At 60.5% G+C, this 57671-nt stretch carries 45 protein-coding genes (2 of these 45 only partly in view); 18 read left to right on the top strand and 27 right to left on the bottom strand.

Translation table 11 applies throughout. The features are described 5' to 3' along the window. The 5 genes in view from LDN90_RS11015 to LDN90_RS10995 are tightly spaced (at most 1 nt apart) and all read left to right on the top strand, a layout consistent with a single transcriptional unit that may run on beyond the window. Positions 1 to 1618 carry the 3' portion of a dihydroxyacetone kinase family protein gene (locus LDN90_RS11015; protein WP_223949089.1) on the top strand. 140 nt of this gene lie to the left of the window's left edge, so only the last 1618 of its 1758 coding nucleotides appear in the window; the start codon falls outside the window, past its left edge; its stop codon occupies positions 1616 to 1618. Then, positions 1615 to 2085, top strand: coding sequence for a ribose-5-phosphate isomerase (locus tag LDN90_RS11010; RefSeq protein ID WP_216923515.1), 471 nt, complete (start codon positions 1615 to 1617; stop codon positions 2083 to 2085). The genes LDN90_RS11015 and LDN90_RS11010 overlap by 4 nt, the downstream gene beginning before the upstream one ends. Further along, positions 2069 to 2881, top strand: coding sequence for a triose-phosphate isomerase family protein (locus LDN90_RS11005; protein ID WP_223949088.1), 813 nt, complete (start codon positions 2069 to 2071; stop codon positions 2879 to 2881). The genes LDN90_RS11010 and LDN90_RS11005 overlap by 17 nt, the downstream gene beginning before the upstream one ends. Further along, positions 2878 to 3687 (top strand): sugar phosphate isomerase/epimerase family protein, encoded by an 810-nt coding sequence (locus tag LDN90_RS11000; protein ID WP_223949087.1) that lies wholly within the window; start codon positions 2878 to 2880, stop codon positions 3685 to 3687. The genes LDN90_RS11005 and LDN90_RS11000 overlap by 4 nt, the downstream gene beginning before the upstream one ends. Before the next feature lies 1 nt (position 3688). Then, a complete protein-coding gene (locus tag LDN90_RS10995) occupies positions 3689 to 4549 on the top strand; it encodes a phosphogluconate dehydrogenase C-terminal domain-containing protein (protein WP_216923502.1) in 861 nt (286 codons plus the stop codon). Between the two features lie 131 nt (positions 4550 to 4680). Here the strand turns inward: LDN90_RS10995 and LDN90_RS10990 are convergent, their stop codons facing one another. Beyond that, positions 4681 to 4833: a hypothetical protein gene (locus tag LDN90_RS10990; protein ID WP_216923499.1), complete on the bottom strand. Its 153-nt coding sequence runs from the start codon at positions 4831 to 4833 to the stop codon at positions 4681 to 4683. Between the two features lie 97 nt (positions 4834 to 4930). Next, entirely contained in the window at positions 4931 to 6625 is a 1695-nt protein-coding gene (locus LDN90_RS10985) for a DUF4038 domain-containing protein (RefSeq protein WP_223949086.1), read from the bottom strand. A gap of 401 nt (positions 6626 to 7026) precedes the next feature. Between LDN90_RS10985 and LDN90_RS10980 the strand changes: the two genes are divergently transcribed. The 3 genes from LDN90_RS10980 (at position 7027) to LDN90_RS10970 (ending at position 12641) form a co-directional block, all read left to right on the top strand. Further along, positions 7027 to 9438 (top strand): glycoside hydrolase family 3 N-terminal domain-containing protein, encoded by a 2412-nt coding sequence (locus tag LDN90_RS10980; protein WP_223949085.1) that lies wholly within the window; start codon positions 7027 to 7029, stop codon positions 9436 to 9438. A 52-nt stretch (positions 9439 to 9490) separates the two neighbouring features. Next, on the top strand, positions 9491 to 10531 hold the full coding sequence (locus LDN90_RS10975) for a family 43 glycosylhydrolase (protein ID WP_223949084.1): 1041 nt from the start codon (positions 9491 to 9493) through the stop codon (positions 10529 to 10531). Between the two features lie 256 nt (positions 10532 to 10787). Beyond that, positions 10788 to 12641: a PKD domain-containing protein gene (locus tag LDN90_RS10970; protein ID WP_223949083.1), complete on the top strand. Its 1854-nt coding sequence runs from the start codon at positions 10788 to 10790 to the stop codon at positions 12639 to 12641. A 190-nt stretch (positions 12642 to 12831) separates the two neighbouring features. Here LDN90_RS10970 and LDN90_RS10965 read toward each other — a convergent pair whose 3' ends face one another. The 11 genes from LDN90_RS10965 to LDN90_RS10915 form a co-directional block, all read right to left on the bottom strand. Next, complete coding sequence (locus LDN90_RS10965; RefSeq protein ID WP_223949082.1) at positions 12832 to 13590, bottom strand: SDR family oxidoreductase; 759 nt, start codon at positions 13588 to 13590, stop codon at positions 12832 to 12834. Further along, positions 13587 to 15335: a hypothetical protein gene (locus tag LDN90_RS10960; RefSeq protein ID WP_223949081.1), complete on the bottom strand. Its 1749-nt coding sequence runs from the start codon at positions 15333 to 15335 to the stop codon at positions 13587 to 13589. The genes LDN90_RS10965 and LDN90_RS10960 overlap by 4 nt, the downstream gene beginning before the upstream one ends. Beyond that, entirely contained in the window at positions 15332 to 17074 is a 1743-nt protein-coding gene (locus LDN90_RS10955) for a DUF5605 domain-containing protein (RefSeq protein ID WP_223949080.1), read from the bottom strand. Before LDN90_RS10955 ends, LDN90_RS10960 begins: the two co-directional genes overlap by 4 nt. After that, a complete protein-coding gene (locus LDN90_RS10950) occupies positions 17058 to 18338 on the bottom strand; it encodes an MFS transporter (protein WP_223949079.1) in 1281 nt (426 codons plus the stop codon). Before LDN90_RS10950 ends, LDN90_RS10955 begins: the two co-directional genes overlap by 17 nt. A 70-nt stretch (positions 18339 to 18408) precedes the next feature. Continuing rightward, positions 18409 to 20172, bottom strand: a complete 1764-nt coding sequence (locus LDN90_RS10945) for a DUF5605 domain-containing protein (protein ID WP_223949078.1) — start codon at positions 20170 to 20172, stop codon at positions 18409 to 18411. Between the two features lie 11 nt (positions 20173 to 20183). Continuing rightward, positions 20184 to 21704, bottom strand: coding sequence for a glycoside hydrolase family 43 protein (locus LDN90_RS10940; protein ID WP_223949077.1), 1521 nt, complete (start codon positions 21702 to 21704; stop codon positions 20184 to 20186). Beyond that, a complete protein-coding gene (locus tag LDN90_RS10935) occupies positions 21701 to 24517 on the bottom strand; it encodes a family 78 glycoside hydrolase catalytic domain (protein WP_223949076.1) in 2817 nt (938 codons plus the stop codon). Before LDN90_RS10935 ends, LDN90_RS10940 begins: the two co-directional genes overlap by 4 nt. A gap of 71 nt (positions 24518 to 24588) precedes the next feature. Then, positions 24589 to 25446 carry an ATP-binding cassette domain-containing protein gene (locus tag LDN90_RS10930; protein ID WP_223949075.1) on the bottom strand — a complete coding sequence of 286 codons (858 nt, stop codon included), beginning with the start codon at positions 25444 to 25446 and terminating at the stop codon, positions 24589 to 24591. 3 nt (positions 25447 to 25449) lie between these two features. Continuing rightward, positions 25450 to 27210: a dipeptide/oligopeptide/nickel ABC transporter permease/ATP-binding protein gene (locus LDN90_RS10925; protein ID WP_223949074.1), complete on the bottom strand. Its 1761-nt coding sequence runs from the start codon at positions 27208 to 27210 to the stop codon at positions 25450 to 25452. After that, positions 27207 to 28145 carry an ABC transporter permease gene (locus LDN90_RS10920; RefSeq protein WP_223949280.1) on the bottom strand — a complete coding sequence of 313 codons (939 nt, stop codon included), beginning with the start codon at positions 28143 to 28145 and terminating at the stop codon, positions 27207 to 27209. Before LDN90_RS10920 ends, LDN90_RS10925 begins: the two co-directional genes overlap by 4 nt. 30 nt (positions 28146 to 28175) lie before the next feature. Continuing rightward, entirely contained in the window at positions 28176 to 29711 is a 1536-nt protein-coding gene (locus LDN90_RS10915; RefSeq protein ID WP_223949073.1) for an ABC transporter substrate-binding protein, read from the bottom strand. Between the two features lie 311 nt (positions 29712 to 30022). Between LDN90_RS10915 and LDN90_RS10910 the strand changes: the two genes are divergently transcribed. The 5 genes from LDN90_RS10910 (at position 30023) to LDN90_RS10890 (ending at position 35637) form a co-directional block, all read left to right on the top strand. Further along, entirely contained in the window at positions 30023 to 31096 is a 1074-nt protein-coding gene (locus LDN90_RS10910; protein ID WP_223949072.1) for a LacI family DNA-binding transcriptional regulator, read from the top strand. 85 nt (positions 31097 to 31181) lie between these two features. Further along, complete coding sequence (locus LDN90_RS10905) at positions 31182 to 32159, top strand: substrate-binding domain-containing protein (protein ID WP_263426287.1); 978 nt, start codon at positions 31182 to 31184, stop codon at positions 32157 to 32159. Between the two features lie 376 nt (positions 32160 to 32535). Next, positions 32536 to 33792 (top strand): extracellular solute-binding protein, encoded by a 1257-nt coding sequence (locus LDN90_RS10900; protein ID WP_223949070.1) that lies wholly within the window; start codon positions 32536 to 32538, stop codon positions 33790 to 33792. 55 nt (positions 33793 to 33847) lie between these two features. Then, positions 33848 to 34780: a sugar ABC transporter permease gene (locus LDN90_RS10895; protein WP_223949069.1), complete on the top strand. Its 933-nt coding sequence runs from the start codon at positions 33848 to 33850 to the stop codon at positions 34778 to 34780. Next, complete coding sequence (locus tag LDN90_RS10890; RefSeq protein ID WP_223949068.1) at positions 34777 to 35637, top strand: carbohydrate ABC transporter permease; 861 nt, start codon at positions 34777 to 34779, stop codon at positions 35635 to 35637. The genes LDN90_RS10895 and LDN90_RS10890 overlap by 4 nt, the downstream gene beginning before the upstream one ends. A gap of 110 nt (positions 35638 to 35747) precedes the next feature. Here the strand turns inward: LDN90_RS10890 and LDN90_RS10885 are convergent, their stop codons facing one another. The 9 genes from LDN90_RS10885 to LDN90_RS10845 form a co-directional block, all read right to left on the bottom strand. Then, on the bottom strand, positions 35748 to 36200 hold the full coding sequence (locus tag LDN90_RS10885) for a VOC family protein (protein ID WP_216923461.1): 453 nt from the start codon (positions 36198 to 36200) through the stop codon (positions 35748 to 35750). A 6-nt stretch (positions 36201 to 36206) separates the two neighbouring features. Next, on the bottom strand, positions 36207 to 36956 hold the full coding sequence (locus LDN90_RS10880) for an SDR family oxidoreductase (protein ID WP_216923459.1): 750 nt from the start codon (positions 36954 to 36956) through the stop codon (positions 36207 to 36209). A 134-nt stretch (positions 36957 to 37090) separates the two neighbouring features. Then, positions 37091 to 38077, bottom strand: a complete 987-nt coding sequence (locus LDN90_RS10875; RefSeq protein ID WP_223949067.1) for a Gfo/Idh/MocA family oxidoreductase — start codon at positions 38075 to 38077, stop codon at positions 37091 to 37093. Positions 38078 to 38211: 134 nt separating this feature from the next. After that, positions 38212 to 39375 carry an MFS transporter gene (locus LDN90_RS10870; protein WP_263426286.1) on the bottom strand — a complete coding sequence of 388 codons (1164 nt, stop codon included), beginning with the start codon at positions 39373 to 39375 and terminating at the stop codon, positions 38212 to 38214. An 89-nt stretch (positions 39376 to 39464) separates the two neighbouring features. Further along, complete coding sequence (locus tag LDN90_RS10865; protein WP_223949066.1) at positions 39465 to 40457, bottom strand: Gfo/Idh/MocA family oxidoreductase; 993 nt, start codon at positions 40455 to 40457, stop codon at positions 39465 to 39467. Continuing rightward, the gene (locus LDN90_RS10860) at positions 40457 to 41356 is read right to left on the bottom strand and encodes a sugar phosphate isomerase/epimerase family protein (protein WP_223949065.1); all 900 of its coding nucleotides are present in this window, start codon (positions 41354 to 41356) and stop codon (positions 40457 to 40459) included. The genes LDN90_RS10865 and LDN90_RS10860 overlap by 1 nt, the downstream gene beginning before the upstream one ends. 3 nt (positions 41357 to 41359) lie before the next feature. Then, a complete protein-coding gene (locus tag LDN90_RS10855; protein ID WP_223949064.1) occupies positions 41360 to 41926 on the bottom strand; it encodes a VOC family protein in 567 nt (188 codons plus the stop codon). Continuing rightward, positions 41923 to 42918: a LacI family DNA-binding transcriptional regulator gene (locus LDN90_RS10850; RefSeq protein WP_223949063.1), complete on the bottom strand. Its 996-nt coding sequence runs from the start codon at positions 42916 to 42918 to the stop codon at positions 41923 to 41925. Before LDN90_RS10850 ends, LDN90_RS10855 begins: the two co-directional genes overlap by 4 nt. After that, a complete protein-coding gene (locus tag LDN90_RS10845) occupies positions 42911 to 43831 on the bottom strand; it encodes a Gfo/Idh/MocA family oxidoreductase (protein WP_223949062.1) in 921 nt (306 codons plus the stop codon). The genes LDN90_RS10850 and LDN90_RS10845 overlap by 8 nt, the downstream gene beginning before the upstream one ends. Positions 43832 to 44039: 208 nt before the next feature. On the opposite strand from LDN90_RS10845, the gene eda reads away from it, so the two are divergent. The 5 genes from eda to LDN90_RS10820 all read left to right on the top strand — a co-directional run bounded on the left by eda (position 44040) and on the right by LDN90_RS10820 (position 48800). Beyond that, positions 44040 to 44687 (top strand): bifunctional 4-hydroxy-2-oxoglutarate aldolase/2-dehydro-3-deoxy-phosphogluconate aldolase, encoded by a 648-nt coding sequence (gene eda / locus LDN90_RS10840; protein ID WP_216923437.1) that lies wholly within the window; start codon positions 44040 to 44042, stop codon positions 44685 to 44687. Then, a complete protein-coding gene (locus LDN90_RS10835) occupies positions 44687 to 45229 on the top strand; it encodes an AAA family ATPase (RefSeq protein ID WP_223949061.1) in 543 nt (180 codons plus the stop codon). The genes eda and LDN90_RS10835 overlap by 1 nt, the downstream gene beginning before the upstream one ends. 308 nt (positions 45230 to 45537) lie before the next feature. Further along, positions 45538 to 46974, top strand: a complete 1437-nt coding sequence (locus LDN90_RS10830; RefSeq protein ID WP_223949060.1) for an MFS transporter — start codon at positions 45538 to 45540, stop codon at positions 46972 to 46974. Between the two features lie 115 nt (positions 46975 to 47089). Beyond that, complete coding sequence (locus LDN90_RS10825; protein ID WP_223949279.1) at positions 47090 to 47902, top strand: sugar phosphate isomerase/epimerase family protein; 813 nt, start codon at positions 47090 to 47092, stop codon at positions 47900 to 47902. A 109-nt stretch (positions 47903 to 48011) separates the two neighbouring features. Next, on the top strand, positions 48012 to 48800 hold the full coding sequence (locus tag LDN90_RS10820; protein WP_223949059.1) for an SDR family oxidoreductase: 789 nt from the start codon (positions 48012 to 48014) through the stop codon (positions 48798 to 48800). 1485 nt (positions 48801 to 50285) lie between these two features. Here LDN90_RS10820 and LDN90_RS10815 read toward each other — a convergent pair. The 5 genes from LDN90_RS10815 to LDN90_RS10795 form a co-directional block, all read right to left on the bottom strand. Further along, a complete protein-coding gene (locus LDN90_RS10815; RefSeq protein WP_223949058.1) occupies positions 50286 to 51260 on the bottom strand; it encodes a zinc-binding dehydrogenase in 975 nt (324 codons plus the stop codon). Between the two features lie 443 nt (positions 51261 to 51703). Next, a complete protein-coding gene (locus LDN90_RS10810) occupies positions 51704 to 53152 on the bottom strand; it encodes an NAD(P)/FAD-dependent oxidoreductase (RefSeq protein ID WP_223949057.1) in 1449 nt (482 codons plus the stop codon). Then, the gene (locus LDN90_RS10805; protein ID WP_223949056.1) at positions 53149 to 55098 is read right to left on the bottom strand and encodes a DUF3556 domain-containing protein; all 1950 of its coding nucleotides are present in this window, start codon (positions 55096 to 55098) and stop codon (positions 53149 to 53151) included. Before LDN90_RS10805 ends, LDN90_RS10810 begins: the two co-directional genes overlap by 4 nt. Before the next feature lie 609 nt (positions 55099 to 55707). After that, the gene (locus tag LDN90_RS10800) at positions 55708 to 57000 is read right to left on the bottom strand and encodes a helix-turn-helix domain-containing protein (protein ID WP_223949055.1); all 1293 of its coding nucleotides are present in this window, start codon (positions 56998 to 57000) and stop codon (positions 55708 to 55710) included. A 358-nt stretch (positions 57001 to 57358) separates the two neighbouring features. Next, positions 57359 to 57671: the 3' portion of a flavin reductase family protein gene (locus tag LDN90_RS10795; protein ID WP_223949054.1), read on the bottom strand. 404 nt of this gene lie beyond the right edge of the window; the window shows 313 of its 717 coding nt (coding positions 405–717); its start codon lies beyond the right edge, outside the window — the gene reads right to left on this strand; it ends in the stop codon at positions 57359 to 57361.

The following is a 57671-nucleotide window of genomic DNA, read 5'->3' as shown; positions in this document are numbered from 1 at the left end:
GGTCATCGGCGGCGGATCGGGCCACTACCCCGCGTTCGCAGGTCTGGTTGGCCAAGGCCTGGCTCACGGCGCCGCGATGGGAAACCTTTTCGCTTCCCCCTCTGCACAGCAGGTCTACAACGTGGCCAAGGCCGCGGACAACGGCGGAGGCGTGCTCCTGGGATACGGCAACTACGCCGGCGATGTCCTCCACTTCACCCAGGCACAGGACAAGCTCCGCGCCGAAGGCATCGACTGCCGCAGCATCGCCGTCACCGATGACATCTCTTCCGCGCCCCTGGCAGAACGGCACAAGCGCCGGGGCATCGCCGGCGACCTCACCGTTTTCAAAGTGGCCGCGGCTGCAGCCGAGGCCGGCTACGACATGGACGGCGTCATGGAGACCGCCCGGCGCGCCAACGAGCGCACACGCTCCTTCGGCGTCGCTTTCACGGGGTGCACGCTGCCGGGAGCACCCCAGCCGCTCTTCACCGTCCCGGCAGGACGCATGGCGGTGGGCATGGGTATCCATGGCGAGCCAGGCATCGGCGAAACAGACATCCCGACGGCGGACCAGCTCGCCGAACTGCTGGTCAAGGACCTCCTCACCGAGGTCCCTGACGGCCTCACAGTGCAGGGCGCACGCGTGGTGCCGATCCTCAATGGACTCGGCAGCGTTAAGTACGAGGAACTCTTCGTGGTCTACCGTCGCGTAGCCCAACTACTCGCCGAAGCAGGCATCGAAGCAGTCGACCCGCAGGTGGGCGAACTCGTGACGAGTTTCGACATGGCCGGAACCTCCCTAACGCTCTTCTGGCTGGATGCCGAGCTGGAGGAACTCTGGCTCGCTCCCGCTGACGCCCCGGCCTTCCGGCGTGGTGCAGTGAGTGCCCATGCGCTCGACGCCGAAAAGCTCACCCAGGCCGCGGAGGTGCAGTCCGTGATCCCGGATGCCTCGGACGAATCCCGCCAAAGCGCCCCCGCCGTTCTAGCCGCACTCGAAGCTGCCAAGTCCGTGGTGGACGCCAACGTCGCTGAACTGGGCCGCATCGACGCGATCGCCGGCGACGGCGACCACGGCATCGGCATGGAACGCGGACTCCACGCAGCAGCAGCAGCCGCGGCAGACGCCGTCGAACGTGGAGCCGGTGCGGGAACAGTCTTGAACCTGGCCGCGGACGCTTGGGCCGACAAGGCCGGCGGCACCTCAGGCGCGCTGTGGGGCATGGCGCTGCGCGCAGTCGGGCAGTCGATCGGGGACGTTGGCCGTCCGAGTGCAGAAACAGTGGCCGCGGGTGTTGCCGAAGCGAAGCGCTCCATCATGGATTTCGGCAAGGCCAAAGAGGGCGACAAGACCTTGGTGGATGTGTTGGCGCCGTTCAGCGATGCCCTCACCGCTGCCGTGCATGGCGGGAGCTCCCTGCATCAAGCTTGGGGCGCCGCCACTTTAATCGCCGAGCAATCCGCGGAGGCCACGGCAAACTTGCTTCCCTTGATGGGTCGAGCCAGACCACACGCTGAAAAGAGCCTGGGAACACCCGACGCCGGAGCCGTTTCGATGGCCCTGATTGTCCGGGCCATCCACAACACCCTCGTCGAAAACAACGTCGAAAAGAACACTGTTAAGGAGAACGCATGAGCGCCAAACTGCGCCTGGTCATCGGATCGGACGACGCCGGATTCGAGTACAAGGAAGCCCTGAAAGCCGACCTTGAGGCGAACGAGCTGGTGGAGTCCGTCACCGACGTCGGAGTGGACGCTACAAGCCACACTCCCTATCCGTCCGTGGCGATCGCTGCCGCTGAACTGATCGCGGCCGGAAATGCCGACCGCGCGCTTCTTGTCTGCGGCACGGGCCTCGGTGTGGCCATCGCCGCCAATAAGGTCCCGGGCATCCGCGCCGTCACCGCCCACGATTCCTTCTCCGTGGAACGTTCAGTCCTTTCCAACAACGCCCAGGTTCTTACCTTCGGCCAGCGCGTTGTGGGCCTGGAGCTCGCGCGCCGTCTGGCCAAGGAATGGCTCACCTACACCTTTGACGAAGCTTCCGCCTCGGCCGAAAAAGTCACCCTGATTAAGGACTACGAAGGTGTCACTTCCTGCTAAGTCATCGCACCCCAAAGCAATAATCGGCGTGAGCCTGAAGATGTACTTCGGCTATCAACGCTCCATCGCCTACTGCCGCGACGTCGCCACGATCGGCTTTAAGCACCCGGCCGTGGTCAGCGGTGACATCGAGCTGTTCGTCCTGCCGATCCTCCCGGTCCTCCCGGAGGCAACCCGGCTTCTGGGCGCGGCCGGCGTAGGTACCGGCGCGCAGGACATCTTCTGGGAAGACGAGGGCGCCTATACCGGCGAAGTCGGCGGCAAGACCGTAGCCGAACTCGGCGGCCGCTACGTTGAGGTAGGCCATGCCGAACGTCGCCGGATATTCGGCGAAGACGATCGGATCATCGGCCCCAAAACCGCCGCAGCCTACCGCAACGGCCTGACCCCTGTGCTCTGTGTTGGCGAACTGAATGCGGGGTCCCCCGAGGAAGCCATTGCACAGTGCACTGCGGACATCGACGCCTCACTCAACAGGGCCGCAAGCCTGGGGCCGACCCGCCGAACCATCGTGGCCTACGAGCCGCAATGGGCCATCGGCGCACCGGAACCAGCCACACCCGGATACATCAGCGCCGTGGTTCGTGGCTTGGACGAGCACCTCCGCTCTTTGCCCGGCCAGTCGGACAGCCAGGTCATCTACGGCGGAAGCGCCGGACCGGGCCTGATCACCGAACTGGACCCCGCCGTCGCGGGCTTGTTCCTGGGCCGGTTTGCCCACGATCCACAAGCGCTGAAGACCATCCTGGACGAAACTGCGGCCCGCCTGGCCACAAGCGAGGCGGTGGCGGCATGAGCAACGGTACGGGTCGCATAGGTTTAAGCAGCTACGCGTTCTTCTGGCAGCTCTCAGACCAGGTCAGCGAACCCCTGACCATCCATGACACGCTGCGGAAATCCGCAGATCTGGGCGTGGACCTCTTCCAGATCTGCGATTACGCACCGCTGGAAGACATGAACGACGACGACCTCGCCGCCATCCGGGCAACGGCGGACGAGCTGGGGATCACCCTGGAACTCGGGACCAAGGGGATCCGCCCGGAGCACCTGCGGAAGTTCCTGCACATCGCAGGCATCCTGGGCTCAGACCTGCTCCGGACCATGTTCAATGTGCCCGGCCACTCGCCGGACACTGACGAAGCGGCAGGGATCTTCGCCGAAGTCCTTCCCGAGTTCGAGGCAGCCGGGGTGCGGATCGCGATAGAGACCTACGAACAGGTCCCCACCGAACGGATTCTTGATGTCATCAGAATCGTCAACAGCCCGTACCTCGGCATTTGCAGCGACCCCGCCAATACCGTCGCGGCTCTGGAGATGCCGCGCGAGGTGATTGACGCCGTCGAGCCTTACGTCCTGAACATGCACATCAAAGACTTTGCGTTCAGTCGCAAGCAGGGATGGGTCGGGTTCACGTACTCGGGCGCACCCCTGGGCGAGGGTCTTCTGGACTACGACTACATGGTCAGGAAGATCCGGCCCAAAGAAAGAAAAATCAACCAGATCGTCGAACACTGGCTGCCGTGGCAGGACTCCGAAGCGGAAACGATCCGCCTCGAAAACCAGTGGACCCAACACAGCCTCGATTTCCTAAGGAGCAAATGAAATGTCAGCAGAACAATTGACGGTCGCCGTTGTCGGAGCCGGTGGCAAGATGGGGATGCGCGTTTCCGCAAACCTCCAGAAGTCCAGCCACAAGGTTTTCTACAGCGAGAACTCCCCCGCAGGCCAGGAACGTGTCCGCGCCGAAGGCCGCGAAATCACCGGCACTGACGACGCCGTCAAGACCGCCGACGTGGTCATCCTCGCCGTCCCGGACACCGTCCTGGGCATCGTCTCCGAAGGCGTAGTCCCGCAGATGAAGTCCGGCGCGATCCTCCTCACCCTTGACCCGGCCGCTGCCTACGCCGGCCTGCTGGCAAAGCGCGACGACGTGGTCCAGGCCGTTGCCCACCCGTGCCATCCGTCGGTGTTCCTGGAGCGCACCACCAAGGAAGAATGGGCCGATACCTTCGGCGGCCAGGGCGCCCCGCAGAACGTCGTCTCCGCCATCGATGAGGACGCCCCCGGAGCCACCCGCGACACAGCCGAAGCCGTGATCCGCACCATCTACGCCCCGGTGATCGACGTCCACTGGGTCACCGTCAAGCAGCTCGCCATCCTGGAACCCACCCTGGTGGAGACCGTGGCCTGCATGATCGGCACGCTGCTCAACGAAGCACTCCACGAAACCGTGCACACAGCAGGCGTCCCCGAGGAAGCCGCCAAGGCCATGCTGTTCGGCCACGTACAAATCGCGCTGACCAACGCCCTGCGCGGATCCAACCCGTTCTCCGAGGCCTGCGAAATCGCCATCCAGTACGGCAAGGACACCATCATCAAGGACGACTGGAAGAAGATCTTCGACGACTCCGAACTGGACGGCGTCATCGCCAAAATGCTCAAGCTGGACACCGTCAAGCACTAAGTTCTTGTAGGAGGTGCGGTGGCTTCTACACCACCGCACCTCCTTGGTTTAAAGTCCTTACAGCTCGCGCTGATTCTTCCGGGATCCAGTCTTGCTTTCGTGCAACGCCGTCGCTTCGATGTACGCAGGAGCTATGCCCGTCCCCGTCGCTTCACCCATCCCCATACGCCTGTGGCAACAAACAAGATAAGCCCGATGATGGCTAGCCATACCAGCCCTTTGACGACAAATCCGATGATGGACAGAATGAGCCAAATGACCAAGAGCGCAATGATGAGTCCCATATGGGCATCCTACGCCGGCATCCTCGTTCTAAAACTGGATGAGTGAGAGCATGTTGCCCCCGCCATTGAGAGCCAGACTCCGATCACGCGTTCTTGCTCACGGCTCAGCGACGAAACGGACGGCTATGTAGGGTTTACCGGGCAAAGGCACGTCAATGCGGCCCCTTGCCCCTTGGGCCACGGTCGTCGATGTCATGCCCCACGTGTCGATGACGTCCACAGTGTATGAGCGTGTCGGATCGAGCAGAAAAAGGTGATGTCTGGCTTGGGTGAGGCCGAGGTACGAAATGAACACGGTGTTATTTACGCCCGCGGTTGGGTAGTCCCAGGCTCCAGCAGCCGGTTCCCAACCAGCGTCAGGCCCAGCATCCATAATGTCTTTTAGGAAGAAAATTCGGGCAGGACTTTTGCCGCGGAGGTCGCCTCCGGCGGACCACCACAATTCATTCTCAGGATGGGCGTATGTTTCGCCATGCCCGGCGTAGCCTCCTCTGATGGCAGCGGCCCAGTGACGGCGGGTGAGCTCCTCGGCCGTAATGTCGCCCCAGGCGTATTGCAGGTCGCCTTCATACCCGCACTCATCAATGACCACCGGTTTCCCCCACCGCTCGTGCCATTCAGCCGTGCGTTCAACCTCGGCACTCTGAATGCTTGCGTGGGTGATCCATTCCCGGCTGTGATCGTAGAATTCCAAGCAGTGGTGGATCGACCGCAGGTGCTGGGCTGGATCATGTGTCTGAACCAATTGGCCCAAGCGCTCCCAGTCCGAGGCGGTTTTGAACACCATCACATCGTGTTCGTTCGCGAGGGACCACCAGATGTTGGCGTATGAGGCCAAGCGGGCAACTGCGTAACGCACGTAACGGTCGTCGTTGGCCGATCCCATGTTTTCAAAACCCCACCGGTCATAGGGGTGGAATAGCACCAGGTCGGCCTCAATACCGAGGGAGGCAAGTTCTTCTACACGGCGCTCAACTTCTCTCCAAAATGTGATGTCTGGTCGGGCGAAATCGAAGGTACCGTCGCTTCTTCTTTCGAACGGGGAACGTTCTGGTTCAGCTTCGTTGTATGCGAACCACTTGGGGAAGAGGCACATACGCAACTTGTTGAAGCCAGAGTTGCGGATGGTTGCCATGGTGCGGTCGCGCCGCTCCCGGCTTTGATGGAGCCAAGCATAGGCAGTCGTCCCCACCGGGCGGTATACCGTTCCATCCTCGTAGCGGAAGTGGCGGCCCTCCGCTCTAACTGGGCCGCGGCTGCCCGCGGCTGGGGCGGTCACGGAGAAATCCCCTTCGTGGCCGCGGAGACTCTCTGCATTGCTCAAGGTAACAAAGCTGTATGTTCCCGGCTCGAGGGGCATGTAACGGAGCCGGTAGATGCCATTGCCGTCATGGAAGCCTTCGACGCTTGTCTGGCCGGAGGGGCCTATAATCACAGCCGAGAAGACAACTTCCAAATATGGTTGAACGTCGTCGCGGGGCCCCTCTACTTCCAGTTCGAATCGACCGAATGTTTCAACCCGAGTCGGGAACGTGCCAGCGGTACGGACCCCGGGGATGTGCACGGGAACTGCTAAGGGATGCTCGTCAGGCCGCCGGTATATTGAGGGGTCTGTCGGTGTTGCTTGCGCCAGTTCAGAGAGGGCAGCGACTTGCCTGTCCGGATCGTTAATCAGCGCGGGCGCAGTCCTTAGTGCCAACTCCACAGGAACTGATGCGAGTTCATATCGCTCGGCCTCGTCACGAGGAAGTGCATTCCAGCGCTCCAGAATCGTGCGACCGACGGGGTGCATGAGGACCTGATTGTAGGAAACGTCAGGGCCGAAGCCTTGGGAGTAATCAAGAGCGCTAATTTGTGTCTCCTAGGTATGTGACGACGTTCAAGCCGTGCAACGTTGCACTAAAGCGTAGCTTCTCAGCCTGAAGGAAGCAACGACGGCGGTCACACTACAGCCATCACGGTCGCAGGAATCCCCAAGCCCCCGTTCTCCCATAGCGTCAGTGCCCGCAGCCCACATTTCCATTGCGTTCTGATGAATGAATCTATATCCTTGCGTATAACGTTGCACGCAAGCGCAGCGTTTCACGTAGAAGTCCGGCGCTCTGTCGTCCGGCGCGGCGGGGAAACCCCACCGTCCGGTTGGGCTCCCGAGTTTCCCTCAACCGGTTGAACGACTGTGGATTGAGGACTTCCATGAGTGCACATATCGCGAAACCCTGGCTGGAGAGCGCGCTTTCTCCCGCGCAGCGTGCTGACCTTCTACTTCAGCAATTAAGCCTCGACGAGAAGCTGGCTCAAGTTTCCTGCTACTTCCCGACTGACATCACCAACACCGACGACTTTGCCGGGCGATTTCCCTTTGGTATTGGTGAAGTGTCGTGCCTTGAGGCCCGTTCAGCACTTTCACTGAACGACGTGACCGCGTTCCAGCGGCAGATACAGTCCGAGGCGATGAAGCATTCGCGGCACGGTATCCCTGCGATTTTCCATATGGAGGGCCTGTGCGGTGCCTACCTGCCCGGCGCAACGAGCTTTCCCTCCGGTCTGGCACGGGCGGCGGGCTGGAACGTTGATGTGGAACGCAGGATCGGAGAGATCGTAGGCAAACAGGAACGTGCGGTGGGCATCACCCACACTCTGGCGCCCGTTCTGGACATTTCCCGCGACCCGCGAATGGGACGGCAGGGCGAAACCTACGGTGAAGATCCCGCCCTTGCCTCCGCACTTGGCGTCGCTTACACGCAAGGGATACAGAGCCAAGACCATGCAGGCCGGCGTACTGAGGCGGTAGCAAAGCACTTTGTTGGTTCGCATCACACCGAGGGCGGGATCCACGGCGCGCACTGCAATATACCGGACCGCACACTCATGGAGATCTACGCCAAGCCTTTCCAGGCCGCTATTTCAGAAGCGGGATTGCGGGGCGTGATGCCGTCGTACAACTCGGTGGGCGGGGAACCAGTCACAGCGTCCGTCCGGCTCCTTAAGACGGTGTTGAGGGAGCAAATGGGTTTCGACGGACTGGTCGTGTCCGACTACGGCGCCGTTGGGAACCTTCTCTCCGTACAGCGTGTCGCAAAGTCCCCGGCGGAGGCAGGGCTGGCCGCCCTGCGCGCTGGCCTGGACGTTGAGCTCCACGTACCCCAAGGCTTCGGGCCGGAACTTAGAGCGTGGTTTGCCGAGGGACGCGCTGACATTGCGCTGCTGGACCGGGCCGTCCATCAGGTACTCCAAGCCAAATTCCGCATGGGACTCTTCGAGCATCCGTTTGCCCCCGATCCCGCCGAACGGGACACCGCATTCAGCGTGTCCTCCGATACAGCCGTCTCCCTCCAGTCAGCACGTGAGTCACTGGTGTTGCTCACGAATGACGGCGCCCTTCCCCTGCGGCGGGACGTTAGACGGCTGGCTGTTATAGGTTGCCATGCCACCACGGCAAGGTTCTTCTTCGGCGGTTACACCCACTATTCGATGGCGGAAGGAAAGCTGGCCGTCAACGCTTCTATGGCAGGACTGACCACCAGCGGCGACGCCCTGAGGACTATTACCGATACTGTTCCGGGTACAACGATCGAAGCTTCTGACGGCCCAGCATTCGAGGAACTGCTGCAGCAGCAAAAGCCGGGAATCCGCAGCGTCCTCGACGAGCTCGTTGAGCGAATGCCCGAAACAGATGTGATGTGGGCTTACGGGTATCCCATTGCCGGGGCTGATGAATCCGGGCATGAGGAAGCCCTTGCCCTGGCTTCAGAAGCCGACGTCATACTCTTAACGCTCGGAGGCAAGCACGGAACGGCATCCATCGCTTCGATGGGCGAAGGAATCGACGCTACGAATATCAACCTTCCGCCTTGCCAGGAACAGCTCATTGTAAAGCTGTCGCAGCTGGGCAAGCCGATGGTCGGGATTCACTTGGACGGCCGCCCGGTGTCGAGCGACGCAGCGGACAAATACCTGGCTGCGCTTTTGGAAGCATGGAGCCCCGCAGAAGGCGGTGCGGAGGCCATCGTTGATGTCTTGCTTGGCGAACAATCTCCCAGTGGCCGACTTCCAGTCAGCATTGCGCGGAACGCCGGCCAGGTCCCGGTTTACTACAACCATCCCCATGGCTCCTCCTGGCACCAAGGCGAAAGCATAGGATTTCCCGACTACGTCGACTCGCCGCACACGCCCCGGTACGCCTTTGGACACGGATTGTCCTACACGACCTTCGACTACACGGAACTCTCGGTGCCGAAGGAGCGGGTCATGGCCGATGACGGGTTCGATGTTTCCTTTGCCATCACCAACACGGGTGAGCGAGCCGGGACCGAAGTCGTTCAGCTGTACTCGAGTGACAGATTCGCTTCCGTCTCCCGCCCTGTGGTGGAACTCATCGGCTTCCGCCGGGTGACGCTGGAACCGGGGCAGCAAACTCGCGTGGTTTTTCACGTTGAGACGTCTCAGCTGGCCTTCCTCGACACTGACATGCGCTGGAGGGTCGAAGCGGGTGAGCTGGATATCCTCGTAGGCGCTTCTTCTGCCGACATCCGATTAAAGGGCTCGATATGCATAGATTCGGATGCACTAATCGACGGCAGGAACCGTTCCTTCTACGCCAGCTAGCGCAAGCATGCAAACACCGTTAACTACCCCTCACAGACAAGGTGTGACTCCCATGACCGCGACCATCCGACCCGGCGACATCATGCTCGACGCCGAAGGCAACCGAATACATATCCACGGAGGCTCCATCATCGCCGTGGATGGACAGTACTACTGGTACGGCGAAGATAAATCCAAGTCCACGCCAGCGACCGGCCGATGGCACAGCGGAGTTCGGGCGTACCGCTCCTCCGACCTAACAACCTGGCACGACGTTGGGACCATCATTCCGGCAGAGCCGGACGTACCTGACTCTCCACTGCATCCGGAAGCCATGATGGACCGGCCGCACATCGTGCGGCACCCCAGGACTGGAAACTTCGTCTGCTGGATGAAAGTGATGCACACTGACGGCAAGCAACGCTCCTGGGTGTACCAGGCTGAGCACTTCCAGGGACCCTACAACCTTGTGCGACCAGGGTTCGAACCGTTAGGAATGAGTGCCGGCGACTTCGACCTGGTGGTGGATCCTGAAACCGGGCGCGGCTATTACTTCTTTGAACGGGTCCACTCCGAACTCATCTGCGCGGACCTGACCGACGACCTCACCGACGTTACGGGGACCTTCAGCTCCCATTTCCCGCACCCCCACCCTCCCTTCGTCCGTGAAGCGCCGGCCTACTTTCGCCATGACGGCCGCCATTACCTCATCACCTCAGGAACCAGCTGGTATTTCCCCAATCGTTCCGAAATCGCAGTCGCCGACGACTACCACGGACCCTGGACCGTTCTGGGGGATCCTCACCGAAACGACGCAACCGGCACCTCCTTCCATTCCCAAATATCTTCGGTCTTCACGCTCGAAAATGGACGTCACATCGCACTTGCCGACAGATGGCTTCCCGATATGCCTGACGAAATGATCCGGCGGGCATGGGATGCCACCGAAGCCCAGTTCACGGGAGGAACACCCGACGCGGAGATTAACGAGATCGTCCAGGCGGGGGCTCCTGACACATCGTCCGCCCGTCATGTATGGCTCGAAATCCAGTTCCAAGACCACCGGCCGGTCATCGAGTGGCAGGACGCCTGGAGTCCCGAAATCAACAAATAACAGGGGCACCTGAGATAGCCGAGGTACCCGGCAACCGCAAGATGGTTGCCGGTACTTTCGCTTGCCCCTTGGTGAACGGGCGGGGCTGCCAGCCTCTGCTTAAGAAGCAAAACTTTCGTGGTTGTCAACCGGTTGACCGCCTTAGGATGTCAGGGTAATCTCCTCTGAAACGTTCCATCGCGTGCGTTTCCCCCACTATCCGCTGCAGACAATGACAGTCCGCGTGCACCCTGGGGACCCCCAATGAAGGAGGACCATGATTATCAATCCCGCTCTTGCTCGTCACGGAAGGATCGGCCTCTTGGCAGCAACGCTGCTGCTCGGAACCGGCCTTGGAAGCGCAGTCCCGGCAAAGGCAGCCGCACCCGACTGCGCCACCGTTGCCGGCGCCATGCAGATCACCGCAGACTGCATCGACCCTCTCTACACCAAACCCGTCATCGACAGCGAAACAGATGAAACAGCTCCTGTCGCCCACCACAGGATTCGCGCGCATTTCGAGGGCACCAACATCCAATTCAACGTCTACCTCCACGCCAAACAGGATCTTGGCAAATGGGAGGGGCGCTTCTTCCAGTACACGTACCCAACGGCATTCACCCCCGAGGAGGACACCTCCCAAGCCGATGACCGTGCCGTAGGCTTCGCACTTTCCAGCGGAGGTTACGCAGTTCAGGCGGGCAACAAGTCTCTGGCTCTGGGCTACCGGCACACAGCCGCGGCCGCGAAGTTCGCCGAAACACTGGCTGCGAAATACTACGGAAGCGACCGGAAGATTTCGGGATATCTTTACGGCCCCAGTGGCGGCTCCTACCAGACCATCGGAGCGACGGAGAACAGCACCGGTGTGTGGCAGGGATTTGTACCGATGGTCCAGGGTGTCCCCCAACCCACCAGCTACAACTTCCTGGGCCGGTCAGCCGCTGAACTGATTCTTGGCGACAAGTCCGAGCAGATCCGCAACGCACTTCTCCCAGGTGGCAGCGGAAACCCCTATGCCAGCCTTGATGCCGCCGAGCAGGCCATGCTGAAAGAAGTCCACGCACTCGGGATCCCATGGAAGGGCTGGGAGTTCCCCGACTACCTCCTCGGACGCTCCGATCAGTATCCCAATGGCCTGGACTCCAGCGCTCCTTTGTCATTCGACCCGAGCTACGCCAACGACTTCTGGAACGCCCCGGGGTACCTGGGCACTGAGACCTCCCCGTTGGGAGTCCGGGTCCGGGCTGAACTGGCGAAGATGGGCGACACAGTCGACAACCGCTGGAACATCGCAAACCGCTTCTATTACCGCTACCAAACACCTCCCGCTAGCGAAGGCTGGGTCGGACTGCAGCAATTCCTCAAAGCTGACGGCACCCCTCTGTATCCGCAGAGGCCCGTGAAGGATCCAGGCTTCTACGGCTTTGTCTCGGGCAACACAGCCTTCGACGGCTCCATCAATGGAAAAGTCATCGTGGTGGACAATCTCTACGACACCGACGCCCTGCCTCTGCACGCAGACTGGTACAGGAAGCGCGTTGAGGCCAGCCTGGGCAACGCCGCGTCTGATAGCTATCGGATCTACTACAACGATCACGCTGACCACCAGAACGCGCCTGTCTCCGGGGAACGGGCCAAGCATTTGGTCAATTGGTACGGCATGGCAGAACAAGCCCTCCGCGATCTAGCGGCTTGGTCCGAAAACGGGGTGCAGCCACCAGCATCCACGGACTACAAGATCAACGATGCCCAGGTTTCTGTGCCTGATAATGCAGCTGCCCGGCGTGGAATTCAGCCCACTGTAGACCTGACGGTCCAAGGAAGTGAGTCCACCACGATCAAGGCCGGCCAGTCGATCAAACTCAACGCGAAGGCGCAGGTTCCGCCAGGGGCCGGCGCGGTTGTGAAGGCCGAATGGGATCTGGACGGCGACGGCGTTTACACCAATGCACCACTCACCCAGATCGGGAACGTCGTCACGCTGCAGACTGACGCGACATTCGCAAAGCCAGGCACTTACCTGGTGGCGCTACGTGTCTCTTCTGAGCGCACCGGAGACCCGTCAGCCACGTTCGCCTTGGCCCAAAACCTCGACCGCGTCCAGGTCGTCGTAACGCCGGGCGGTTAAGAGACCCAGGTCCTGACCCGAAGGAGACGCCCGACTATGACCGGGGTACAGCTGCTGGCTGGACCCCGGTCATCGTCGTGCACGGTCAGCACCGCTTTCCTCCGGACTGTCGGCTTTTAGTGCCTCGACAAAACTGAAGGTCCCCGCCAAAGGATTGGCGAGGACCGTCTCAGAAATCTGCAGGGACCGATCAGAGGGCTGTCAAGCCTCCATCGACAGTGAAGATGCCCCCGGTTGCGTATGCTGAATCGTCGCTGGCCAGGTAAACCATAATGCCTTCGACGTCGGCCGCCGTGCCGGCCCGGCCAAGCATGGTGGCGTTCACCAATCCGGCCCTACTCTCTGGGTCGTCAGCGATCGTCTGGACGAGCGGAGTTTCTGTGTACCCCGGGACCACAATGTTGACCCGGATTCCCTCGGCCGCGTAATCCGCTGCGACCACACGCGCCAGCCCGTGAACTCCGGCTTTGGAGCTGGTGTATGCCGTGAATGTCTGACCGCAAGCTACGACCGCCGTCGGGCTTCCGGTGACGATGATCGATCCTCCCCGATTCTCCATGGCGCGGACAGCGTGCTTAAGTGTCAGAAAGGCGCCGCGCAGGTTGATGGCCATGGTGCGTTCCCAGACTTCAAGGTCCAGATCGCCGACCTTTGCGTCTTGCCCAAACAGTTGAACCCCGGCGTTGGCTACGACGATGTCCAGGGGCTCGTCCCTACTTGCAAGGCTGAACGCCTCAGTGACGCTGGTTTCGTCCGAGACGTCCACCCGTACCGGGACTGCACGATCGGTCCCCGCTTCTGCCGCCGCCTTCGCTGCCGCGTCAACGTTTATGTCGGCGAAGTACACCTTGGCCCCTTCTGCTGCGAATCGTTGGGCGACCGCCAGTCCAATTCCGGAACCCGCCCCGGTGACAAGAGCTTTTTTCCCGAAGAGTCGGTTGCTGGTCATGTGGTTCTTCCTTCTGTCTTGATGTCTTGGATGATGGCTGACCATGGTTCGAGGGCAATCTCGGCGGTGCTGCCGCCGGGCAGCCGCACCTTCCCGGTCATGAGTTTCTGTGTCAGGTTTGCGGCGAAGAGTACGATTTCGTCGTCCGCCTGGACCGGGTACAGGACAAGCCCCGAACGGACTCCCAGGACCTTGAGGACGTTGTGGCCACGAAGTGCCGCGATGGCGGCGAGGACCTTCCCTGCATCCGTCAATCCGGTTGGTGTACTGATGCCCCGAGGTCCTTCCGATTCAAAGTAACTGATGCTTTGGACGCCGGGAATGCTAAGAGCTGCGATGCTGCCCAGAACCCAGGCCGCCGCAAATGGGTCCAATTGAAGCGGATCTATCGGCGCTTCTGTGGAGCCTCTTTCCGCGCCTGTGGAAGTGGCCACCGCGTTGAACCGGGGTTTGAGCGTGACCGGGCCCACGTGAAGCGGACGGCCTCCTGAGATTCGCAGGGCATTTTGCGCCGTCAGCCGCTGCATCGGAAGACTTTCCACCAGATGGTGAACCTCTGTCGCGTGCATCTGCGGGGTGATGCTGTAAGCCAGCGCCTCGGCATCAGCCGGCACGATATGGGCATTGCGATTGAGCTCGGTGAAATGAGACCGGGCACCTGCGATGAGCGAAGCGGTCAAACCTGCATCGTCCGCAGCGGATTTCAGAGCTTTCCAAAGGTCCGGTTCCGTAATGTGGCGGGTTGAATGGAAAACACCGAGTCTTGCAATGTTCCGGGTGGGAACAAGTTGCAGCAAATCCGGTACTTCATTGGGTGTTTCGGCGCTGAGCCGGACATCCAAAGGCACTTGAAGGGCCTCGGCTATCTCTGTGGCATACTTGGCCAACTGCGCCACTCTTGGCGCTCCAGCAACAAGTTCAACCAGCAAGGACTCGACACCTTCAAGGAACCCGGTTTCTGCATGCGGTTCAGATATGGAGGCGACAGGCAAGGACAACGCCGGCACAACGGACTCGATGTCTGCGGTGATGACCAGGTCCTCAGCCACGCTGCTTTCCGGCGCGGGAGACTGACCACTCAATGCCGTCAGCCTCACGCTTTGGTGCAGCCGGCTTCCCGCGGGGACGTCCATCGGGAATGGCAGAGCCAGTGGCCGGCTGTACGTTTTGAAGGAGGCGTCGGTCCAGTTGCGTTGGTCTTCCGTCTCGAAAATATCGCCGGTAAATGCCAGCTTGAAGTCAGTTCCGTCACGCTGCCACCGCATGGTGGCAATGTTCTGGAACGGCTGGTGCGGACTGATATCCACCGGGAACATCGACGGCGTGTGGTCACCGGAGCTCCCCCCGATGAGAACTTCCCTTCCTGCGTCATCGGGCCTGTGAAGCACAACCAACCCTATGCGGTTGCTCTGGAAATCGGCGGGCGATACCCCGTCGAAGACCACCTCGAGGGAATCGGCCGAAAAGGCGATTCCCAACGTCCCGGAATAACGGTAGCCGTACCCGTCGAATTCAAGATCCAGGAGCAAAGAAGTGCCCTCCTTGGCCGGAATCCGTTCAATGCCACGGAGGACCGGGACCAGCGTTTGCCAGTCCCGGTCCCGGACTACTGCACGAATTCCCCGCAGCACTGGAACGCCGGCGTAGCTGATGTCGGCGATTTCATCGTGGCGTAATTCCGCCCGCCAGGCACCTGCTTCAAGGACTTCGGAGGCTGCAAAGAGCCGTTCACGATTGTTTGTCACAGCGATTCCTGCTGTACGCGAACGCGCACAGCCATATACGGACGAACCGGCAGCTCAACCCGCGCCCGGCCTGAGTAGTTTCCTGGCAGCGTCTCGATGGTCATTGCCCACGTGTCGATCACGTCAATGACTGCCTTGCGGCCTTCAGGGATTCCCAAGGTGATGTACCGGTACTGGCTAAAACCGTTGTAGTGAATTTCGTATTCGCCTGCCACGCCACCGGAAGGCGTGGGGTTTGTCAGCGGCAATGGTTCCAAGCGTCCGGTCGGCGATTCAGCCACCAACTTGTCGAGGAAGGCGATCCTGTCTGCGCTCTTGCCTACCAGTTCGCCGCCCTTGGCCCACCAGAGTTGATCTTCGGGATGGTAGTAGGTCTCCCCGTGCGTGTGATAACCGCCGCGCAGAGTGGTCTCCCACACCCGGCGAACGACTTCTTCAGCGGAAATGCTTCCCCATTCGTATTCGAGGTCGCCTTCATAGCCGATTTCGTCCAGGATGACCGGCTTGCCCCACTTTTCCCGTAGGTCTTCCACCAATTCTGCCGTCTTGTAGTAGTCCACCTTCTGCAGACTGCAGTGGGTAGCCCACGAAGCCGAATAGTCGTAGATCCGGGTGCCGTTGTGGATGGATATCAGGTGCCTTGCGTGGTCCTCTTCGGTGACGATCTTCGCGTAGCGTTCCCAGTCCTCCGGCATCTTTGTGGTCATGAAGTCGTACTCGTTAGCCAGGGACCACCACACATTCGGAAGTGCTGCCAGCCGTCGGACTACATAGCGAAGATACCGGTCGTCCGCTGCGGCTCCCAGATCCTGGAAACCCCACCGATCGTAGGGGTGGAAAAGGATAACGTCTGCTTCGATGCCCAGCTTTCCAAGGTCGCGGATGCGGTTTTCGAAGTGCTGAAAGAACGCGGGGTCAAAGCGGGTGGTGTCCCAGTTCCCGCTTTCACCCTCAAAGGGGTAAAGATCGGGCTCGTTGTCGTTGAAGATAAACGCCTTCGGGAAGACGCACATGCGGACTTTGGTGAAGGGACTAGTGGACAGCGTCGCCAGGGTTTTCTTTTGCAGCTCAGGGCCTTGGTGGGTCCATGCATACAGAGTGGTCCCCACCGGCCGGAAAACCTCGCCGTTGGCGTATGAGAAGTGGTACGTGTCTGCCACCCGCACGGCTCCGCGTGCGTGGCTTGGTTCGACGCTGAAAGTACCTGTGTGCCCGTCCAAAGAACGTGCCGTGGATTCCGTCCGGAACTGCCACGCCCCCGCTGTATCCGGGAGGAAGCGGACAACGTACCGACCGTTGCCGTCGTAGAAGCCTCCTACACGGATTTCTTCGCCGTTCAAGGAGAAGTACGCATGGAGTTCAACGTCGGTAAACGGGTTACCATGCGAGGGTCCCTCCAGGACCATTTCGACGGTCTCGTTAACTCGCCCACTCGCGGGAAGAATGATCCGCGCCGATGCAATGGCAACGTCCGGCCCTTCATATCCGGGGTTGGGCTCGATCGGCGGCAGTTCGACGCGGTCGGGTACCTCGATGGTGGAGAGCTTTAGCCACAACTTCTCTTGGGCCGCTTCCTTTACTCGGAAGACCGTGGCCAAAGCCCCAATGGGCAGATCAATAGCCCCACCGTAGTTTTCGGGGTGGCTCGCGAAATCCGGCAAGGCTTCAGACAACGCTGCCCTCCCCGCTTCGTAGTCAAAGATCAGTCGGGCTTGCGTGAATTCACTCATGTACGCCATCGATGGCTTCCTTCTCTTTCTTACCCGGTTTTTTCGGGCGTCGTTTGATGTAAATTTCCCAGATGACTGCGGCGATCAGAGCCACACACATGCAGATGGCCGCCCAAAAAGGCAAAACTGTCAGCGAGAGGTGGTCGATCACGGCTCCACCCATGAAAGCCCCGCCGCCGATACCCACGTTGAAGGCTGTGGTCTGCAGAGCTGCCGCCACATTGCGAGCGCCGACGGATGCTGACTGCATCATGCGGGTTTGGAGCATGACCGGGATGCCCCCAAAGACGGCTCCCATGACGGTGATCAGGATCCAGACGGGAATTTGGGAGTTCATGGTTGCGGCCACGGGGATGGCGCACAGAATGCCGACTTGGGTGGCCAACGATGCCAGGAACATCCCGGTGGGGAACTTCCTGTAGAAGGCACCAGTCACGGCCACACCCACCGCGCTGGCAATCCCTGAGACGAAGAGAATCACGGGTACGCCCGCGGGTGCGAGATTCACAACGTCCAGCAGCCAAACGACGGTGTACGTTCCAAAGCTGATCTGTGCGGACACCACCATGAGGATCAGCACGGAAATGATCAAAATAGCGAGAATGCCCTTGTCACGCCCCACCGGGCCGGTCTTTGGTGGCTTCGTGTCAGCGCCGTGAGGGTGGACGGCAGGAAGCATCCACACCATCAGCAGCATGAAAACGATGACCAGCCCGGCAAGGACTGCGAAGGCTGACCGCCATCCGAAGATCTGACCCAAGGCATTGCCCATTGGGGTGCCGATGACGCCGGCAACTGACCCGCCTGCCGCTGTGATGGCCATGGCCTTGGCAAGCTGGGTTGGCCGGACCAGGTAGGCCGGGTAAGCGGCGACGACGGTCCAGAACGCTCCATGTCCAACCGCTCCCAGAATTCGTGCGCCCAGCAGGAACTCGAAACTGGGCGCAAGCACCAAGACGACGTTTCCCGCGCCGATGAGGGCGAAGGAGATCAGCACCATGGTCTTGCGTGGGATCCGGCGGGTCAGGATCGCCAGCGGCGCCGCGGTGAGGATGACAGTCAGGGCGAAGACGGTCACCATATTTCCAACGTCGGATGCCGACCGGCCGAAGTCTGCCGAGATCTGCGGGATGAGTCCGCTGGGCAGGAACTCCGTGGCCATCGAAATGAACATTGCCCCGGAAAGCGTCAGCAGACCAACAACTGGTAGTCGTTCGCCGGAATTGGCTGGTAAGTGTCGGCCCGTAACGCCCGGTTTCACGGAAGAAGTCATCCTGTTTCCTCACAAGATTGATGTTTCCTGCCGCGAAGAATGCGGATCAGTGGCCGATTAGGCCCGTACTTTAGGTGGTTGTGGTTAGCGCACGACGAACCCGAATCGCCATGTATTCGCGGCCGGGCAACTCGACCACCACCCGCCCTTCACACGGCTCGGGCAGAGTCGTTATGGTCATGTTCCATGTGTCGATGACATCGACATGCCAGCTCGATCCTGGTGGCACCAACACCGATCGGAACCGGGGTCGACCCAGGCCGAGATAGATGATGCGGTGGTCGTTGTCGCCTCCTGTACGGGAATCCCAGTCTCCCGGCAGCGGATCCCAACTCGCACTTGGTGCTTCCTCGATGAGCGCGCCAAGGAAACCTATCCGCTGAGGTGACTGCCCCTTGAGGACGCCGCCCTTTGACCACCAGACGATGTCATCGTCGTCGAGGTAAGTTTCCCCGTGGTTGACGTAGCCGCCACGGACTGCGCCCTCCCAGCACCGACGCACCAGCTCTTGCGGGCTGAGGTTTCCCCACCCTTCGGCGGCGTCCCCTTCATATCCGACCTCATCGATGACTGCTGGCTTTTCCCATGTTTGGCGCCAGGTGTCAGTGTTTTCAGCGGACAGGTAGTTGTCCGTTCGCTGAATGCTGCAGTGGGTAATCCAAGGCCTTGAATAGTCGTAGAACCTGGTCCCGTTGTGAATGGACAGAAGATGTCCGGTGTGGTCCTCTTCCCCGACTATTGCGGCGAACCGTTCCCAATCCTGCTCAGTCTTGGTTTGCATGAAGTCGTACTCGTTTGCCAGTGACCACCAGACGTTGCGGGTTGCGCCCAGGCGCAGAACGACATATCGCAGGTATTGGTCATCCGCCCATGACGGCATGGCTGAGAACCCCCACCTGTCATAAGGGTGGAAGAGGATCAGGTCTGCTTCTATCCCCAGCGCTTGGAGATCGTTAATTCGATGTTCGAGGTTGTGGAAGAAGGCGAGGTTGAACCGGCTGAAATCCCAGCTGCCATCAGGGTTCTTCTCGAAGGCGTAGTTCTCGGGCTCATTCGCGTTGTACGAGTATGACTTCGGGAACACGCACATGCGGATTTTTGTAAAAGGGCTTTCCGCAAGCGTATGCAGTGTTTGATCCTGTAATTCCGCGCTTTGGTTGGTCCAGGCGTAGGCGGTGGTTCCCAAAGGTAGATATGGTGTGCCGTCTGCGTACGCAAAGTGGAAGATGTCGCGAACCCGTACAGGGCCCCGGTTGCCTTCCTCCGGCTCCGCGGCTTCGACGGTGCCCGTGGCTCCGTCGAGCTCATCGGCGTTGGACCGTACAGTGAATTCCCAGAGACCAGGCGTTGGAGGCATGAACCGTATGCGGTACACACCGCCGCCGTCGTAGAAACCCCCGACGCGCACGGCATCACTGCCGGAGCGGAAGATAGCCTCCACGTCAACGTCCGTGAACGGATTTCCGGTTGAGGGCCCGTCCAGGGCAATCTCGGCGACCCCCCATTGCCGGGATCGAACGGCAAGGCTCGCGACGGGATGCTGCGCATGGCGGCTTGATTGCACCCCGGTTGAGGTCCGAGGCGCGGGGCGCTGAAGAGCGGCGCTCGTTCGGGGAGACGATTCGACGGCGGCCATATCCGCCCATAGCTCGGTGAGGTCAGGCGTCTGCTCGCCCACTCCACGGGCCCAATGGGCCACTTCGTCCAGTGTTGCCAAGGGACTGAGGGACCAGTCGTTCCACGTAGCGAAACCCGGCAGGTGGTTGTCCAACACGCGGGCGGCGTTGGGATCGGCCAGGATGTCTACGAGCGGTGCTTCTTTCGTGAAAGGCATGGAAAAGTTTCCTACGTTTGTGGAGTGTATGGGGTGTAACGCATCGACAGGAAGGTCCCCTGGCCCTGAGAGCCTTGAATGGCCAGCATGCGTCCGGTGAAACCGGACGCAACCTCCGTGGACAAATAGCGGCCGTCGAACCGGCCCAGCAGGTGCTCACGACCCTCTTGAACAACAGACAGCACGATCTCGTCGGGACCTCCATGCCCCAAAGGGACTGGCGGTGATAAAGGCGGCGCACTCTCAATACGCAGGGCGGCTACGCCTACAGCTTCAGTTGAGCCCAGTTCGTGGCGCATCCCACCAAGGCAAACCCAGGCGCTGACGCGTCCGGCTTCGACCGTCAGTCCATAACAATTGCGGTCGTCGATGCGTAGGAGAAAGCTTCCTGACCCGGCAATCAAAGTCTCGGCTCTCCATATGAGGTCGCGCACCCTGGCGCAAAGAAGCCCCATTGATCCGTCAGCCAACCTCGAGAGCCCAATACCGCCGTCGGGCGCTCTGGACAGAATGCTTTCCGGCTCGCCCGAAGGAACCACCCAACGCTCATGGAGTCGCGCATCAGAGAAGTCATCCGAGAAGGCCGTGTCTACGGCGCGGATGTGGAAATGATTCTCCTCGAATACAGGCCAGCCGTCCGTCCAGTCGATACCCGCAATGAAGGTTTCGCGGCCCAGGACATGAAATCCAGGCGTGGATCCGCGTGGCCGGACGCCAAGGTACACGGCAGCCCAATCGCCTTCGGGCGTCTGGACTAGATCAGCGTGACCGACGTTCTGGACGGGGTGGATCGAGCTGCGGTGCGTGAAGACCGGGTTATTCGGACAAGCTTCAAAAGGCCCCGAAGGATGCAGGCTGCGTGCAGCCGTTACGCAGTGACCCCGCTCGGTGCCTCCCTCCGCCAGAAGGAGGTACCAGTACCCGCCGTTTCGGTAGAGGTGGGGTGCCTCGACGGCACCCATTCCGCTACCTTGCCAGATCGGATACGGCGCATCACGGAGCATTCCGGTGCTGGTATCAAGACGTGCTTGCAGGATACCGATTTCGCCTTCGGTGAAGCTCATGGCCTTCCAGCTCAGGTAACAGTCGCCGTCGTCATCCCAGCACAGGTCCGGGTCGATGCCGATCGCTTCGCCGATGAACACCGGGTCGCTCCATGGCCCTGCCGGGTTTGTTGCCTGGACCAACACCTGCCCGGCACCGTAGTCACTGACATTGGTGGTGATGAACCAAAAAATCCCGTCGTGCTCCCGAAGGGTGGAACCATAGATGCCGGTCGAAGGACGCGGGTCCCCCAGACGGAACTGGCTACGGCGGTCAAGGATGTGGCCTTGCTGGGACCAGTTCACCAAGTCGGTGCTGTGGAAGATGGGCGCACCTGGAAAGTACTCGAAGCTGGACGTCGACAGGTAGTAGTCATCCCCCACCCTGCAGATGGTCGGGTCCGGGTAGAACCCGCTCAGAATCGGCTGAGTGGCAGAATTCGTCATCTGCTTGCCGTCCGCACCCGTCAGCGTAGACGTAGCTGTCATGACGTAGAGCCTTTCAGGATTTGCTCTACTTTTTCGCGCAGGGGAACGCTACGGCTGATCCACGGTTCGGGAGCCAAAGCATATCCCAGGTTGCCGACGGGTTCGTCCAGATACCTGGCGAGTTTGTCAGCGGTCTGGGCCTCACCCTCGGGGGCAATACCTGTTTCGACGGCGGCGTCAACCACCGCTGACCAGGTGAGAGGTTGACGATCCAAGAGTTCGCGGATGGTGAGGGCGTTGCCCTCATCGATGTTCGGACTGGGATCGGCAGCGGTCCACGTGTGGGTTCCATGCGGAACCACCTCGGGTACCGTGGTGCCGGGGACATGAACGACGGCGGTGGTACCGACCGGCACAGCAACGTCGAGGATCAGCTTTCCCCCTACCCGCCGCCACTGAACCGAGGCTTCACCATAAGGGGTGAGGTGCCTTGCAGCTGCCGAGGTGAGGGCCGCCGTCGGACGTGGTTGGACAATGATCTTTCGGTACCCCGGCGCGGCAGGTGCCAGTCCGGCCACGGTCCGGTGAAGCCAGTCCGCCACCGCCCCCAGTGCGTAATGGTTGAACGAGGTCATACCGCCAGGATTGACGCTGCCATCCGGTCGCAGGCTGTCCCACCGTTCCCAGACGGTGGTGGCACCCATCGTGACAGGGTAAAGCCAGGACGGGCACCCGGTTTGGAGGAGCAAACGGTAGGCAACGTCCACTTCACCGGCGTCGGTCAGGGCATCACAAACGAGCGGTGTGCCAACAAAACCGGTACTGATCCGGAAACCACTGACACGAACCAGATCCGCGAGCCGACGCCCCGCTTCATGACGCTGGTCTTCACTGGGCAGCAGGGCCCACTCAAGAGCCATGGCGTAAGCCGTTTGGGTGTCGGAGAGGATCCGGCCTGAGGGGGTCACGTAGGAACGGGCGAATGCGGCGCGCACCTCTTCGGCGAGCTTGTAATAGGCAGCGGCGTCCTCATCGCGGCCGAGCACAGCGGCCGTGTGCGCAAGCACCTCCGCAGAACGCGCCAAGTGCGCCGTAGCAACGACATCCGGATCCGTTTTGGCCCGGGCCGAGTCTTCCGGCGGAGCGCTGGGGTCGAGCCAGTCTCCGTATTGAAAACCACCTGTCCACAACATGTCATCACCGGCCAGTGAGGCAACCTTATCGACATATTTACATGCACTCGAATACTGCTGTTCCAGGATCAGGCGGTTGCCTGTCCTTTGGTACAACGTCCACGGAATGAGTACAGCCGCATCTCCCCAGGCAGCGGTTGGGGTGTTAGTGAAATCCGAGTGGATGACGTCCGGGACAACGTGGGGTACCGACCCGTCCGGGAGCTGCTCCGCGGCAAGGTCGCGGAGCCAGGACCCAAGGAACCCGCCAACGTCGTAAAGGAACGACGCTGTGGGAGCGAAGATTTGGATGTCGCCAGTCCATCCAAGCCTTTCGTCACGTTGGGGACAGTCAGTTGGCACATCGACAAAGTTTCCGCGGATGCTCCAGTTGACGTTCTCGTGGAACCTATTAAGCAACTCGTTCGAGGACGAGAACCAGCCGATGCGTCTCAGGTCCGAACCAATGACGACGGCCTCAATATCATCGACTTTCAGGTCCGGGACGCCGCTGACTTGGGCGTAGCGGAAGCCGTGCAGGGTCAAAGAGGGCTCCAGCGTTTCTTCCGCAGCCCCTGCCACTACGAAGGTGTCGGTGGCTTTCGCCGTACGCAACGGCTCGGTGCAGAGCTCGTCGTTTTCAAGAACTTCGGCGTGCTGGATGACCACTTCGCTGCCCTCCGGCAGGCCGTGGGTCCGAAGCCGGACCCATCCAACGAGGTTCTGCCCGAAGTCGACCAGCGTCTTTCCGGAACGCGAAGTGAAGACCGACACTGCCGGGAGCACCTCGGTTGGACGGATCGCCGGGCCTTCGGGGGCAACGAGCAGAGAATGATCTGCTGGAATGACTTCTACAGCGCTGCGGGGAACGACGGTGATTGCTTGGTCGCGCAGGTCGGTGCTCTGGCCGTCGTAAAGATCGTCGGCGAGGATATTGCTGTTGCGGGCAGTCCAGGAACTGTCGGACAGCAGGACGTGGACGCCCCCGTCCGCTGTGGAGACTTCCAGTTGTGCCAGGACGGCGAGGCGCTCGCCATAGATGGCGCTCTTGTTTTCGAAGCCCAGCCGTCCCCGGTACCAGCCGTTGCCCAGCAGCATGTCCAGGTTGTTCGTACCTTTGCGCAGCAGCGACGTGACGTCATAGGTCTGGTAGCGAAGACGGTTCTCGTACGAGGTCCAGCCGGGCGCCAGCACGGTGTCGTCGATTCGCTGACCGTTCAGCGTGGGGACGTAGATACCGTGGGCCGTGGCGTACAGACGGGCCTTGATGATGTCTGCAGGCAGGTTCAGGACGCCCGAGAGGATGGGTGCGGGCATCCCGTTCGCGCCTATTTCGACGGGGCTGACGAATTCAGCCCGCCAGTCCGATGGGTTGAGAAGACCGGTTTCGGCCGTTGAGGCTTCGCTCCAGCCGCTCCAGTCCTCGCCATCGCTGACGCGTATCCGGACGACGGCGGACTCCCTGGACTGCAGCTCCGGCGCGGGCCATGGGACAAGCACCTGGTCATTGCTTTGGACACGGTAGACCTCAGCTGCTTCACCGCGGGTGACCTCGACTTCGTAGGCGGACTGGGCGTATCCGGCATCGGCGACAGGCACAAACCAAGACAGTCGCGGGGTTCCTGTACCCAGGCCAATAACGGGTGAGGTTTCAGTTCGTTGTTCAAAGCGAAGGCCTTGGGGAGCGGCAGCGTATGCCATGAGTGTCTCCAGACGGTGTTGTATCGGGCGCCGTTCCCTGTCAGGAAGGGTCAGCTGATTAAGCGGGAGGGTCAGAGCTGTGCGGACGCGCCTCTGGGAGATTCCGCGGCGTTTTCAGCTGCCAGGAACTGGAGGCGGGCGGCTCGGCGTTCGCGTTGCTTTTTCGGGTCTGCCACTGGCGCTGCCATTTGCAGGCTGCGTGTGTAGTCGTGGCGTGGTGCACGGGCAACCTGGTTGGCTTCGCCGATTTCAACCACCGAGCCCTGATACAGCACGGCGATGCGGTTGCTGATGGAGTTCACAACACCCAGGTCGTGGCTGATGAACAAGTACGCAACCCCGGTCTTTTCCTGCAATTCCTTGAACAGGGTAAGAACACGGGCCTGAGTGGTAACGTCCAGCGCGCTGGTGGGTTCGTCGCAGATGATGACTGAAGGATCCAGAGCCAGTGCCCGTGCAATGGCAATACGCTGGCGCTGTCCACCGGAGAACTCTTTCGGGTAGCGGCTGCCCGAGTCGCCAGGTAGGCCGACAGAGTCGAGCAGCTCCCTCACCCGTTGGCGGCCACCGGTTGCACCGGCGGCTGCCATGGGCTCCACGAGGATGTCCTCGACCGTCATGGAAGGGTTCAACGACGAGTAAGGGTCTTGGAAGACCACTTGAATACCCCGGGCCACTTTCCGCCGCTGGGAGCGGGAGATGTTACTGATGGTGTCGCCACGGAATTTGATGGAACCTTCAGTGACGGGTGCGAGCCCGAGAATGGCGCGGCCGATGGTTGTCTTGCCCGATCCGGATTCACCTACCAGGCTCAAAGTTTCGCCGGCGTTCAGTTCCAGGCTGACATTATCGATGACCTTCTTGGAAAGCCCGCCGCGCCCGGTATAGGTCACCACGAGATTTTCGACCTGAAGTATGGGAATAGTCATGCTTTACGCCTCCATCAGTTCTACGCTGCGCGACGATTCCAAAAGCACTTTTGTGTAATCCTGCTTGGGGTCGCTGAACAAGGATTCGACGTCGTTTCGTTCCACAATCCGCCCGTTCTTCATGACGCTCACGGTGTCGCAAAGATCTGCCACAACGCCTAGGTTGTGGGTGACAAGGATCATGGCCAGGCCACGCTCAGTGCTGAGCTCCCGTAGGAGTTCAAGGACCTCAGCCTGCACCGTGACATCGAGGGCAGTGGTTGGTTCATCGGCGACGATCAGGTCGGGGTCTCCGGCGACAGCACCGCAGATCAGGACTCGCTGCGCCATGCCTCCGGATATTTCGTGCGGGTAGAGGCGCATGACGTTTTCGGGGTTGCGGATGCCAACGCGTGTCAAAAGTGCGATCAGCTGTGCTTTGGCTTGCTTGTCGCTGATCTTTTTGACGGCCCGGAGACCGTAGACGAGCTGGGCGCCGATAGTGAATGAGGGGTCCAGGTTGGACATGGGCTCCTGCGGGATGTAACCGATGCGCCGGCCGCGCGCGTTCTTGAGCGCTTTGTCATCCGCCAGTAGGTCTTCGCCCTCCAGATAGATGCTGCCGCCGAGTATGAGGGCTTCCTTGGGGAGGATGCCGAGCGTTGAGAAGGCCATCTGGGATTTCCCGGATCCTGACTCGCCAACGAGTCCGTGGATTTCACCGCGGCGAACGTCCAGGTCGACGCCGTGTACGACTGTGCGGACGTGGTCCGGGCCGTCCGGGTAGCCCACCTTCAACCCACGGATGGATAGGAATGCTTCTTCGGACCTGGCCGGGGAGGACGTTGTGCGCGCCGACTGGGCTTCATTTAGCAGTGCACGGCGGCGGGACCTCTTCAAGGTCTTATTGTGGGCCGAGGACTGTAGGACATCGCGCAGCACATTCCCCAAAAGAACCAGGGCAAGAATCGTGAGGCTGATCAGGAGCGCCGGCCATAGCACTCCGAACCGGTTGTTATATATGTTGCTGTTCGCGTTCTGCAGGATGCCACCCCACGACGGCTGTTCCGGATCGCCGAGTCCGAGGAACTCTACACCGGCCTGTATGGCGATGCCTGCCGCTGCGACGAAGGAGCTTTGGATAACGACGGGGGCCCTTACGGCCCACAGCACGTGCCGGCCAATGATGCGTTGGTCGGAGAGACCGACGACTTTTGCTGCATCGATGTATAGCTCAGTCCGGACGGACAAAACGACCGAGCGAACCAGACGGTAATACGTCGGGGCAACGAGGACACCGAAAACTGCCATCGCTACCATGACGTTTGGCCCGGTCAAGGCGAAGAGTGCAATCAGCAGGACGATGCTGGGCAGGGACATGATGAGGTCCGTGATGAATCCCGCGACGGCCTCGAATTTGCCCCTGTAGAAGCCGGACAGGAGGCCTGTGGTGACGCCCAGCAGGACTGCGATCGCGAGCACCAATAACGATCCTTGGAGGGTGCCGTTGGTACCCCACATGAGCTGTGAAAGGATGTCGCGGCCGGCGCGGTCGGCACCGAACAGGTGCCCTTCCGAGAATGGTTGGGCGTTCACTGCGTTGAGGTCCGCCTGGTTGGGCTGGTAAGGGGCCAGCAGGGGGCTAAGGACCCCGAACAGGATGACCAGCAGGAGGAACGCGATGCAGGTTATGCCTTGTGGGTTTGTCAGCAGGCGCCGCAGGACGGAACGGCCCGCCGCGGGGACCTCGGCTTCAGTCTCAATCATGCTTGCTTCGGCGCTCATCGGGTCCTCGCTTTCGGATTCAAGACGGAGTTGGCGAGATCGCCAAGGAAGTTGACCACCAGCACGATGATGATTGTCACCACGACGGTTCCCATGACCATGGGTACGTCACCCTGCTGAGCGGATTGATTGGCCATCTGCCCCATACCGGGAAGTGCCATGACTTGTTCGACGAAGATTGCTCCGCCGAGCAGGCCCAAGGTTTGAAGGCTCAGGACAGTTAGGCCTGGGCCCCCGGCATTCCGGAGAACATGTCTGAAAATCACGTGGGACTCTTTGAGGCCACGCGCCCTCAACGTGCGGACAAAGTCCTTGGAGAGCGCGTCCAGGACAGCTCCACGGAATTGGCTGGCCGCGCTGGCAACCGAGCCGATGAGAAGCGCCACCACTGGCAACGTGACCGATAGAATCCAACCGCTGAAGCTGCGGTCGGGGGAAACGTACCCTGTGGCGGGGAAGGCACGGATGGATATGGCGAACATGAAAACCAGGGCGATAGCGATAATGAACGGCGGAACGGCTGCACCCAGAACGGAGACGAACTGGAGGACTTTATCCAGCCAGCCGCCGTACACGGCTGCTGCGACACCCAGGAGGACACTAAGGATCAAAGTAAAAATCAGGGTAAGGATGACCAGTGTCAGGGTCACCGGCACCCTCGTCGAAAGAGCGGACGTCACGGTCTGCCCCGTGAAGAACGATTCGCCAAGGTTGCCGGTGACCGCATTGACCAGCCAGTCGCCGAACTGCACAAGCAAAGGGCGATCGAGGCCCAGGTCGACCACTTTGCGTTGGACATCAGTCTCTGTGGCCTGGTAGCCCAGGATGGCCCTGGCAATTCCTGTTCCGTTGCCAAACATGAGACAGAAGGTTGCAAAGCTGACAAGGAGGAGTATGGCCGCGGAGCGGAGAAGGCTTTTGAGTAGAGATAACATCATTGTGGTCGCTGGGTCTCTTGTGTCCGGTTACTTGAAGTCGCGCAGGAGCGGGTGCAGACCGGAGAAGTCGCTGGATTCCTGGACGTTGACCTTGGGGTTGGATGCGTAGAAGCGGTCCATGTAGGCCATCGGAACAAACCAGGCCTGCTCGGTGACGTACTTGTTAAGGTCCTGCTGAGCCTGCTTGCGTTCGGTGTCGGATCCCGTCAGGACCGTGTTCCACAGCGCGTCAACCTTGGCGTCCGGCTGGTGGGAGACGTTCCAGATGCCGTCCTTGAGGACGTAGTCGGTGATGTCTTGGAGGGATTCGCCGTAGTTGCCCAGCTGCCACAGCGGTACGGGGAACTTGCCGCTGAGAAGCTCGGAGATGGCGTTGGGTCCGGACAATGCAACCTGCTCAACCTTGATGTTGATCTGGGCCAGCTGTTGGGTGATGTACGGCATCAGTGTTTCGTGGCCCTGGCCGGTCATCGTCGGAATCTGGAGGGTGAACCCGTCAGCGTAGCCGGCCTTCGCCATGAGCTTCTTGGCTTCGTCGACGTTGAAGGGGTACGGGTCCTTCATGTCCGGGATGTAGGCGTCACTTCCTTCACGGAAGATTTGGTATGCCGGTGATGCGTGCCCCTGGTACAACTTCTCGGACATCGCATTACGGTCAAAGACCATGTTCATGGCCTTACGGACATCGAGGTTGCCCAAGGCCGGGATCTTCTCGCCGAGGTGGTCGGTAATCAACAGGCGCGTGGTGCTGCTGCCCTTCAGCGTCTGAATGTTCTCGCCAGCGCCCTTTGCTTCCTCAAGTGTTGCTGAGGAAACGATGGTGCCATCGATCTGCTCGGTCTTCAGGGCGTTGACCGCCGCTGTCTCGTCTTCCAGGACCTTCAGGACAAGCTTCTTGTACGGGAAACGGCTGCTGTCCCAGAACGAGTCGTTCTTAGTGAACGTGTAGACGGAGCCGCGAGTGGTGTTGGCAACATCCAGAATGTAAGGCCCGGAACCGACCGGTACATCAAATTTCTTGCCCTGGATGGATGCAGGGGTGGCGACCTTGGCCTCACACATGCGCAGGGCCAGCAGCGGGTTGGGAACCGGCCAGGAGATTGCTACAGTCTGCGTGTCGGGGGTTGTGACGGTTATTCCGGCCCAACGGCTGGAGGCACCTCCGGCAGTGGCATAGTACTCAGCGTTGGTCTTCACCGCAGCAGCATCGACGGGGGTCCCGTCCGAGAATTTCACGCCCTCACGCAGGTGGAGGGTTGCCGTCTTCTGATCGGCGCTGATTTCCCATTTGTCGGCCAGAGATGCCTCCGGCTTGCCGTTCTTGTCGCATCGCAACAGGGAATCCCATACCGCGTCAGCGCTCCACCCCTGGTAGCCGGGCTGAACACCCGGGTCCCAGCCCTGAATGTCAGCCGTCATACCGAGGGTCAGGATGTCTTTGCTGGTCGAACTTCCATTCGTACCGCCCGTCTGGCCACCGCTCGTGCAGCCCGTCAAGGCTACAAGCCCCACGGCCAAGGGTGCCGCAAGGGCGACTAGAGCACGTCGTCGTGTGCGTCGCATGAATAACTCCTTTGTTGTTGAGGGCAGGAACGCTGCCAGCAACGGCCGCCAAATTCTCCAGTCGGTGACATGGAACCCAAAAGCGTGCAACGTTGTCCGTAAGAACTGTAAGCCAGACTCCTGAGACCGTCAAGAGACTTTTGTTGTTCAGCTCACAGCAGTACCTAGAGAAGCCTTTAGGGACGCCGATTTTTGATTTTTTGCCTCTCGATGCACAGACCCTCGACTGCTAAATTTTTCATGCCTATAGTGCAACGTTGTCCAACGCGATACACTGACCTAGCTATGAACTCAGACAGGAGGGGTCGAGGGTGACACCCAAACAAACCACATCCCCGGAAAAACCACGCCGGGCAACTCTTCAAGACGTTGCCAGCGAAGCAGGCGTGTCGTTCTCCGCGGTTTCAAAGGTCATCCGGGGCGCCTCCGGGGTTAGCCCGCAAATGCGGGAGCGCGTCACGGCTGCCATCGAGAAGCTGGGTTATCGGCCGCACGCCGGCGCCAGGGCGATGCGTGGAAAGTCGTACACGATCGGGGTCATGATCGTGGAAATGAGTTCGCCGTTCCAGCCTGAAGTGGTTCAGGGAATTACGGACGCCCTTGAGGGTACGCCCTACCAAGAGGTACTCATCGCGGGCGGGCTCTCCCCCGCCCGGCAGAAGCGAAGTATAGAAGCATTGATGGACCGCCAGGTGGACGGTCTCATTCTTGTCGCCCCTTGGATGGAGGCAGACTGGCTTGAGGAGCTGGGCGCCAAGATCCCGACAGTGGTTGTGGCACGGCATGGCACTGCCGCCAATTTTGACACCGTCGTTGACGACGAGTACCAGGGCGCCCGCCTGATGGTTGACCATTTGGTCTCCCTCGGCCATGAACGAATCGTCCATACGAGCATGCCCTCTGGTGGGCTGGAGCCCTTCGTTTTGTCGCATACTGCCCGTAGGCATGGCTACGAACAAGCCATGACGCGCCACGGACTTGTCCCGAAGGTCGTGGAAACCACCTACTCGGAGGTCGGCGGCTACGAGGCAGCGATCCAGGCGTTCTCTGGAGATGAGCGGCCCACGGCAATTTTCGCCGGAGCGGACATCGCCGCGCTCGGTGTCCTGCGCGCCGCCGAAGAGCGGGGACTTCAGGTCCCGGAGGAGCTCACTGTCGCCGGGTACGACAACATTTACGTTTCCGCCATCGGTCGGATCTCGCTAACTACCGTGGATCAATCCGGCCAGCTCACGGGAGCCAACAGCACAAGGCTCCTCCTGGAGCGCATCGGTGGCAGGACCCAACCGGCGCACTACGTGATTGCACCCCAATTGGTACCCCGCAAAACGAGCGCCGCGCCTGGGCACGTCGATCAAGCCACGCCGATTTCGGTTCAGCACTGAACGGACTTTGTCACCCATGCCGGCCTCCTTACACGATTCGAAGCAACGGCGACCGACCCTATACGACGTGGCCTCGGTTGCAGGCGTGTCACACCAGACGGTTTCCCGATACATCAAGGGCGGCAGCGCCCTCCGGCCGGCCACTGCAGAGCGAGTCGCAAAAGCATTGGCGGAGCTCCACTACACTCCAAATCTCGCCGCCCGCGCACTCCGGTCAGGAGAGCCCGACAAGATCTTTGTCGTTGTTCCGCACCACTCGATTCATGTCCCACCCAAAATGATCTCCGGCGCAAAAGCTGCCGCGCAGGCCCATGGATACCGCGTGGAGACTGTCATCCTGGACCGACATCCTGAGGCAGCCGACTCGCAATTCCGCCGGCTGCTCTCCGGTGGGGACGTCGCCGGAGTCCTTTCCTTCGCGCCATCGCCAAGGTCTGTCTCCGGCCCGTTAGTGAGCCAACCACCACTTGTTGTAGCCGGCGACGATGACGACGTACTGCCCGCACCAGGCACCCTTGCCGATGGCTCCCCTATCGGAGCCATCGTGCGGCACCTTGCTTCGCTGGGTCATAGCGACTTCTTCCATGTTGCTGGCCCATACGATTGGACCGCGGCCCGTAGACGCGCCGCCGCCTACTCCGAGACCATCATCGAAGTTGGCGTGACCTCCCATGGCATCGAGTCCGGCGACTGGACCCTGGCTTCAGGCTACGCGGCCGGCAAACGCATCGCAGCTCTTGAGCAGGTCACAGCCGTTGTAGCCGCCAATGACCAGATGGCAATCGGCGTGATCCGGGCACTCCATGACAATGGTTTCAAAGTCCCCGAGGACATCAGCGTTGTCGGCTGGGACGACATGGAAGAATCTTCCTTCCTCGTCCCGTCACTTTCCACGGTTCGAATGGATCAGGCAGCCGTGGGTGCCAGAAGCATGATGGGCCTCATCCGACAAACCCGGAACCCACCCAAATCGCCGTTACCCGCCGCGTTGGACACCCAGATCATACGGCGTGAATCCATCGGTCCCGCCAGGAAACGAAGGTCCGAAGGCCACGGCACCTAAGCAGCCGGACCGACGCAACCCACCAAACCTGATCGCCCTCCCACGTCACCTGCCCAACAGAGCATGCTGCCGCCGTTGAACATTACATCCATACCCTCCTCAGCCGACCACCTGCCACGGCCCGGTTCTCCGTGACATTTAGACGGTGAAAATCCACAGCACTTGTTCCCTTGACAGAGCCTTCCTTCGGCTCTAAGTTTATTGCAACCGATCTCAGCAACCGATCTCACTGCCAATTTTCATAAATGCAACCGATCTCAAAGGAGAGACTCGATGACCGACCGGTTCCTCCCTACCGACGGTGGCCCGCGTCCAGTAGGCGTCGTTTGAGCACGGCTCGCTCCCGCATTAGCAACTCAGTCCACAGGAGAAATTCATGATCAACAAGCGATGGGGCTTGGCACTAGTCACAGCCGTCGTAGCCGGCCTTGCCCTCAGTGGCTGCTCCCCCTCAGCTTCGGAACCCAAAGGGCCCGTGACGCTGAACTATTGGGACTTCCTTGATCCCAGCCAAAATAACCCACGCTCAAAGGCTCTCAAGGAAAACATTGCCAAGTTTGAGGCGGCCAATCCCGACATCAAGATCAACCTCTCCGTTGTTTCGCTGGGCGATATGTTGAATAGGCTCCCGCAAGCTGCGGCAGCCGGTCAGGCTCCTGACGTCTTCAAGATGTTCACTCCAGTCGTTCCCCAGATGGCCTCCGCCGGCGTCTACTCCCCGCTGCCTGATGCTGCTTCAAAGGTCACCGACTGGCTGCGTCCAACGGACACTCTCGCTGGGCCGGACGGCAAGACTGTTGCGGTGCCGTACGAATACCGAACCTGCGCCCTCTACTACAACGAAAAGATCCTTTCCCAGATCGGTGCGACCGTTCCCACCACGTACGACCAGGTTGTCCAGGTTGCCCAAAAGGCTGCCGCCGCTGGATACACCGGCTTCGGGACCGGTTTCTCGGACACGGACAATTCAGCCATCATCAGCACTTTCTTCAATTGCTTCATGTCGCAGGTTGACCAGGAAATCTGGAACAAAGATGGACAAGCTGATTTCGCCACGGCCAAAGGCAACGAGTTTGGCAACTTCCTGGCCAAGCTCAGGGACGCAAAGGCGCTGGGTAGCAACGTCGTCTCAGACACGTACGGCACCGTAGCTGACGGTATGGCGAGCGGCACGGTCGCCATGGCGGTTTTGGGCACGGAACGAGCGGTTTCCTTCGGCACGCAGAACAAGGACCTCAAGTGGACGGCCTTGCCGAAAGCAAGCACCGGAGACACGACGGGCACCACCATCGGGTGGACCCTGGGCATAGGCAATGGCAGCAAGAACACCGAGGCCGCCTGGAAGTTTATCGAGTACATGACCGGGCCGGAAGCCGGTGCCCTCATGGCAACTGGTGGTGAGGTACCCACCCGCGCAGCCACCTACCAGCAACCGTTCTTCTCCACCCCTGAGGCAAAGACCGTCAACGACATCGCAGCCTACGTCAAGACCAACAGTGAGCCACGCACATATTCCAACACGTGGACCGCGCTTGCCACGGGCCTCTCCCAAGCCGGGCAGAAACTGACTCTCAACGGCTCATCAGGCAACGACTTTATCCGTTCCGCGCAGGATGCGGCCAACAAGAAATAGCCGCCCGATATCAGGGGAGCCTGAGAAGTCAGGCTCCCCTGGGAAGGAACAGATAATGTCAACAGAAAGCCCCACCCGCAGCCCACGCAAGACCGCGGCTTCCCCCTCAGGCACCCCAACTGTTCGCCGCATCCGTAGGGACCGCATGGTATGGCTTTACGTGGTCCCGGTCAGCGCCGTCTTCCTCTTTGTTTTTGTGGGGCCACTCATCTACACAGCATGGACGGCCCTCCACGAGACAACTTATTACCAGATCGGCAAATTCTCCGGCCTGAATTCCTTCGTCCGGCTGTTCTCAGATTCCGACCTGCCCAGTCGCATATGGACAACTTTGGTATTTTCGCTCGGTGCCTTGGCCATCGCGTTGCCGGCCGGGCTTCTGTCTGCGATAGTGCTGAACAACCTCCACCGCTTCAAGCGCTCCGTCCGGAGCCTCTTCCTGCTGCCTTGGCTGATGTCACAGGCCACAGCTGGAACAATCTGGCTTTGGTTCCTCAACCCCAACTACGGTCCAGCCTCAGCCATCACCAAGTCCCTCGGGTTCGGTCCCACCGATGTATTCTCATCACCGACCAGCGCGCTTGTTGCAGTAACTCTGATGACGGCATGGTGGTCGTACCCGCAAGCCATGCTCCTCTTCCTGGGCGCCCTTCAAACAATTCCTGAAGAGCTCCGCGAAAGCCTCAAAGTCGACGGCGGCGGAGCCTGGCACGGATTTGTGAACATCACGCTCCCCTACTTGCGCAACACCATAGTCTCCGTCGTGGTAGTTCTTCTCATGCTCTATGTGCAGATGGTCACCATCATCCTGGTCACCACACGAGGAGGCCCCATCGGGTCTACGGAGACGTTGTCCATGCGCGTCTACAACCAGATGTTTGACAAGTTTGATCTGTCGGGAGCCTCAGCAACGGCAATCCTGCTTTTCGCTGTAAACATCGTCCTGACTCTCGTCGCCATTCGCTTCCGACGGAAGGAAAGCCTGTGAGCATCACAACCCCGCGCCGCCAGCGACGCTTGGGCAGTTTCATGCGGGCAGTCCCTGCTTGGGCATACGTCATTCTCTCCGCCGCTGTGGTTCTGCCTCCCGTCGCATGGATTGTGTCCACGTCGCTGAAGACCGCTTCGGGCACCCTGGAATTCCCACCAAGGTGGATACCTGCCCCCTTCTCCCCCGAGGGCTATGTTGGTCTCCTGACATCGACCAACATCCGCTTCTTCGTGAACTCCCTCATCTATGCCGGCGGCTCTATCGTCCTTGCACTGGCCATTTGTATCCCGGCGGCGTATGTGGCCACGAGGTACCGGAGCCGCCGCATGGAAACTTTGATGACCGGGATTCTGGTCCTGTCCATGGTCCCGGCGATCGTGGTATTTATCGCGCTGTACTCCATGTTCGTCAAGACCGCCTTGATCAACACCTACCCGATGTTGATCATCGTCTACACAGCGATCATCTGTGGACAAACCATCCTGTTTCTGCGCAATTTCATCGAGAACATACCGGTCGAAATCGAGGAAGCGGCGGCAATCGATGGCTGCTCCCGTTTGCAGATCCTGTGGCGCATCATCCTCCCACTCATCCGCCCCGGTATCGCTGCCGTAGCCATCTTCATCTTCGTTTTCGTTTGGAACGACTTCCTTGTGGGCACCGTCCTTGCCACCACAGAAGACATGAAGACCGTTCAGAACGGCATAGTGCGATACATAACCACCGGCTTCGGTAGCTTCTGGGGACTCTTCGCCGCATTCATCGTCGTTGCCTTCATTCCCGTTCTCTCAATCTTCCTCGCGTTCCAGCGCTGGTTTGTTGCCGGCATGACGTCCGGCGGAGTCAAGGGGTAGCTGAAGCAACCGTTCAGCCGCAAGGTCCGACAACTCAACAAGCAGGCCCCGTAACCGCCTCCAGCGGTTACGGGGCCTGCGGTGTTGCTAATGATTCCGAAGTGAGTGACTTATGAGTCTTCGCTCGAGCGCCAGTCGGGTGACTGAATCAGCTCTACGCGATTTCCGTCCGGATCGAGGAGGTAAACCAGCCACCCGCCTGCGATGGGACCTGAAGTCGGTGCAACGGGTTCGGACACCGCGCTGTAACCAAGCGCTGTTATCCTGGCGTACACCTCTCGCACATCGATATCTGTGAAGGCAAGGTGAGCCGTGCCCGGTTGCGCCTCTGATGGATTGACAGCCGGCAGTAGAGGCTCAGCATGGGCGAGTTCCAGCCGAAAGGATCCGTCACCGGCAGTGAGCATCATTGCTTTGACCTTGACGTTAGGACGGCCGTAAAGTTCGCCGACGTAGGGGCCCGACGTCCACTCATTCAAACGCGTAAAGCCCAGCCCTTTCTCGTAGAACCGGGCGCTGCGCTCGAGGTCCGCAACGTGCAGAGCAGTGTGGTGATGTCGCATGATGTGTCAGCTTCCTATTCCCAAATGTGCTCCGCCGGCCACATCGAGGGACACTCCCGTGATGTAACGGTTGTCGGGGTCGGACAGGAACAGGATGGCGCGGGCAACTTCTTCGGGCTCGGCAAAGCGACGCATCGGCAGTTGTGCTGCCCGCTTCGCACGGTTGGCGGCCGCGTCCGGGCCGGAGTCCCGGGCGAATTGTGCCCACATGGGTGTGTTCACGGGCCCTGGTGCGATCGCGTTCACGGAGATGCCGTCGGGTCCGAGCAATTCGGCAAAGGACCACATGATGTGAAGGACGGCGAGCTTGCTCGCGTTATAGGGCAGATAGTTGAGGCGTGCTTCTTTGGCCGCTACTGAGGACAGGACCACGATCGCGCCGGCTGTGCCTGTCTCAAGCATGGATTTCGAGGTCTCGCGTACCATCGTGAAAGTCGCCGTCGTGTTGATCCTCAGGATGGAGTCGAACTCTTCAGTGGTTGTGTCCATGATGTCCGGGGTGGGGCCGAGCACTCCGGCCGCGTGGACGAGGACATCTACGCGGCCGTACTTGGCTTGGATGTCCTGTATGACTGCTGCGCATTGCTCTTGCGCGGTGATGTCCAGGGGGTAGAACGCCTCCAGTGACTGGTCCTCCTTGGCGGAACGGTCGGCGCCGATAACGATTGCTCCTGCTGCTGTGAGTGCGCTGACCGCGGCGTCGCCGATTCCTCCGCTTGACCCGGTTACCAGAACCACCTGGTCTTTGAGGCTCATCGGTTCGCTCCGCTCTCGGCGCGGCTTAACAGCGGTGCTCCCATGGTCGGAGCGTGAGGTGCTTGCTTCATTGTCATTTCCTTACTCGATATTGCTCAGTCCGGGCGATTGCCGTTTGTTCGTGTTTGGTGCTGCTAGGGGCTTATCACCTCTTTGGCGCCAGAGGCTGCCCCTGCCCGGACTGCATCGGCGATTTCTGTGGCGCGGAGTGCCTGGGCGAATGTAACGGCAGGCGTTTCGCCCGTGCAGAACCTCAGCGCAGATTCTGCCTGCCGGAGGAATAGATCGGAGGGGGCAAAAGTCTTTTCGTACTGGCCGCCGTCACGGTCCCACATGCGAAGGGAATCGTTGGACCACAGCAACCGCCCCGCGGTGGCAAGGACATCGATGGTAAGGCTCCAATCGCCTTGATTCAGGCCCTGGGGCTCCTGCCAGGGCGACCAATAGCTCTGCATGGTGAACACCACTCCGGAGGGAAATTCCAGTGTGGAAACGACATGTTCCGGTACCGGAGACCCGTAGAGGCTGCTGCTGGCGCTGGTGGCCAGGACTTTCGGGGCACCCTCAAACCACGATGAGACCAGTTCGATGGCGTGAATGCCATTGACTACCGCGACGCCTCCCTCTTTCGGATCAGCACGCCATGAGTCGACGTTCTGCTTATGGGCAACCGATCGAACATTGACGGCGATCACATTGTTGTCCCTGACCCACTGGGAGACGAGTGGAGCACACGGATGCTGGTGGAGTGTGTACCCCACCATGAGTCGTTCGTCCACTCCCGAGGCGGCGCCAAGAATGGCAGCACCTTCTGCGTCCGCCGCCACCGGCTTTTCCGTCAGCACCCGGAATCCCTTGTTCAGCAGATCCGCACAGATGGCCGGTTGCAGAGTTGTAGGTAAAGCCACAACCACCAGGTCCAGCTGATCAGAATGGAGCTTCTGGGCACCGGGCACCAAGAGTGCACCGAGCTCCTGGGCCAAGGCCAACGCACGCTCGTCCTTGTCCACGAGGTGGGTGACATTGGCACCCGCATTGGCGAATGCCCGTGCATGCCGGGACCCGGCCCAGCCCGCCGCTCCGACCACCGCCACGCGCGGGGCCCGTGCCGCCGTCGTCATGAGACAGACCCCGCGAAGGCCCGACCGGGGGTGAAAGAGTTACTCATGAAATCTCTCCTTTGAGTGCATTCAATAAGCCAATGCGATCGGATTGATGGACCATCGGCATATCTTGGTGTCGTAAGAAAGGGGTGTTAGAGACCCTTTACTTTTGTTTTCGGAGCGGGCTTTGGAACCGGCAATTGATCTTCCAGCATGCGTGGCCTATTGACCATAATTGCCCCTGCCACAAGCACTACGAGCCAGGCACCGAGCATGCCGAACGAGGGCAGCCAGCCGTCCCTTGGACGGTGCAGGAGCGCGAAAAGGAATGGGCCTGCGCTTGCGAGTGCGTAGCCGGCTCCTTGGGCGAACGCGGATAAACTTCCTGAGCCGGATTGCGTGCGTGTTCGCTTATTGATAATGGTGAACGCAAAGGAATATGCGCCTTGGCCTAGTCCCGCCAAGACAACCCAAACCGCTGCAGTGGCTGGCGGAGCGAAGATGATGCCCCCGTACCCCATGGCAAAGGCGACGACAAACAGGATCGCCATAGGTAGGGGGCGGGGCATTCTTACGACAACCAGGGGCACAGTCAGGGCGACCGGCAACGCGAGGATCGAATAGAGGGCCAGCATGGAGCCAGCAGCTTCCTGTCCCATTCCCCTGTCGACGAGAACAACAGGAAGCCAAGCGAGCGCCGCAAAAGTATTGCTGGAGCAACCAGCAAAGATCAAGGCAGTGCCCCAGCCGATCGATGATCTCCAGGGTTTGACCAAGTTCGCAGGGGTCGACGGCCTATCGTTGGCTAGTGAGGTCCCGGAGTGGGCAACGGTCCGGTTGGCTAAACGAAGAAGAATCAGCCAAGGGATCGCGGCAAGCGTACTGAGGACAGCCCAAATTCCTGTGGAGAACCGCCACCCATGAAGATTTCCCAAAGGAATGGCAAATTGGGCGGCCACGGCCGTGCTGACACCTAGGAGCGTGACATGGAGCGCTGCGAGAATCCCGATTCTGTCGGGAAAGTACTTCATCAACACAGGCGGAGCCACGACATTGACCAGGCCAATCCCGAGCATGGCGATGCAGGTGAACACCAGGAATGCCAACACATTCCATCCCGCTGCGCGGCCGACCTGACCACATGTTGTCAGCAGGATGGCAATCAGTAGAAGGTGTTCGAGCTGGATACGCCGCAGGAGCGGCAAGGCAAAGAAACCCATCACTGCGAAGGCGGCCGTCGGCAGCATCCCAAGGATCCCTGTGCTTACCGCGTCGAAGGGAAGGTCGGCGCTTATTTGGCCAAGGAGCGGGGACACTGCCGACACCGCTTCTCTGGCGCTGAAAGCCACCAGCAGGATGCCTGCAAGCGCAGTGAGACGCCCCCGGAATGGCCGTCTCTCTGCTGTTAGCTTGCGTTGACTGCGTGGCTGGCCCATTCCCGCCCGGCTTGTTCTTCTGTCGGTAAACCGGCGGCTGCGAGAATCTGGTCCAGCAGGCGCTGGGTGTGAACAGCTTCGCGGCCCGAGGTAAGCGGCTGTGCCCTGTCAGCGACCCGGTCCAGGAAGTGGTGAACGGCGGCAGAGAACCCGAGGGTGTCTGTCGCAGTGGCCCAGCCGTACGCTTCGGCGCTCAGCTCCCGCGATGTCGTGATGCCGTTGATGGTGGTGGACACCGCTTCAGGTGCCCTGACTTCGACGGATTTGCCGTCACCATAGGCGTCCAGCTTCTCGTTCCATGCCCCCGCTGTACGGGCGGCCATCAGGACGCCGGTGTTGCCGGTGCTGAAGCGGATGGTCGCTGCGACGCCGTCTTCTTCCCAGGGGTCCTCACCTGCGGCGTGGGCGGCGACCTGTTCTGGTTCGCCTCCGCAGTACCAGCGAAGGAGATCGACCATGTGAATTGCATTCTCGAATGTTGCACGGTATTCGGATCCAGGGCGGTTCTTTTGAGCGACGCAGAAGGTAGCACCCTTGTCGCCAAAAGCTTCCCGGCCGGCCGTGTAGACGGGCGCATAGCGGCGGTTGAAGTCAACCATCAGTATCCGTCCCCGCTCGTCGGCGAGATCTGCCAGGCGTTCTGCTTCATCGGTCGCTGGAGCCAGTGGCTTCTCACAGAACACGTCCACGTCGCGGCTGAGGCAGAGCTGGACGGCATGGGCATGCTCGGATCGTGGCGTCAGCACGAAGACGGCATCCAGCTCCTGCGCAGCAAGCATGTCCTCCACCGATTTGTAGGCGGCGTTGAAGCCCCAGCGTCGGACCAGGCTGCTCGGATCTTCGCGCCGGGACACCAGCGCGGCCAATTCCACGTCGTCGCGTTGAACGAGGGTGGGCAGTTGGGCGATGGTGGCAATGTTGCCAGCGCCGATGACGCCGACACGGAGGCGGTTGGTGTTCATCAGGCGTTCCTTACTTCAGCAAGATCGGTGAGCATTGAGCGCAGAACGGATACGGATTCCCTGAATCCGTCCTCGGGCGCGGGGAGGTCTTGCGGGTGCCAACGGTATTCGAGCTCGATGCTCAGCACATCGTCATAGCCGTGCTGCAGCAACGCAGCCAGGATCTGGGACCACGGAACGACGCCGCTTCCGACGACGCGTGAACGGACTGCCCGCTCTGAGGCGTTGACCCTGGCTGTTTCTGTGGCGCGGAAGGCCGCGTTGGGATCTGTGAAGACAAGATCCTTCACGTGGACGTGACCGATAAGGTCGCCTTGGACGGCGAAGGCCTGTTCGTAGGTTTCATCGTGCGTGAATGTCAGGTTCGCCTGGTCATAGAGGACGCGAACGGCCGGATGGGCAATTTCCCGGACAAGGGCAGCGGTGTCCGCCGCGGTCTGGGTCATGGTGCCGAAGTGGTTTTCCACGCATAGGCGAACACCGGCCTGGCCTGCTTCGGGTGCAAGGGTCTCCAACGCCCTACGCAGTTGTCCCCACCGCGCATCGTGGTCGTTGTCTCCGGGGTGCCACGAGCCAGCATAGACACGGACCCGGTCGGCGCCAAGCAGGTGTGCGGTTTCTATGGCGCCACGGAATTCATCGACAGCTGTGCGCCATTCAGCGTCGTCGAGGGAGTTGATGGCGGTTGTGTAGGGCGTCAGACCTACGATGGGAAGCCCTGCGTTTTCAGCCGCTTTCAGTGCCTCCATCGCGGCACGACGGTCACCTAAAGGCAATCCGGATTTGTAGTCATTCTGGTAGATGACTTCGGCGGCATCGAGCCCTGCGGCTCGGAATAGATCAATTGCTTGGGGAACCGTGTGGTCCGGGGTGCCTAGTGTGTGACCGGCTAGCCGCATTGTTTATGTCCTTTCTGGAGTGTTTGGAGGTGCTGTCCAGTCCGCAGGACCGACCAGCCGGGGTGGGGCTGCGACGCGGGATCGATCCACGATTTCCATCAGCAATCCCCAAGGGGTGATGAAGTAGGTCCAGCGGTTGCCGGCTACCCGGGGGCTGTCGCCGGCGACTTCCTTGCGCTCACCGAGCACGCGTACCCCGGGTGTTTCCTGCAGCACTGCGATCGCTTCATCTACGTCGTCCACGACGAAGCACAAGTGGTGGCCACCGGCGTCGCAGTGCCGCGGTGGCGTTTCTCGCCGTTCGGCGCTGCTCCATTCGAAAAGTTCGATGTTGAGGTTTGGTGGCAGGCGCAGCATCGCGAGTGTGAGCTTGGCATCTGCAGGGACTTCGAAGTTTGTGGGCATGAATTCTTCGTCGGGCCCGCGTTCGGAGCGATATAACTCTTCGGCTCCGAGGACGTCGACGAAGAAGCGGATGCCTTCTTCGAGGTTTGGAACCGTCAACCCGACGTGGTCTGTGTGCTGGAGTCCCGGCAGACGCCGGAGCCTCTGCTCCTGTACCCCGCTCATTTGCGCGGCCCCGAGGTGGAAGCCCGGACCAAAAGCTCAGGCTCGAGGACGATATGATCCACCGATCCGTCCAGATTTTGTTTTTCAGCCAGTTCGATGGCAATGTGCCCCATGTCAGCGATCGGCTGGCGGACCGTTGTCAGGGCAGGGTTGAACCGGGAACCAAGAGCCAGACCGTCGAATCCGACCACCGAGACGTCTTCCGGCACCCGCACGCCGCGGCTACCCAGCGCCGAGATCACGGCAAAAGCCACCATGTCGTTGGCCGCGATGATAGCCGTTGGCGGATTGTCCATGTCCAGGAAATGCTCGGCGCCGCGGGTGCCCGCATCAAGATCAGACCCGCTGTCCAGCACTATAGGTGTGCTACCGCTCCGGGCCGTGAGTTCCAAGTAGGCGTCCATCCGATCCTGAGCGGTGTGCGTGCCCGCGATGCCGGATACGTAGCCGATCTGGGTGTGCCCCAGACCGTGCAGGTGCTCCAGTGCAAGCATGATGCCTCGGCGGCTGTCAACCGTGACGGTGGGCACGGAGGTGTCGCCCTCCACGCGGTCGATCACCACAACCTTGTGGCCGAAGGCGAAGCGCTTCAGCGCCTCGGTATCTACCTTTGTCGACGGAGCAACGATCCCGAACGGGGCGTACATGGCCTGCATGGCCGTGAAATATCCATCGGTTTTGGCCGGATCCCCGTTGGTGACGCAAAGCATCAATTGGTAGCCGCGCTCGTCTGCTGCCTGTGTCATCGTTTTGGCAAGTTCTGCGAAGAAGGGGTTGGTGATATCGGGCACAATCAGCGGAATGATGGTGCTGGTCTTCCGGCGCAGCGCCTGTGCGAGCGGGCTCATCGTGTAGCCGAGCCCCTCGGCGACCCGGAGGATGTGCTCGCGTGTTTCGCTCTTCACCGCCTCTGGGCGTGAGAAGGCCCGGGAGACCGTCGACCGATGGACACCGGCCGCTTTTGCGACGACGTCGATACTCAAGTCAGGCATGTTCTCTTCCTCCGTGCTGGTCGTCATAGGCCTGCCAAATGGGGCGCATGACATCTTCGAGTTGGGCCAGCGTTGGCAGGCCCCGGAATCCATCTTCCAGTGTCCGGGCGACGCTGCGCACAAATGGATCGTAGAGAGGGTCGCTGTCCACGTTGATCTTGTCGACGTCCGTGGTTCCGTCCAAGGCCGTGAAAGTAGCTGTGCCATCGGAATCAACGGTGGCGAATCCAGTGTCACCGACGGACGTAAAGCTGCAATACCGCTTCAGCGGCGAACCAGGGAATGCGTAGCCCACCTCCACAATCGCTTCGCGTCCTTCCGGCGTGGTGATGATCAGGCTGGCATGGTCCTCGATAGCTTGGCCGTGAAGAACCGATGAGAGTCGGGAATCCACCTGCGCTGCAGACTCCTCGCACCCTCTGAGGAACAGGTCAACAAAATGCGGGCCCAGGTTTGCGAGGCAGCCTCCCCCGGCCTTGACCGGGTCCAGCATCCACGGATTGGCATTGTCGAGATACCGGCCCGGAGGGCCAGCAATGAATGAGGCTCGCTGGTAGGTGGGCCTGCCGGCCTTGGCCAACCACTTCTCTGTGGGTCCGCCGCGCTGGACGAGGGGCACAGTGGCCGGTACACCAGCTGCTTCGGCAGCTTGGCGCACGGTGGAAAGCTCGCCAAGCGAAGTGCCCAATGGCTTTTCCACCACAAATGGAATGCCCCGCTCGATCAAGGCCATGCACTTTTCTGCCATTCCCTCGTGGGGACCAAACACATATGCGAGCCCGACGTCGGGCAAATCCACCAGTTTCCGCCAGTCAGCTTCAACCGGCGCTCCCCAGCCGTCGGCCAGTCTCTTTACCTGCACACGGGAGACATCATCGTCGCCTACTGCGATGACTTCGTGTTCTTCGGCCATGGCCTGTGCGCAGAGCGGCACATGCCAATGGGAAGCGCCGAGAATGATTGTTCGTACATGAGTCAACCGCGATACCCCCTTGTATGAGATCGGTTGCTGAGATCGGTTGCAATAACACTATGGATGGTGGGAGAGTTTGTCAACGAAACATCAATAGAGCCGGGGTTGGCTCAAGAGAATGACGTCACCCGGCCAGAGAGAGGCCACCATGTATAAGAAACTTCGCACCCTGCAGACCATCGATGAGTCCGGGGCCGTCCTCATCGTTCGGCTTGAGAGCGCCGAAATCGCCGAAAAGGTCGCGGAGGCTGCCATCGAGGGAGGCTTCCGGGCACTGGAAATCACCCTTTCGATTCCCGGCGCCGTAGACGTGATCCGCCGCCTGGCAGCAAAGCACGGACCAAGCGGCGTGGCCGTCGGGGCGGGGACTGTGCTCGATGAACACTCCGCGTACGAGTGCATTCGCGCCGGCGCCGAGTTCCTGGTCAGCCCCCAGCTGAACCCCGCGATGATCCGCACAGCAAACCGGTACCAGGTACCAACAATCAGCGGAGCGTACACGCCGACGGAATTCGTCGAGTCCGCTGAGGCAGGCGCTGACATCCTCAAGCTCTTCCCCACCGAAGCCGGCGGGGTGGCCTATGCGAAGGCAGTTCTGGCACCACTGGCACATCTGCCCATCATGCCCGCAGGTGGTGTAACGCTGGAAAATGTGGGCGAATGGTTCGCCGCAGGTGTGGCAGGGGTCGGCGTGGGCAGCTACGTGACAAAGGCATGGCAGCCGGACGGCGACTTTACCCGCGTCACCGAAGCAGCCCGGTCTTTCCTCGCCGCAGTAGCAGAGGCCCGCCGATAATGTCCCCGGAAGTCTTCATCGTCATTGGACCGGCCGGCTCAGGAAAAACGACGATTGCCCAACAAACGGCTGAGAAGCATAAGGCGGCATACCTTGACAAGGACCGGGTGAGCGGCCGTTTTGTCGAGTTCGCACTGACTGCCACGGGGCATGACCCAACCGACCGTGAGTCCAATGACTACTATCGCGCCAACCTGCTGCCCCTTGAGTACGAGACTCTCATGGATGTGGCAGGAGTAAACCTGCGCCTCGGCCGCTCCGTAGTCCTCGATGCCCCCTTCGGGGCCTATTTTGGCGACCCGAACTATCTGACCCGGGCGGCCACCGACTTCAACTGGCCCTCCCCCGAGATCACAGTGATACGGGTCCGGGTGCCGCAGGACGTTCTGCGTTCGCGGCTCACCCGCCGTGGCCTTGAGCGCGACCAGTGGAAGCTTGCACACTGGGATGACTACTGGGCCACTTATGGCAGCCTCGAATGCGCCTGGTCCGGAGTCCAGTTTCAGGACCTCAATAACGAGGCTCCCCTTCCCGTCGATTGATGCGGCCGCGGGTGGGGTATCAGTGGCATTGGCTTGGATGATGCGGAGGGAACGGGCATTGACAAGCATCACACCCCATCCGTATCGTTGAATGCAACCGATCTCAGCAACCGATCTCATTCGGGGACCTGGAGGTCTTTGAAAGATTTCCGCTATAAAGCAAGCAGCGCCCCCTGCGCCGCACCGACCGCCGCTCTCGGCATCCGGTATCCGGTCGGACCCATTTACAGGCGGCCCTGCCCCGCACACCAGGTGCCCAGAACAAGCACCATAACCACAGCGCCAAACGTGAAAACATGGAGAGTTCAATGAAGACCTCAAAAGAAGCCGTCGGGAGTCCCGACACTTCGGGACGTCCCGACACTTCGGGACGTCCCGAAACGTCTACGCATCCGCGCCGCACCCTGAACATGGTGGCAGGCACGATCGGCCACTTCGTTGAGTGGTACGACTGGTACATTTACGGGCTGCTCGCGGCAGTATTCTCGTCGCAGATATTCCCAAGCGATTCCCCGTTCGCCTCCCTGATCGCCGCACTCCTCACTTACGCCGTCGGGTTCGTTGTACGGCCTCTGAGCGGCATCATCATCTCTCCTTTGGCCGACCGCTTCGGCCGCCGGGTCATTCTTACGCTGTCCATCTCCGGGATGGCGCTCGGCTCGCTCCTCATCGGCCTCACGCCTTCGTTTGCGACCATCGGCTACGCAGCGCCGGTCCTGTTTCTGGTTGCTCGCATCCTCCAAGGCATCTCGGCCGGCAGCGAGGGACAGAGCGCCATCGCATTCATGGTCGAACACGCTCCTGCGAACCGGAGGGGTCTGTTCGGCTCCTTCACCAACATGGCGAGCGGCCTCGCGACCCTCGCCGCGACCGGCGCCGCAGCAATGGTGACATCATCCTTCTCGACCGCCGACCTCGCCGCCTGGGGTTGGCGCATCCCATTCGTCGTGGGAGGCTTCCTCGGCATCGTCGGCCTAATCCTGAGGGCGCGGGCAGAAGAAACCCCCGAGTTTGAGGCCGAGGCCCTCGTCGATCAGAAGTCCGCTGCAGCCCGCCTGATGGACCTGCTTCGCGAACACCCGAAGGCGCTGCTTCAGGCAGCGGCCCTCTCGGCGCCGGCTGTGGCCTACTACACCTGGGCGACGTTCCTTCCCACTTACGCCAAGCTGACCTCCGGGCGGGACCTGGCCTCCACCCTGGCCGGGAGCGTCATCGGGCTCGCCTTGCTCGTGATCATCGTGCCTGTCTGCGGCGCGCTCTCTGATCGACTCGGCCGACGCAAAATCTTCCCGATCATCGGCGCCATCGGCATGATCGTTCTCTTCTACCCCTTGCTCCTACTGCTCAACCAGCCGGGCTTCTGGGTATACGTCCTGGTATCGGCGTCCGGGTGGGTAGTTCTCGGTATCTGGCAGTCGGTGTATCCAACCATCCAGGCCGAACTGTTTCCGGCATCCGTCCGTGTATCAGGCATCGGCTTCGCGCACCAGATCGTGATTGCCGTCTTCGGTGGTACTGCGCCGCTGATCGCCGCCGCATTCGTCGGTGCCGGGCAGCCGATGCTCGTCGCGGTCTACATGATCGTCGTCGTTGGCCTCTGCCTCGTCGCCTACTTCACGCTGCCGGAGACCGGCAACCGCGGCGACCGCTCCACGGTGGCACTGGCTGACCCCGAGGTACTCGAAGGCAAGCAGCGGGTTTCAGGCACGACGTCGATGGTCGACGTATCCACGCACTCCAAATAGACGGTCGGCGGAGTTGTGGCGGCTCGGTCGCAGCGCAAATTTCATAGTGCGTTATGAAGGGAAGCCTTCTTCTACATGGCGCCGGAACTGAGAGGACTTTTACGACGTGAACAGCATGATTATAAATACGTTTTCATATCTTTGGTCAGCGAAGGCAATCGATGCGATAGCCGAACTTGTCGACAATGGGTACAAAACGTTCGAAGTTCCAGTCAGCTCTCCGCACTGCTGGCCGGATGAACTACCAGAGTCCGAGCGCACGGCAATCAAAGCAAGACTGAACCAATACGGCGCCAAAATCAGGTCCTTGAACGCTGGCGGATATGACGTTAACCTGGCCAGCCCCGGCGCCAACATGCGTCGCAAAAGCTTTGATCACATCAAGTCAGTGATTGAGCTGGCTGCCGACTGGGGCGTACCCGAGGTTGTCATATCACCCGGCACGCGCCGCCCGATGATTTCACCCTCACTTGAAAACACCTACGGATGGATGTACGAGAGCCTGGAAAGTCTCATCCCACTGGCCAAGCAGGGTGGCACACGACTGCTCTTTGAAAACACACCGTATTGCTTCACCCCCACCATTCAAGACCTGGCAGGTGTTGTCAGCACAATTAACGACCCGTCAGTCAAGATCGTCTACGACGTGGCGAATGCCGCATACATCGAAGAGGATCCCGTGGCCAGTCTTCGTGAGCACCACGAATCCATAGGACTCGTGCATATTTCCGATACCGGCACGGATACTTGGGGTCACGACCCTATCGGCACAGGCGTCATCGACTGGGACGGGCTGGGCAGCGTCGTCAGGGACACCTGCGGAGTCAACAACGTCGTACTTGAGATCATCCGCGAGGAAAAGCCCGTACAAGAATTTGCGAAGGCGATGCAAGACCTCAAGAACCACGGCTGGGAACTCGAAGGCTAGCTCCGGCTGGAGGGCATCCTGCTCCAAAAAGATTTTCCGATCATCAGCTGAACGGCGTTATTGAAAATCAATTTTCAATGCTAATCAACCTTAAAGAGGAGTTTGTGTAATGAGGGCTTTGGTCAGTGGCGGAAGTAGTGGAATCGGTGCGGCTGCGTCCCTGAGGCTTGCAGAAGCGGCCCTGGCTCGAGGCGATCGCCCGATGATCGCCGTATGCGGCCACGAAACGAACAGCAACCAAGACGAAGTTGTACGCTCGATCGAGTCGTTGGGCGGTACCGCTATCTCACTAGCGGGAGACCTCGGCGACCCCGACGTGCCACGTCAACTCGTGGAAACTGCCATCGCAGAATTCGGCGGCTTGGACGCCTTGGTAGCCAATGCCGGCGTTGCTAACCCCGGCGCCATGTGCGACGTCTCCCTTGAGGACTGGGACGCAATGTTCTCGATTAACCTCCGTGGACCCTGGCTTCTTGCCAAGGCAAGCTACCCACACCTGAAAAGCAGCCAGGGAGCCGCGTGTTTCACCTCCTCAATGTCAGGGCAGATGCCACATGCCGGGTCAGGCGCTTACAGCCCAACCAAAGCTGCCTTGACCATGCTGGCCCAGACACTTGCCTTGGAATGGGCGCCCGACGGCATCCGTGTCAATGTGGTTTCCCCAGGCATGACTCAAACACGGATGACGGAAAAAATGTACGAAGATCCCCAAATCAAGAAGGCAAGGGAAGACATCATTCCGCTGGCAAGGATCGGAGAACCAATAGACATCGCCAACGTGATCGAATTCCTCGTAAGTCCTCTCTCGGGTTACGTCACAGGGCAAGACATCTGTGTCGATGGCGGCTTCTCCAAGTCCATTCTTAGCCATATCCCCGGACGACCCAGCTCGAAGTAGCAGTCGCGAAGTTCCGTCTGGGCCCGCAGGGCGATACCAGCGGGTCCGTGACATTTTGAGATCCGATTCGGATCAGGACCGCAGGGTACGGATGCGGAACCGAGACCCATAGTGCCCAGTGTGGTGACCTGTACGGCCTCGCGAGGCGACACCGCTCGCGCGGCGACCGGTGGAGCGCTGCATAGGTTCTCACAACGGTCCGTTTCACTTACCAATACGCGAGGAGGCACCTTGTATCTGGCAGAAAGCGTTCTGGACGGCACCGAATAGACGGCAACAGAATTTGTTGGCCATCCGCCGGAAGATCAAAAAGCAACCCGCCAAGAATTGGCATGCCTGTCCTCTGACGGACACGCTGTGTTCCGAGCGGAACAGAAGCGTCAGTCCTCGTTTGCTGCCCGACACAGGCAGGAGTGCCGATTGGTTTCGAGGCCGTGGAGCGCCTTCACATTCCTTGCAGAAACGGGACGCCGCACTGAACGGGCTGGCACACATTCCCCCAAAGATTGAGTCGGGCAACGCGCCTACTCTGGACGCAGCGACCAAGACACAGCTTGCCGCAAGGCTGGTATAGGCGGCTCTGGTCTGCCTTCTAAATGGCGCCACACGCTCTAGACGCCGTTGCAGACTCGGCGTATACAGTTGGTCACGATCTACCGGTTGCAGGTGGCCAGTATGCGGCGACAAGGACGACCACAGCATCTCCTGTCGGTGTTGTTCGCCGCTCTGCTGTTGGTGCTGACATCGTGCGGTAAACCTGTCCAAGCCGAGGCGAATTTGAAGAGCAGCGCAGTGGGCTGACGCCGTCGCCGGTGTGTGAGCTGTCGGTCCAAGGAGGCAAGGGCTCCGAGAGGGACGAAGACCAGGACAGCACAGATCGAGCCGATCATCGGTGGGCCCAACCTCCCAGACTGAACCCGAGGGCGTCGCCTGTGAGCCCCGTGTCTACTTTGAAGATCGAGGCGGCATGGCCCCGGCCCGGGTCGGCCGATGCCGCCGTATGCTCTTTGGCTGTACAAACCGGGCGCCGACGCCATGGCTCAGGAAGAGCACGCTTTCACGAGAAATATCCGACAGAGTCTCCAATAAGTCATGTCCACGTCACTACCGCACCCCATGAACTAGTGAGCGGCGGCCCAAGGCACCGCTACGACAGCCTAGAACGGAAAACAAATAACCCCATCATCCGGGAAAAACTGGCATAGCGCACGCCCGCGTCAAAGGACGCCGCGGAAGGCGCGGTTTGCCTCATAGGCTGAAGCCGCCCAAGGCTCTATCGTCAACAGCAAGCCTCGCTACATGCGAGAGCCCCACAATGTGGGTGCCTGAACGGCGACTAACGCTGGCAAGTACTTCGACTACGCGTTGGGGACCAGATTCTGTTATCCCGCCCAGCTATTGACGGGAACGACCTGGGCCGCGGAAGGATGGGACGAGCGGCGCTATCACGGATTGCTCGGATTTTCCGTCGCGGTTTGGAGCGTCTTATCTGAGGCTCAGGACGAGCTTCCCGAGATGGTTTCTGGATTCGAGATGGCGGTGTGCCTCCACGATTTCCGTCAGGGAATAGACGGAGTCGATTATCGGGCGGATCTGGTACTTGTCGATCATTTCGAGCATGTGTCCGAAGTCATCGGGGCTTCCAAGTGTTGTACCGAGAACTGATACCTGTCCCCAATAGAGGTCCGCGATATCGATCTTCGCTGTACTTCCTGCAGATGCGCCGAACACAGCAATCCGTCCTCCTGGCTTCAGACATGCCATGGCGTCGCGCAGGTTCGCGCCGGCACCGTTGACGATGACGTCCACGCCGCCGCCTGTGGCTTCGAGTACCTGCTGGACCCAGTCGGGGTCTGTGTAGAGAAATCCCTTATCCACACCGATGGCACGGACCGAGTCGAGCTTGTCCTGACTCGATGACGTTGCCAGCACACGGGCTTCAGCGGCGGCAGCGAACATGATGGCGAAAGTGGAGACGCCGCTGCCGGCGCCAATGACCAACACGGTCTCACCCAGCCGCAACCCAGCCCGCATAAAGAGTGCCCGGTACGCGGTAAGCCCCGCGCAGGGAAGCGCAGCCGCCTCGGCCCACGAGAGGTGTTTGGGCATAGGGAACAGGTTTTCGACGGGAACTGCAACAAGTTGGGCGTAGGTTCCGTCTGTACCGTCACCGAGGATGGAGAAATCCTTTCCGGGCGCTGCCGCATTTTTTCCCCAATTCAGCCCTGGGAAGATGACAGTCTTCTCGCCCGTATCCTGGCGGATTCCGGCCCCGTCGATGCCGAGAATGCTGGGGGTTGTGAACCCCCGGCCGGTTTGCCGGACGAGGACGTCGTGCCAGTTCAGGGCGCTGGCATGAAGTTCGACGATTACCTCGCCCGGTCCGGGTTCCGGATCGGCCACTGTTTCGACGGAAAATTGTTCCGGACCGCCCCAACTACGTATGACTGCTGCTTTCACTGGTTTCTTCCATCTTCCCTTTATAGACAATGTTGCGTTGAAGGTGTTCGTGATGCTTGGTTTTCGCAGGCACGGTGATTGGGCAATGAGGGCAGTGGGTGCACTTTGCGGTCGTTTTCCGTCAACCTGGGCAGTGTTTTCGCCCAGAGCAAGTCGTCCATAGAGGTCCACTGCTCGGTCACCTTGTCGGCTCTTTCTGCCCGCCATTTAGGGTGGCGAGCAGGTCGGGGGGAGCTACGGTTCCCGCCCAGGGTCCGGACGTTTCCGTCGATGCTCGCATGAAGCATCTCGACGAGTGGGGTCTTGATCCAATCCCAATACAGGTGTTGAGAGCAGCTCTGTCATGTCGTCGCCGATTTGTGGACCCATTTCTTGCAGCTTGCGCCCTACTTGCGCCACGAGCTCGCGCATCTGCTGATCACCGTGCGTGAATCCTGGTGTGGTCAAGTTATGGAGAACTCCATCTTCGCTGCGGCTTGGTGAGTCAAGTACCGGAGCGCGCGTTGCGCCGAGTTGTATCCGCCCATGCCGTGAATGCCGGGCCCGGGCGGCGTTGCTGCGGAGCACAGGTAGACGCCGGGGACGCCGGTATCGTAGGGATGGGCGCTCAGCTTGGGGCCGAGGAGAAACTGCAGTGGTGATTTCGCGCCCGTGAGAATATCGCCGCCGACGAAGTTCGGATTCTCGGCGGAGGTCTGGGCCGGAGTGCGCACGCTCAGCCCAACGATCCGGTCCCGGAACCCGGGTGCGAAGCGCTCGATCTGGGCGATGATGTGCCCTGTCGCGTTCCCCGTGTAGCCGTTCGGCACATGCGCGTAGGCGTAGATTGGAACGATCGATCCGTTCGCTCGGGTAGGGTCGGCGACAGCCTGCTGCCCGACAAGTACAAAAGGCCTCTCTGGCATCTGCCCGGAGGCGACCTGTCGCTCGGTGGCGATGATCTCCGCAGAGTTGCCCCCGAGGTGGACGGTGCCTGCAAGGCCTACTTCCGGGTCTCGCCAAGGCACGCCCCCGTCCACCGCGAAGTCGATCTTGAACGTAGCGGGCCCAGGCCGGAACTTCCGGTACGCGCGCTGGCCACTCTGCGGCTGTTGCTCGGCTAGTATGCCTGCAGCGGCATGCGGGTGCACATCGAGAATAGTGATGTCCGTGGGCGGGAGGTCGTGCAGCCGGTTGATGCGCTGTCCGGTCTCGAACCGAACGCCCTGCGCCCGAAGTGTGCTGATGTGCGCTTCAGTGAAGCGGCCAGTGCCGCCCTCGACCACGGGCCAGCCTACAGCGTGACCGGCGATGATGATTCCGGCACCGATGCCCGTGACGAGGGGTAGATTGAGCGGCTGGAGGGCGTGCGCTGCCACGCCCATGAAGAGCGAGCGCGCCCGCTCATCCCTGAACCACCGAGCAACGAGCGTGGGTGGTGGGCCGGCGACGGCTCCCATCCGGGCGAGCAATAGTGGGTGCTTCGGGATCCGGAGCAGCGGTGACATGATGACCGGAGAGAGTCGGTCGAAGGATCGCGACAGCGACCCAAACGCCCTCTCCCATTTCCCCCCGTCTCGTCCCAACCCCGCGGCCGTATCCCCAATCGACCTGTGGAGAAGCCCGGGCTCGCCGGAGTCGAGCGGGTGCGCGGCATCGATGGGTGCGTAGGCCCATCGGACCCCCATTTCTTCCAGGTCAAGCGTCTGAAAGAATGGGGATCCGGGAGCCATCGGGTGCACGGCTGCGCAGTGATCCTGCACAAGTCCCGCGAGGGGTGACTCGGTTGAGCGGGCGCCCCCGCCCAACTGATCCGCGGCCTCAACAACGGTGACTTCGACGCCGGCGCGAACCAGCACGGTTGCGGCTGCGAGCCCGTTGGGCCCGCTTCCGACGACGATCGCACTGGTCATCGAGCCATTTCCTCCGCGTGCGCTTCGGCTTCGACCAACTCTTCGAGTGGCTGGGGAACCGCATCTGGCCCAACAATATCGGTCGCGGTGAATTGCAGCTTGTTGAAGTCTGGCGAGCGCCAGGTCATGGTGAGGGGAATGGGCCCGTTCGGCAGCCAGGGCTGCTCTTCGACGGCATCTTTCACCTGCCATCTCCCCCGCTCAACGACGCCGAGTGCGGCATCGATCAGTTTGTATTCCTGGTAGCCGTGCCAGAGCGCTTCAGACTCCACCCACGCCACGATCAACTCCCCCGGCTCGAACTGCGCCTCTTCCTGGATCGCGGCGATGAGTTCTTCGTTGTGGAAATGTCCCTCGCCGAAGTTGAAGCCGATCATCGCATTACAGGCGAATTCTGCTTCGCGGATGCGTCGGTGGTCGATATCAGGTACCTCCTTCAACAGCAGCGAAAATAGTCCACGAGCTTGGCTGTGAAGTGAGCGCCAACCTAGGACCATCTCAAAGAAGGCCTCTGCCAGTGGATAGGGCAGCCCCATCGCCTGGATTTGATCAATCTGATCCTTCGTCGGGCGGTACACCCGGTGAAGCTTCTTTTCGGCATCCGGATGGATAGCCCAGAGTGCTGTAGCCCAGTTGCCACCGTACTGCCTGAGCGAGGCGAGGAACGAGACCTTGTCGGGGCGAATGCTCCCGAAGATCACGAGGAACAGCGGAATAGCGATGACCGCAAAAGGCATCCACGGCTCCGACATATCGAACGCACTAAACCCGGCAGAGTTCGGGTAGCCGATGAAGAAAATCACCGCGCAAATCGCGAACAGTAGGTTCCACTCAAGCGGCACAGCAACCGGGAACGTCGAGATGATGAAGAAGCAGAAACCGACCATGAGCAGCGTCGCCAGGGTTACCGTTGTCTGGCCTCCAAACGCGGTGCCGACGACGAAGAGCATGGTGAGGGGTGCTGTAAGTTCGACGATCGTGCCGAGCACGTGCGAGAAGAAGTGTGCCAGGGGGCCCGGGCGTAGGTCATCATTGTCGAAATCCTTGAACGTCCTCTTTTTAAGCCACCGAGGCGGCCAGAACGGCGTGTTGGCGAGCATCGGCGGGATCACCAGGCTGAAGTGTCGGTTCATTTTCGAGAAGCCCGCCCCCACCCAAACCGTGACCAGGAAGATCTTCAGCGCGATGATCATGTCGGTGACCTCGAACAGGTTCGGGAACGCGATGAAGAACACCACTGGCAGGAGGTACTGCTCAGACCGCGCGGCAAGGAAGATGATCTTGTCCCGTAGTCCGACGAGCACGAGGAAGATCACCGCAAAAATGAGCGGCGTGGTCTGAATCAGCAGGAAGCTCTCGGCATTCTGCGAAAGCCAGCTCGGTACGCCGTCAGCGGGGTCTGTTAGGAACCTCTGGAATCGCTCAAGGGCCGGCAGGTCCGCCGCAGATTGCCCCGGCAGGAAAAGCGCCGCGCTCAAGGAGAACAAGAAGCCGTAATAGAGAAACACATCGACCACGGTGCGACGGCTACCACCGGTGAAGGGCACCCACTTATAAGGGCTCAGTTTGATCGTGCCGGGGCGGGACCAGAATAGGATTCCGCCCGTTAGCGGGCCAAACTTCCCTGCAAGCGGACCCCAGGACCCTGCGATTCCAATGGCTTCGAGCAGCATCGTCATGACGACGAGCTTCTGGTAGACAATCGGATTCGTCCACCATGACCCCACATCAAGCGGGTTCAGGTGCGAGGTGAGGGTGACGAGGAGCGCGCCACCGATCAGCCATGCCCCGAATAGCTTGGCCAGATACATCACGGAGATTTTGCGCGCTGCGCCGAACCCCCACTCACCCCACTCCTTTGACAGGAACTTCAGACGTTTCTGTAGCGGACGGCGAATCAACTCTTCGGGATCCGCATTCGGAAACCGTGGAATTTTGTAACCCATGACAACTCCTTTGGTGGCAGATTTTGGGCACGACTCATCGTGCGGTGGCTTTGGCATCGAAAATCGCGGTGTTACCCCGGGCATCAGGCTGAGGAAAACCGCGCATAGAAGTTGATGTGGCGTGGCTAGAGGCCGGCTGGCCACTCCCCGGTTTGGCAGATTAAAACGGCGCTGTTCGCCGCCTCAGATCAGGTTTATCGATCGTGCCGACTGGGTTTCTCGGCAAAGACTCGAGGACAATATGGCGGCGGGTATTTTCACCTTCATCAGCTGGATCACCTTGGTCGTCCCCTAATCCACCCAGTGCAGCGCGAGCGACTTAACGCGCTCAAACAGAGGTTTGCCAAGAAATGTTTCAGGGTTCACGGGAGGGAAATCCCCTGTCTTATAGCCCATAGCCTGTGTCCTTTCGTACGGCGACGTTGCCGTTCAAAGGTCCCTTTGAGGGACTGTCCGCAGATCGGATATTGCGGTAGTCACGACTCTAGGCCGGTAAGGGAAGGTGTCCTACGTCACGTCGAAACGAAGCTTGCTGCCGTCTTTGTTCGTAGAAACCAAAAGCCATCTGAGAGGGGCCCATCGGGCAGTGGCATGCCGCAGGGCCCACGGTCAGGACGGGACTTGACGCAAAACGGCCGGCCCGAGCCAATGACATACAGTCAGGGCTGCCTCGATGGACAGCCGGTCCTCCAGCAGAGCACGACCAAGGATCTTCTGGGCCGAGGCGATGCGGTACTTGATGGAATTCTTGTGCATCATCATTGCCTCGGCGGTCGCCGTATAGCTGCCCTCATGCCGAAGGAACGCCAGCAGGGTCTCCCGGTGCCGCTGGTGCAGTTCGTTGTCTATCACCAGATCGCCCAGAACAGTGCCGAGCCATGAACATGTCGCATCCAATTGCTGCGACAACAGCGCCGCCAGCGCCAGGCCGGGTTCCTCGTAGGACAGGACAGTGCGTGTGGGGTGCTGAGCCTGTAGGGCCAGGTGCTGGACCTGAAGCGCCTGATGATGAGCGTTACGGAACCCGTCAAGTCCGAGCCCGCTGGCGCTCAGTGCGAAGCGTGGAACCGGCATCTCCTGCTTGGATCCCGTATTCCATTCGGTCACGGCAGGGTCGAAGCGGTAGCTGCCTGGAACGGGTATCCACCCCCATGCCGTAGCTCCGTCGACGCCGACGAGCAGGGGCGGACCGGTGCTGTGGAGCCGCTCAGCCAGCGCGCGGGTTGCCTTTGCGAACCGGCTGAGCTGGTCCTGATTCGTGCTGCGCTGATCGACCCAGACTACGACCGCGACGTGGCGGCCCCGCAACCGATAGCCCAGCGTGGCTTCGGCGGCGTCAACGTCGTTTCCCGGTGAGGCGAGCAACTCCCGCACCTTGGCGTTGCGGCTGTTGGCTTGGCCGGCCAGCCATGACTCACGTTCCTCTTCGTAGACCGCAACCACACCCTGGGACATCCAGTCGATGTAATCGGAAACCTCAGTCACCATACGGTCGTACGCGCCGGCCCTAATATCAGCTGCTGTCTCGATTCGGCACGAGACGTCGAATGCCTGTCGCAGGACATATTGCTGCCCGAGCCGATACGCCCGGATCAACGCGTTGACGGGAACCCCCCTCTGAGCCAGCCGACGCGCATACTCGTAGGCCGCGGAAGGGGGCTCGAGTTGTTCACCGCGCATGCCGTGCTGCAGGGCGTGCACGATGTTGTCAACATTGCCTTCGACACTGGCCCCCAGCAGGCCGATGAGGCCGGTATCACCACCGAGCTCGGTGATCCGCTCGACCAAACCGGTTTGCATCTGGGCGACGATGTCGGAGAGCTGTGCATTCAGCACGGCTCCGACCTCGATCACGTGTGCAGTTACAGGGTCAGGAGTGGTGCTCACGACCAGTTCGCTCACGAAAGCCTCCGCATCACTGTCGGGGAGCATGCCGTCTATCGCCCCCGGAGAGCTCGGCTGGGACACGCCAGCGTGCTCCCCGGGGTAGCCACGGCCGCTCCAGGGGCAAGACTAATTACGACACAACGTGGTGGCTCTCGTTCGGGAGCTGGATCGGTGTGCTGACCCGGGACCAGACACCACCGACAGCGGCCGGTTGATCACCAACATCCGGCATCGAGTGCTGGTGCCACTGACATCGGCGTAGGCCGAGTGTCACCAAAAGACCGCTCGTTGTCCGCCGGCATGTTGCATCGGACCGTTGCGTCCTGGCGACGTCCGTCAACAACCGTGGTTGTGAGGGACGTCGCCAATGCCGCTACTCGGAAGGTTTGGTGGATCCTGACGGGGACCAGAGTGGGGTGTCGATTGGGGAGAAGTTGGTGTCCAATCCGTCGATTCGCCGCATTCTGGTGCCGTTTACCGCTGCCAGGGTCTCCTCGGGAAGTGGCGTGGTGAACGCATTTTCAACGTAGGTGTATTCGGCCGCGAGCCGTCCTACCGGTGCGAGTGCGGCGGTGTCGATGCGTCCGCGTTCCAGGTAGAGGTCGTCGCGTACGTGGAAGCGCGCTATCTTCCCCCAAACCACATGTTCCACCTCATTGACTGCGATGATCCTGTCTACCTTGCAT

It is taken from the genome of Arthrobacter sp. NtRootA1, assembly GCF_019976975.1.
Lineage (GTDB): Bacteria > Actinomycetota > Actinomycetes > Actinomycetales > Micrococcaceae > Arthrobacter > Arthrobacter aromaticivorans.
Note: the sequence above shows the minus strand (reverse complement) of the source record. Positions and strands in the feature narration are given on the sequence as shown.

Bases quoted from the DNA above. Each gene is read 5' to 3' on its own strand.
- LDN90_RS10885 (WP_216923461.1), bottom strand. From the start codon at position 36,200: ATGCGACATCACCACACTGCTCTGCACGTTGCGGACCTCGAGCGCAGC.
- LDN90_RS10875 (WP_223949067.1), bottom strand. From the start codon at position 38,077: ATGACGACGGCGGCACGGGCCCCGCGCGTGGCGGTGGTCGGAGCGGCG.
- LDN90_RS10955 (WP_223949080.1), bottom strand. From the start codon at position 17,074: ATGGCGTACATGAGTGAATTCACGCAAGCCCGACTGATCTTTGACTAC.
- LDN90_RS10900 (WP_223949070.1), top strand. From the start codon at position 32,536: ATGATCAACAAGCGATGGGGCTTGGCACTAGTCACAGCCGTCGTAGCC.
- LDN90_RS10850 (WP_223949063.1), bottom strand. From the start codon at position 42,918: ATGCCTGACTTGAGTATCGACGTCGTCGCAAAAGCGGCCGGTGTCCAT.
- LDN90_RS10810 (WP_223949057.1), bottom strand. From the start codon at position 53,152: ATGACCAGTGCGATCGTCGTCGGAAGCGGGCCCAACGGGCTCGCAGCC.
- LDN90_RS10895 (WP_223949069.1), top strand. From the start codon at position 33,848: ATGTCAACAGAAAGCCCCACCCGCAGCCCACGCAAGACCGCGGCTTCC.
- LDN90_RS11010 (WP_216923515.1), top strand. From the start codon at position 1,615: ATGAGCGCCAAACTGCGCCTGGTCATCGGATCGGACGACGCCGGATTC.
- LDN90_RS10935 (WP_223949076.1), bottom strand. From the start codon at position 24,517: ATGGCATACGCTGCCGCTCCCCAAGGCCTTCGCTTTGAACAACGAACT.
- LDN90_RS10825 (WP_223949279.1), top strand. From the start codon at position 47,090: ATGATTATAAATACGTTTTCATATCTTTGGTCAGCGAAGGCAATCGAT.
- LDN90_RS10950 (WP_223949079.1), bottom strand. From the start codon at position 18,338: ATGACTTCTTCCGTGAAACCGGGCGTTACGGGCCGACACTTACCAGCC.
- LDN90_RS10925 (WP_223949074.1), bottom strand. From the start codon at position 27,210: ATGAGCGCCGAAGCAAGCATGATTGAGACTGAAGCCGAGGTCCCCGCG.
- LDN90_RS11000 (WP_223949087.1), top strand. From the start codon at position 2,878: ATGAGCAACGGTACGGGTCGCATAGGTTTAAGCAGCTACGCGTTCTTC.
- LDN90_RS10880 (WP_216923459.1), bottom strand. From the start codon at position 36,956: ATGAGCCTCAAAGACCAGGTGGTTCTGGTAACCGGGTCAAGCGGAGGA.
- LDN90_RS10920 (WP_223949280.1), bottom strand. From the start codon at position 28,145: ATGTTATCTCTACTCAAAAGCCTTCTCCGCTCCGCGGCCATACTCCTC.
- LDN90_RS10805 (WP_223949056.1), bottom strand. From the start codon at position 55,098: ATGGGTTACAAAATTCCACGGTTTCCGAATGCGGATCCCGAAGAGTTG.
- LDN90_RS10845 (WP_223949062.1), bottom strand. From the start codon at position 43,831: ATGGCCGAAGAACACGAAGTCATCGCAGTAGGCGACGATGATGTCTCC.
- LDN90_RS10985 (WP_223949086.1), bottom strand. From the start codon at position 6,625: ATGCACCCCGTCGGTCGCACGATTCTGGAGCGCTGGAATGCACTTCCT.
- LDN90_RS10865 (WP_223949066.1), bottom strand. From the start codon at position 40,457: ATGAACACCAACCGCCTCCGTGTCGGCGTCATCGGCGCTGGCAACATT.
- LDN90_RS10945 (WP_223949078.1), bottom strand. From the start codon at position 20,172: ATGCCTTTCACGAAAGAAGCACCGCTCGTAGACATCCTGGCCGATCCC.
- LDN90_RS10835 (WP_223949061.1), top strand. From the start codon at position 44,687: ATGTCCCCGGAAGTCTTCATCGTCATTGGACCGGCCGGCTCAGGAAAA.
- LDN90_RS10995 (WP_216923502.1), top strand. From the start codon at position 3,689: ATGTCAGCAGAACAATTGACGGTCGCCGTTGTCGGAGCCGGTGGCAAG.
- LDN90_RS10930 (WP_223949075.1), bottom strand. From the start codon at position 25,446: ATGACTATTCCCATACTTCAGGTCGAAAATCTCGTGGTGACCTATACC.
- LDN90_RS10940 (WP_223949077.1), bottom strand. From the start codon at position 21,704: ATGACAGCTACGTCTACGCTGACGGGTGCGGACGGCAAGCAGATGACG.
- LDN90_RS10975 (WP_223949084.1), top strand. From the start codon at position 9,491: ATGACCGCGACCATCCGACCCGGCGACATCATGCTCGACGCCGAAGGC.
- LDN90_RS10980 (WP_223949085.1), top strand. From the start codon at position 7,027: ATGAGTGCACATATCGCGAAACCCTGGCTGGAGAGCGCGCTTTCTCCC.
- LDN90_RS10915 (WP_223949073.1), bottom strand. From the start codon at position 29,711: ATGCGACGCACACGACGACGTGCTCTAGTCGCCCTTGCGGCACCCTTG.
- LDN90_RS10965 (WP_223949082.1), bottom strand. From the start codon at position 13,590: ATGACCAGCAACCGACTCTTCGGGAAAAAAGCTCTTGTCACCGGGGCG.
- LDN90_RS10990 (WP_216923499.1), bottom strand. From the start codon at position 4,833: ATGGGACTCATCATTGCGCTCTTGGTCATTTGGCTCATTCTGTCCATC.
- eda (WP_216923437.1), top strand. From the start codon at position 44,040: ATGTATAAGAAACTTCGCACCCTGCAGACCATCGATGAGTCCGGGGCC.
- LDN90_RS10855 (WP_223949064.1), bottom strand. From the start codon at position 41,926: ATGAGCGGGGTACAGGAGCAGAGGCTCCGGCGTCTGCCGGGACTCCAG.
- LDN90_RS10970 (WP_223949083.1), top strand. From the start codon at position 10,788: ATGATTATCAATCCCGCTCTTGCTCGTCACGGAAGGATCGGCCTCTTG.
- LDN90_RS10860 (WP_223949065.1), bottom strand. From the start codon at position 41,356: ATGCGGCTAGCCGGTCACACACTAGGCACCCCGGACCACACGGTTCCC.
- LDN90_RS10830 (WP_223949060.1), top strand. From the start codon at position 45,538: ATGAAGACCTCAAAAGAAGCCGTCGGGAGTCCCGACACTTCGGGACGT.
- LDN90_RS10820 (WP_223949059.1), top strand. From the start codon at position 48,012: ATGAGGGCTTTGGTCAGTGGCGGAAGTAGTGGAATCGGTGCGGCTGCG.